A 56,170-nucleotide genomic window follows, 5' to 3' on the forward strand; every position below is an offset into this window, starting at 1 on the left:
ACATGTGATGCTCCCTGTTCTGATGAAAATCCGGATGTTACCGAACGGCGATGCTGCAAATGGGGCGGCAAGGGGAAGAATACAACTGCAGGGAGCAGTAACACTTGGTCAAATATTTTCCGGGGCTCCGGACATTGATCCGTCATCCTGAGGTACGAGCGCAGCGAGCCTCGAAGGATGTACGGCCCGGCTCTTGGCCGTCGACCCTTCGAGGCTCGCTCCGCTCGCACCTCAGTGTGACGGGGAGAGCGAGCGGCACCCGCTTTAGCGCGTCCCCGGTACCGCGGCGTCGGCCGCCGGCTGCGTCCGACCGCCGCCGCGCATCCGCGCCAGGAGCTCCGCGGTCGGCCAGGAATCCGCCGGCAGGCCGTATTTCATCTGCATCGCCTTCACCGCGCTGCGGCTTGCTTGGCCGAGCACGCCGTCGATCTTGCCGACGTCGTAGCCGGCACGCGCCAGCAATCCCTGCAACTCCTTGATCTCGCCAAACGGCAGCTGCGCGACTGGCGCGTGCGGCCGCTGCATCGGCGGCGCGCCCGCGATGCGGCCGGCGAGATAGCCGGCGGTGGTGGAATAGATCAGCGAGTTGTTCCATTCGGTGTAGGCGGCGAAGTTCGCATAGGCGAGGAACGCCGGACCCATCCGGCCCATCGGCAGCAGCAGCGAGGCCGGCATCTCGTCATTGGCGAGCGGTTTGCCATCGGTCGAGGTAACGCCGAGCGACACCCATTTCGAGCGCGGCAGCTTGATGGTGAGGTCGGCCTGGTCCCAAGGGAAATTTGTCGCCTGCGGCACGCGCACCTCCTGCAGCCACGGCTCGCCGCGCCGCCACTTCAATCCGGTGGCGATGTAGTTCGCGGTCGAGCCGATCACGTCGGGGCCGCTTTGCAGGAGATTGCGGTGGCCGTCGCCGTCGTAATCGACCGCGTAGTTGAAATAGTGCGTCGGCAAGAATTGCGTCTGGCCGAGCTCGCCGGCCCATGAGCCGATCATCTCGTCGGGCGTCAGGTCGCCGCGCTCGATGATCTTCAGCGCAGCGATGGTCTCGCTCTGGAACATCTCGGAGCGGCGGCAATCATAGGCCAGCGACACCAGCGATTTCAGCGTCGGCAAATTGCCCATCTGCACGCCGAAATCGCTCTCCAGTCCCCAGAACGCGGCGATCACCGCCGGCGGCACGCCATACTCCTTCTCGGCGCGCGCGAACGCGGCTGCATAGGTCCGGATGTATTGCTGGCCCTGCTGCATGCGATAGTTCGCGGCCATGCGGCCGGCGAACTGGGTGAAGATCTGCCCGAACACGCGCTGGCCGCGGTCGCGGTTGACGATGCCCTGGTCGTAGACCAGGTAGGGCGCGGCCTCCGCGATCGTGCGCTGCGAGACGCCGGCGGCGACCGCCTTCTGCTTCAGCTCGGCGAGGAAGCGATCGAAGTTTTGCCCGTTGTGGCAGGACGCAGCCCGCGGCGAGGCGACGGCGGCCGGGCGCGGCTTGACTGGCGCGGGATTCAAGGGGCCGGGCAGCGGCTGCTGCGCCGAGGCCAGGGTAGAGAGCGCCAGCGCCCCCGCGATCGCTGCGATCATGATCGGGGCGCGGAGGGGAGAGGCTGGCATCGATGTCACCGGCTGGAAAAAAGAGGAATTGAAGCCCGATCTGCATACACCAGGGCGACACCGGGCAACAACGGGGGTGCCGCTCTTAGACCAATTGGGCTTCGGCAGGGGAACACGCCGCCGCTATGATCGGCGGGTGATTCGCGGGCAGGGTGTCGGCGGATCGATCACGCCCGGAGGGACCCATGTGGAGTTTTCTCGAGCGTCTCTTGGATTCGTCGACGTTTTCGCCGCACGGCATCTGCCTGTTGTGGGAGCCGGAGCTGATCTGGCTCCACGTGATTTCAGACGCGATCATTGCCGCTTCGTATTTCTCGATCCCGTTTGCGCTGGCGATCCTCGTCTCCAAGCGGCGCGATTTCCAGTTCGGCTGGATGGCCTGGCCGTTCGCCGCGTTCATCCTCGCCTGCGGCCTCACCCACGTGTTCTCGATCTACACGCTGTGGGTGCCGATCTACGGTCTCGAGGGCCTGCTCAAGGCGCTCACCGCTGTCGCCTCGATCTTCACCGCCGTGCTGCTCTGGCCGCTGATCCCGCGGATCCTCGCGATCCCGACCGAAGAGCAGTTGCGCGAGGCTCATGTCGCGCTCGCCGAGGAGGGGTGGCAGCGCCAGCGCTCGGAATTCCTGCTCGAGCGTTTCCGCGAGGCCGAGGCCAATGAGAGCAAGATCCGCCAGGCGCAGAAGATGGAAGCGGTCGGCCAGCTCACCGGCGGCATCGCGCACGACTTCAACAACATCCTCACCGTCATCACCGGCACGATCGACATCCTGGCCGAGGCTGTCACCCACAACCGCCAGCTCACCGAGATCACCTCGCTGATCCGCGACGCCGCCGAGCGCGGCGCATCGCTGACGCGGCATCTGCTCGCCTTCGCGCGCAAGCAGCCGCTGCAGCCGAGCGACGTCGACGTCAACGCGTTGATGGTCGATACCATCGAGCTGCTGCGGCCGACCATCGGCGACCATGTCGACATCGATTTTCGCTCCGCACCCGATCTGCCGCGCGCACTGGTCGATGGCAACCAGCTCGTCACCGCGATCATCAACCTTGCGCTCAACGCGCGCGACGCGATGCCGAAGGGCGGCCGGCTGACGATCGAGACCCGCACCGCCGAGCTCAAGCCATCGGACGTGAACGGCCATGACGGGCTTGCCGCCGGCGACTATGTCGCGATCGCGCTGACCGACAACGGCCGGGGCATTGCGGAAGCCGATCTTGCCAAGGTGTTCGAGCCGTTCTTCACCACCAAGGACGTCGGCAAGGGCACCGGGCTCGGGCTGAGCATGGTCTACGGCTTCGTCAGGCAATCCAACGGCCACGTCGTGCTCGACAGCGAGGTCGGTCGCGGCACCAGGGTGATACTCTATCTGCCGCGCGCGGCGGTGGTCTCACCGGCAGTGCCCGAGCGGCGGCAGCCGGACGCGCGCGGCGCGCGGGAAATCGTGCTCGTCGTCGAGGACGACAAGCTGGTGCGCTCTTATGTGCTGACCCAGATCGAGAGCCTCGGCTACACCACGCTGTCGGCCAACAACGGCCGCGAAGCCCTTGCTGTGCTCGACAGCGGCGCGCCGATCGATCTTTTGTTCACCGACGTCATCATGCCCGGCGCGATGAACGGGCGCGACCTCGCCACCGAGGCGCAGAGGCGCCGCCCCGGTCTGCGTGTGCTGTTCACGTCGGGCTATACCGATGACGCCATCGACCAGGACGGCAAGCTCGAGCAGGGCATCCTGTTCCTGGCAAAGCCCTACAGCCGCGCCGAGCTCGCACGCATGTTGCGCGTCGCGCTGCGCGAGGACGAGGCGGTGATCGCGCAGGAGCCGGCGGAGTAGTAGCCCGGATGCAGCGAAGCGCAATCCGGGGCAGCTTCTCCGCGGTGAGATAGTCCCGGATTACGCATCCGGGCCACGGATTGCGACACATAACCAATCGTTAACCCCCGCCGCGTCGCTGCGACGCACTGGTTCCCCTTGCGGCTTCAGCGGCAAAATCCCTACCTCAGCGGCGTCAGTTGTGGCAGCATTCCATCTGCCGTCAGGGAACCACGATGAACTATCTTCGCACCGCGCTCCTGCTTGCCGGCCTCACCGCCCTGTTCATGGGGGTCGGCTATCTGATCGGCGGCGGCACCGGCGCCGTGATCGCGCTGATGGTCGCGGCTGCGACAAATCTGTTCACCTACTGGAATTCCGATCGCATGGTGCTGTCGATGTACGGCGCCCATCAGGTCGATGCGAGCTCGGCGCCCGAACTCTACAATCTCGTCGCCGAGCTGGCGCAGCGTGCCGCTCTCCCGATGCCGCGCGTCTTCGTGATGGACGAGGCGCAGCCGAATGCATTCGCGACCGGCCGCAATCCGGAGAATGCGGCGGTCGCCGTCACCACGGGCCTGATGCAGCAGCTCAGCCGCGAGGAGCTGGCCGGCGTGATTGCGCATGAGCTTGCTCATATCAAGCATCACGACACGCTGACCATGACGATCACGGCGACGATCGCCGGTGCGATTTCGATGCTGGCGCAGTTCGGCATGTTCTTCGGCGGCAATCGCAACAACAACGGCCCCGGCATTGTCGGCTCGATCGCGATGATGATCCTGGCGCCGCTCGGCGCCATGCTGGTGCAGATGGCGATCAGCCGCACCCGCGAATACGCCGCCGACAATTATGGCGCGCGCATCGTCGGCCAGCCGATGTGGCTTGCCTCCGCGCTCGCGAAAATCGAGAACGCCGCGCATCAGGTGCCGAACATGGAGGCCGAGCGCAATCCGGCCACCGCGCACATGTTCATCATCAACCCGCTGTCGGGCCACGGCGTCGACAACCTGTTCGCGACCCACCCCTCGACCGCGAACCGCATCGCCGCGCTGCAGCAGCTCGCCGCCGAGCTCGGCACCCAGACCGCGCCGCGCCCGGCCGGTGGAAGCTATCCGCCGCGCAGCCCGTGGGGCGGATCGTCCGGCCAGCGCGGACCGTGGGGATAGGCGAGGTGAGGCGGGATTGAACGGCAGCCGCGAAGGCGGTGTGCTCCCTCGCCCCGTTCTTAACTGGAGAGGGTTGGGGTGAGGGACTGTTTCCGCAGATCCGGCGATAGCTGCATTCGCGGAGGCTCCCCCTCACCCGGAACGCATCTAGCGATGCGTTCCGACCTCTCCCCGCACGCGGGGCGAGATGAAGTGGAGCCGCTGCTACGCGCTCGCGGCGTCCAGCCGTTCGACCTGGTCCTTGCTCAACTCTAGTTTGGTCGCCGCGACCAGCGTTGCGACCTGCTCGGGCCTGGTGGCGCTGGCAATCGGCGCGGTGACCGAGGGTTTTGCCATCAGCCAGGCGAGCGCGACCGCGGCCGGCTCGGCGCGGGTTTCCGCGGCGATCTCGTCGAGACCGGCCAGGATGCGCATGCCGCGCGGGTTCATGTATTTTGGAATGCTGCGTGCACCGCGCGGGCTCTTGGCGAAGTCGCTCTCCGAGCGATATTTGCCGGTCAAAAATCCTGCGGCGAGCGAGAAGAACGTGATCACGCCGACGTCGTTCGCCTCGCAGACGCGTTGCAGCGCGCCTTCGTAGCTTGAGCGCTCCGCCAGGCTGTATTCAGGCTGCATGCTCTCGTAGCGCGGCAGCCCGTTTGCCTTGGCAATATCGAGCGCACTCTGGAGCCGCTCCGCCGAGAAGTTCGAGGCGCCGATCGCCCTGATCTTGCCGGCCTTGATCAGCTTGTCGTAGGCCGCGAGCGTCTCTTCCTGCGGCGTCGTCTCATCATCCTTGTGAGACTGGTAGAGATCGATGAAATCGGTCTGCAGCCGCCGCAGCGAATCCTCGACGCCGCGCGCGATGTAGTCCGCCTTCAGTCCGACATTGCCGTCTCCCATGTCCATGCCGACCTTGGTGGCAAGGATGACGCGGTTGCGGTTGCCGCGCGCCTTCATCCATTTGCCGATGATGGTCTCGGATTCGCCGCCGCTGTGGCCCGGCACCCAGCGTGAATAGACATCCGCCGTATCCAGGAAGGTCAGCCCCTGATCGAGCACGGTGTCGAGCAGGCGAAACGACGACGTCTCGTCCACGGTCCAGCCGAATACATTGCAGCCGAAGCAAAGGGGAGGAACAGTGAGGCCGGAGCGGCCGAGCGCGCGATGCTTCATGAGTTTTCTTTCGCTTGTTCTTGATGGCAGGCGCCGGACACTGAGGCAGATCGCCCTTGTTTGCAAGGCGTTGTGTCTGTCGCATGATGTGAGGCAAAGGTGCGGGTGAGGTCGGGGTTGGTCGTGGACACACCATGCTCGCTCGTGTGTCAGGCAGGCTGCCCCACAGTGCCGCCTCGATAGAGCGCGATTTCATTTGCCGGATATTTGGTGTAGATTGCGCGGCGAGCTGCCACCGGTTGCGCCGAAATCCGGGAAATGAGCGGCAGCGCGACTGGCCATCGGCAGGCCATTTCTTCTCATTTTCCAGTACGTAATGCTCTGCCTGGGCCGCACGCCCGGGTGAATGTTTTTTCATTCTAGCCAAACGGAGCGATTGCCATGCATTTCTGCTTCTCTGGTGAATACACCCCGCGTTCCCTGAACAACATCATGGAAAACCCCACGACCAATCGGCTTGAGGCCGCGAAGAAGTTGATCGAGGCCGCCGGCGGCAAACTGATTTCGATGTACAGCACGGCGACCGATGGCCCCGGCGTGATGGTGATCTTCGACGTGCCGGATCCGAGCTTCGCGCCTGCGATCAGCGGCGTGGTCGTGGCGGCCGGTGCCATGCAGAATGTGCGGCTGATCCGGCTCTTTACCCAGGACGAGATCAAGGTGGTGCGTCAGCACGCGACCAAGCTCAAGGCTGCCTACACGCCGCCTGGCGGGTAGCAGGCCGAGCGATCCAGAACGGCGCAGATTGATCTGATGGCCGGTGTCACTCTCGCGCGGCGGCGCCTGCCGGCGTCGCGCGCGAAGGCGGGGGCCGTTGTGCGCCGCTGATCCGGGGCGTCAACGGATGGGCATTAGCTCAGGCGGATGTCCCGGCTACGTGCATGCCGGCCACAGCCCCGGCCGGTTGTGCCGTCGCATGACGTCCGCCGCCTCGCTCGGCCTCCGCTTCGGCATGACGAGCGCAGTACGCGCTAAGGCGCGATGAGATCAGGGCGTGTACTCATGAATTCTTCGCGTCCGCTTTGATCTCGGACGCTGACGTCGAGGCCGACATCGCCGTATGTCGGCCTTGGGCCAATAAGCGACAGAAGTTCAGTTGACTACGTGCGGGCCTCAAAGTTCATGCCGAACGGCGTCTCGGTCGCGCGACGGAACTGCTTAGAGCCCGCCCCGATAACGCATGCTCGCATGTCCAGCCCTTCTTGGCGGACGACTAACAAATGCGACAGGGGATACGAAGTATCGCCTTGGCCGATCAGCGCCGCTTGGGGATGGAAAAATCACACCCCCCGCTTCTTCGGACCTAGCCCCTCGAACTGCGTCTTCTGCTCGTCACTCAGGTTCCAATGGAAATCGTCGACCGCGTCGTTCACGCTGATGATCGCCTCTCGCATCGCTTCCAACCGCGCTTTTGCGGCCTTAAGGCGGGCCGGCGGGGTGAGCGCGTCCTTTGGCGGGCATGGGTTCAAGGCTTCCATGGTGACCATCGTGGTGTCCTGCACCACTTCGAGCGCGGCGCGTTGCGTATCGTTCAGTTTCAGGCTGGCGGCGATGTCGTCGAGGGGCCATTGCTGGGCGACGAGCTGACGGTATTGCTTTTCGGCCTGTTGCTCGTCCTGCGGCTCACGGCTCGCCTGGCAGGCGGCGTCCTGCATCTCCTTTAGCTTCGCGGCCGCAGCGTTAGCGCGGCGGTCGCGTTCGGGCGTGTTGAGCTGGGCCTTCTGTTCATCGCTTAGGAGATCGTAGAATTTTTGAAATGGCGGCATAACGGTCGCAACTGCGCTCAGCATCGCGTTGACGCGGCTCTGCATGGCCGCGAACCGCTCCAGCGCGGTGGTTGCGGCCTGTGCTGGACAGGAAGCGCGGATGGTGTTGCCGGCGGAAATCCAGGCGTTCGCGAGCTCGTCGAAGGCTGCGCGCTGCGCCTCGTTCGCCGCGACCGCCAGGCCGATCCGCTCGAGGGGAAGGCCGGTCGTTTCGGCGGTGTCGCCGCTACAGAGTTCCTGCACGGAGGGCGCTTTGCGATGCCGCCTCCCGGCGGGGCGCTCGGCCGCAAACGCTGAGAGATCGCTCGCAGCGTAAGGCGAGAAGATCGCGGCGTAGAGATCGCCGTAGCCATAGGCCCAGAAGCCGCTGCCATCATTGAGAAGCGCGTAATCATAGAGATCGCTATAGGCAAACGGCCAGAAGAGCGGACCGACCCAGCCGTATGAACCGTCGGAGTGCTGCCACCAGCCTTGCGCAGCTCGGCCGCCCTGCCAGCCGGCCAGCGCGGCGACGGCAGTGAGCTGCGCGCGCTCACTCGGGCCGATCGACTCGGCGGCAGGGCGAAGATCTTGCGGTCTTAGAGCAGCCATGCGGACGCGGCTGTGGCGCGCCGCCATGCGTGCGTGGCGGAGACCTGCGACCGACAGCACGCCGGCCATCGCGAAGCGCGCGACACTCACGGGGCCGCCAACGCGCAGGCGGAAACCCGCCTCGGCCGTGCTCGGCAGCGCTCCCAGAACGCCCATTGCAACGCCGGCCGCAGCCATTCCAAGGCGGGACTTTGACATGATCTCTCCCTCGGTCTCTCCCTTGGCTTCCCTCCACGGCGGCCAGGCCGCATCGCGTCACAAATATGACTCGCAGCGGAACCGAAAGTTCCCCCCGCCGTTTTCATTGGATGGACCTGCGGTCAGGTCATGACGTCAGCGGATTAGCCGCGTCGAGTACACGCGCTGGGTCGAATCGTCATCGCGCTTTAGTTTGGTGTTTGATCCGCGCAAACGCGTTGTCGCGAGGGAAAACCGCTTCGCACTTTTCCGGATCATGCTTTAGCACGCGTCGTCCTCGGTCGAATCCTCCTCCGTTTTCGGCGGCCAGGCGCCGCGCCGGACCAGCGCCTCGTGCAGGAGATGTGCACGCTGTTCGTCGCGCCCGATGGCAAGGTGGTCGAGGGCCGGATCAGCAAGGACGGCTGGTGCAAGGCCTTTGCCGCGGTCGATTGATCCTTCACTCACAACTCCCGCGCATTCGAGAACGCGAACGAGGACACGCGCCGCGTCGTCTCGTCCAGGATCAGGGTGCGCGTGATCGGCGGCTCGGCGCGCTGGCTGCAATTCTCGCGCTCGCAAAGCCGGCAGTTGACGCCGATCGGCGTGCCTTCGACCTTTTCCAGATCCATGCCGGTGGCATAGACGAGTTTTGCCGCATGACGGATCTCGCAGCCGAGCCCGATCGCAAAGCGGGGCTGCGGCTGCGGGTAGGGCGCCACCGGCCGGCGCACCATCTGCGCGATCGAGAAATAGCGCGTGCCGTCCGGCAATTCGATCACTTGGCTGAGCAGGCGATCCGGCATGTCGAAGGTCGAGTGCACGTTCCAGAGCGGGCAGGTGCCGCCGAACTTGGAGAACGGGAAGGTGCCGGAGGAAAATCGCTTCGACACGTTGCCGGCATTGTCGACGCGGAGCAGGAAGAACGGCACGCCGCGCGCGTTCGGCCGTTGCAGCGTGGTGAGGCGGTGGCAGACCTGCTCGAAGCCGGCGTTGAAACGCTGCGCCAGTACATGGACGTCGTAGCTCAAGGCTTCGGCTGCGGAATGAAACGCCTGATACGGCATCATCGCGGCGGCTGCGAAGTAGTTTGCGAGCGTGATGCGGTAGAGCCGGCGCGCAGTGTCGTCGAACGGGCCGGCGCGGCTGACGATGGCGTCGATCGCGGCGCCGCACTCGACAAAGCCGATCTGCAGCGCAAGCTGGAAGCTGCGGCCTGAGCTGTCGACCAGTTCGGAGATCAAGAGCTGCCGGCGGTGCCGATCGAAACGGCGCAGCGTCTCGCGCATCACGTCGACCGGCATCACGCGGGTCAGAATCGAATGCTTTTCGCGGAGGCGCGTGGTCAGCGCCGTGAACAGGCCTTCGGTCGGCACGTTGAGCTCGTCGCGCAGATTCTCCGCGGCGGTCTCGAGCTCCGGAAAATAGTTGCGGTTGGCCTCGATCAGGTCGCGCACCCGCTCGATCGGATTGGCGTCGAATTGCGAGCCTTCGCGGTCGGCCATCTGCGCCGCCACCAGCGTCTCGCCGCGGCGCGCTTCGGTGTAGGCGGCATAGAGCCGCTGCAGCGCATGCGTCACGCCGGGGCAGAGCTCGGCGAGGTCGCGCAGCTCCTGCTTCGGCAGGTCGATCTGGCGGAACAGGGGATCGGAGAAGATCTCGTTGAGTTCCGCGAAGAAGCGGTCCTCGTCGGCGGTGGCGAGGTCGCGCAAGTCGAGGTCGTAGGTCTCGGCCAGCCGCAGCAGGATCTGCGCCGTCACCGGGCGCTGGTTGCGCTCGATCAGGTTGATGTAGGAGGGCGAGATGCCGAGCCCCTCGGCGATCTGGGTCTGCGACAGCCCCAATTGCTGGCGGATCCGCCGGAAGCGCGGACCGACGAACAGCTTCTTTCCGGACTCACCGGGCATGGCAGGCTTCCTGACCTATATTGTGACAAAATTTACAAATCGACATTTATTACAAGTTCAGATGTTACATGACATCACAAATAAAAAACAAGGCGTCTATACGAACTTTGCGTTTTCGCGTTTATCTCCTGACACGCAATTCGCAATGCTCTGTCAAGAATGTCGATCCGGCGAGCAGGTTGCGGAGATCAGGTGCAGGCGGCTGGGCAAAGGCAGCCCGATTTTTTGAAGGAGACTGACGATGAGCAAGGGCAGCAATTTCTGGGTGATTGGCGGCGAGTTCGGGTCGATGAACTTCCACAAGCTCGTCGAAGGTTCGGCCCAGGTCCGCGGTCCGTTCAAGACCCGCAAGGAAGCCGAAGAGTGCTGGAAGGAAGTCTCGGAAGAGAGCCGCCACAAGGCCGGCGTGCGCTTCTCCATCGTCGAGGAGCCGTCGCGGGTTTCGGCCTGACGCTCAAGATTTTCAGAGCTAAGAAAACGTCCAAGGACGGCGGCCCCATCCGGCTCCATTCGGGTGGGGTCGACCGCTTTTGGGACAGCGTCAAGCCTTTGATCTGGGGATAAGTGGTGGCCTAAGTGCTTGGGAACCAACGCCCTTTGCGGACATCTTGGTTGCTGATAGGTTAATGCGCAGGAAACCCGTCACCACGAGACCGCAAGGCATGTCCGATCCGCAGAACACCGGCAGCGAGGCGCGCGAGATGCGGCCGACTCTGCGAGAGGCGCTGCGACGGGCGCGGATCGAGGCGGCCGACCGCACTGGCGTCGTCGTCGAGTTGCGCGACGCCGAGGTGGCGCGGCTCGAGATCCTCAACGATGCGCTCGATCCGCTGTTCGCGCAGGTGCCGGACAAGGTCGATCTGTTCGACCGCGGCATCAGCCAGGGCGAGACGCCGCGGCTGTGGATCGACGTCGTCGCGCATGTGCTGATGGGGCGCGACAAGCGGATCTACCGCTTCGTGCAGGACACGAGGTTCGGCCGTATCGTGCTCGCCGAATCGCATGACGTGGCCGCGATCGTCGATGCCGTCACCGATTATGTCGCGCGCCGCCTGATCGAGCGCGAGCATGCGATGGTGGCAACGCCGCTTCCGGTTGCCGAGCCGCCGGCTCCGCCGCCCGTCCCGGTATTGGCGCCGAAGCGCCGCGGCGGGATCGGCATGTTCGTGTTCGGCTTCGTCATGGGCGCGCTCGCGCTGTTCGGTCTCGCGCTGTATGCGAGCTTGCAAAACTTCTAGCCGCTCAACGGGCGGGGCTTCGTGGTCATAACACCCGCCTCGGCATTTTTCGGCGTCCTGGCGGCGGCCGCGGTGGTCGGCAGCGCGGTGCTGTTCGGCAAGTGGCAGACGTTGCGGCGCGCCGAATACATCCGCACATTTCACTGGCCGGCGGGCCTGTTGGCGCGGCTCGAGAAGCGTCACCCCGGCTTCACCCGCAAGGACAGCGCGCTGGTCTCGCGCGGCCTGCGGCAGTTCTTCCTCGCCTATCTGATGAGCGGTAAGCGCTACGTCTCGATGCCCTCGCAGGCGGCCGACGACCTCTGGCACGAATTCATTCTCTACACCCGCGAATATGATGCGTTCTGCCGCCGCGCCTTCGGCGGCTTCCTGCATCACACCCCCGCGGTCGTCCTGGTGAAGGAGCGGCGCAGGAGCAACGAGGGGCTGCGGCGGGTCTGGTGGTACTGCTGCAAATACGAGAACATCGATCCGGTCAGGCCGACGCGGCTGCCGCTGCTGTTCGCGCTCGACGCCAAGCTGAACATCGCGAACGGCTTCATCTATCACACCGACTGCGAGGCGCTGCGCCGCAGCGGCATCGGCGGCAGCAGTCCCTATTGCGGCGGCGATTTCTCCGACTCGTCGATCGACGGATCGTCAGCGGGTTTCGGCGATGCCGGCGACGGGAGCGGTGGCAGCGATGGCGGTGACGGCGGCGGCGACGGTGGCGGCGGTGACAGCGGCGGCGGCTGCGGCGGTGGGTGTGGCGGCGGCGGCGGGGGCGGCGATTAGGACAGTCGTATTTGCTTCAATTCGCGAATGCCGGTGTGATCGCCGAGGCCGCGCACGGTCTGCTCGCAGCGCCAGCCATTGCCGTCACGCTCGATCGTGAACAAATTGTAGGCCGCCGCCGGATAGTGCTTGCGCGCCAGCGCCGATGCCGACGGCACGCCGATCGCCGGGATCTTCCGCTCGGGGCCGTCGAACCACATCGTCGAATGAACGTGGTCGTGGCCATGCAGCACCAGCTCGACGCCGTGGCGCCTGAGCAGCGCGAGCAGCTGATGCGAATCGGTCAGGCGCTTGGCGCGGCCGTCGGAGTGCAGCGGATGATGCACCAGGAGGACGCGGAAGGCGTCCTCCTGCGACAGCTGCGCGAGGATCGCATCAAGCGCATCGAGCTGGGGATGGCCGAGCCAGCCGGTCGCCATCAGCGGCGGCGTCGGCACCGCCGAGGAGACGCCGATCAGCGCCAGCGGCCCGCGGCGGCGCACGAACGGAAAATGCGCTGCCGCGCCGTCGGCGTCGCCGCGCAGATAGTCGCCGAAGTGACTGACGAAGCGATGCCGGGTCGCGCGCACATAGGCGTCGTGGTTGCCGGGGACCACGGTGACGTCGGCGGGCGAACCTACGCCCTCCAGCCATTGCCGGGCCGGATTGAACTCGGCATCCAGTGCCAGATTGACCAGGTCGCCGGTCACGGCGATGTGGTCCGGCTGCTGCGCCTGCATGTCCGACACCAGCGCGTCGAGCACGTCGCGGCGGTGATATTTGTGACGGTTGCGCGTCCAGTTCAGGTAGCCGAAGGCGCGCTTGCCGGCCAGGTCGCGCAGCCGCGCCGCCGGCAGCGGCGGCAAATGCGGGTCCGACAGATGCGCGAGGCGGAACGCCGCCATCATGCGATTCCCTTCGGATTGTCCGCGAAAAGTGGCCGGCAGCCGGTCATGTCGTGCTATCCCGAACGTCCCTAGCCTGTATTGGCAAGAGCTGCGCAGGCGCGCAAGGATCAATGCACGGATCAAACACCATGATGTCGAGGGTTCAGTGACGGTCCTGCTCGATCTACGCAAGCGCTACGAGCCGCAGATCAGATGGGTGTTTCATTTCTACTGGCGGCTGGTCCGCAGCATGACGCTCGGGGTCCGTGCCGTCGTGCTCGATGCCGACAACAGGGTGTTTCTCGTCAAGCACAGCTACGTCCATGGCTGGTATCTTCCCGGCGGCGGGGTCGAGGTCGGCGAAAGCTTTATCGAGTCGCTGCGGCGCGAATTGGAGGAGGAGGGGCGGATCGAGCTCAAGGGCGAGCCGGTGCTGCACGGAATCTTCCACAACAGCCACGTCTCGCCGCGCGATCATGTCGCGGTCTACGTCGTCAGGAACTACCGGCAGGACCGCCTGCCGGAGCCGAATCGCGAGATCGTGGCCTGCGGCTTCTTCGATCCGGCTGAGCTGCCTGACGAGACCACCCCCGGCACGCGGTTGCGGATCGCTGAGGTACTCGAAGGCAAGCCGCCGACGGCGACATGGCGGTGATGGACCGCGCCCGCGCCAGATGCTATCCCGCGCCCCACAATGACCGAATTGTCCCTGACCATCCTGCCCGAGACCCCGAAAGACGCCCAGGCGATCGAGCGCCTGCACGAGCGCACCTTCGGGCCCGGCCGCTTCGTGCTCAGCGCCTACCGGCTCCGCGAGCATGTCGATCATCTGCTCGATGTCTCCTTCACGGCGCGGATCGGCACGCTGCTGGTCGGCTCGGTGCGCCAGCTGCCGGTCACGATCGGCGATACGCCGGCCCTGATGCTTGGGCCGTTGACGGTCGAGCCGCCGTTCCGCAGCCGCGGCGTCGGCCGCGCGCTGCTCGAACGTGCGATCAACGACGCTCGCGCCAAGGGCCACCGGCTGATCGTGCTGGTCGGCGACGAGCCATACTATTCGCGGGTCGGCTTCAAGCCGGTCCCGAAGGGGCGAATGACCATGCCGGGCCCGGTCGATTACAGTCGCCTGCTTGTCATGGAACTGGTCGACGGCGCGGCCGAGGGCGTGTCCGGGCCGATCCAGCCGGACTGGAGCAAGGCGATCTGACATCCGCGCGAGCGGCGCCGGAACTGTTGCGCGCTATCGGAAACTAAAGCACAGTTGAGACAAGCGCCGGGACAAGACCGGCGCTTGTCATGTCAACAGGGAGAGTGCGCGCCATGATCAAGGTCAGTGTGATGTATCCGAACAATCCAGGCGCACGCTTTGATCACGACTATTATCGCGACAAGCACATGCCGCTGGTGAAGGCGCGCCTCGGCGACGCCTGCAAATACTACACCGTCGACAAGGGGCTCGCCGGCGGCGCACCGGGGCAACCCGCAACCTATGTCGGAATGTGCCACATCTTCTGCGACTCGGTTGAGGCCTTCGCGGCCGGCATGGGCAAGCACGCCCAGGAGATCATGGGCGACATCCCGAACTACACCGATCTGCAGCCGGTGATCCAGATCAGCGAAGTCGTCGTCGGCCACTGATCGGCGCGGACGTTAGGGCATCATCCCTCTGCCGCAAGCGGCAGAGGGACCCGCTTGGCTCAGAACTTCAGGTTGGCGAACGCCCGCACGCCGAGGCCCGGCATCAGCACCTCGTCCTTGGTGTAGGAGACGGAGTTGCGGATGTTCTGGTTGAGCAGATTGTTGCCGACCAGACCCAGCGTCATCTCGCGTGCGCCGATCCATGACGCATTCAGCTTGGTGTTGTAGGTGATCTCCGCATTCAAGAGATTGTAGCCCGCCGTCGGGGTCTCGCCGATGACAGCGATGTCGTTCTGCGCGAAGGCGTGCACCAGATTGATGCGGGTCAGCCAGTTGCTGTCGCGCCAGTAGAGGCCGCCGCCGAGCCGCACCGGCGGAATCCGCGGCACGTTGCTGCCGTCGGTGAAGGTGGCGCGCACCACGTCGAACTGGTTCTCGATGCCCCAGATGCCGCCGTTGAGCGGGCCGATGTCGAATTGGCTCTGGAATTCGGCGCCGCGGAAGATCGCGTCACGCTGCGAGTAGCGCGCTTGGTTCAGTTCGAGGCCGGGGCCCAGCTGGCACGCGCTCTCGTCACATGTGTTGCCCGTCAGCCGGCGGTATATGAAGCCGTCGAACCTGGTGTAGTAACCGGTGAGCTCGAACCGCAGCGGTCCGGTCGCCCGCCGTAGGCCGATCTCGATCGATTTTGCGGTTTCGATGCCGAGATTGGGATTGCCGATGTCGAACGTGGCGGTCGCATCGTGGGGGCCGCGCGAGAAGAGCTCGGCCGGTTTCGGCGCACGTTCGACGTATTGAGCGGTCGCGCTTGCTACCAGATCCCACGGCAGATTCTGGATCAAGCCGAGGCTGCCGCTCTTGGGCGTGAAATTCGGATTTTGCGCTGTAGCTGGACCGATGCTTGCGGGATCGGTGGCCACGTCGAATATGGGGGGAATGAAAGCCGGAGTTGTGCCGGAGAGATCGATATGTTCGATCCGCCCGGCAATCTGTGCCTTGGTGGTGTCGGTGAACTTCAGCTCGTTGAACACGTAACCAGCGACCCTGTTGTTCTTGTTGGGGTCCCATAATCCGTTGAGCGGGCTCGTCGGATCGTCCGGGCTCGGCGCGGTCAGCTCCTGATGCCCGGCCTGCACGCCGAATGCGGTCGTCACCGTGGCGAAGCGTGCGTTGAACGGCATCATCTGCACCTCGACGCGCGCCTCCTGCTCCTTGTTGGTGAAGGTCTGGCGTACGCCGTCGCTGAACGGGTCGGTCGGATCGGCAAGGCCGAGCTCGTTGTGGCGATAGTCGGTCGCGCCGACCCAGAACCGCACCGCATCGATCGCCGCCGTATCGGGACGGTACTCGCCCTTGACGGCGATCTTGGTCTGATGCGCGTCGATCCGGGTCTGGTGATCGGCGCCATCGGTGCCGGGGATGTGGTAGAGCGCGTCGTTCTGGGTGATCGCCGCGCCGATATAGCCGCCTTGGAAGAAATAGGAGGCGCCGACCGACGCGCCGTCCGACTGCGTCGCGGAGTTCGGCTGGCGGCTGTTGAACGGCTGGCCCGGCACGAACAGATAGGGGTAGCTCGGGATGCTGTAGTCGCTGGTGGTGCGGCCATAGACATCGGCATGCACGGCGACATTGTTGCCGCCTGCATCCAGCAGCATGCCGCCATCGACCCCGCGATTGACCGAACTCACCGACGTGCGGGTCTCGACGTTGAGGCAGCCCGGCGAGCCGGTATCGGCCAGCGGCGCCTTCACGGGCAGCCCGTAGGTCTGGAACGGCGCCGCCGCGCAGGTCGGCATCGCGTCGGGGATGCGGTTGTTGGTGGCGCTGACCACGCCGCCGATCGAGGTCGAGCCGTAGCGCAGCGCGGCCGGGCCGCGCACTACTTCGATCTGGTTGGTCGACAGCGGATCGATCGGCACGAAATGATCTTCGCCGAGATCGGAGGCACCGCCGCCGCCGAGACCATTTTCGACGATGCCGACGCGGTTGACGTCAAGGCCGCGGATGATCGGCCGGCTCGAGGCGCCGGGGGCGAAGCTCGACCCGGTGATGCCGGGCTTGGAGAACAGGAGATCGCCGAGCGTGGCGGCCCCGGAGCGCCGCAGTTCCTCGTTCGGCACCACGGTGACGGTGGCGAACTGGTCGGTGACGACGGGCAGCACGCCCTGCTGCGGTGCCGGCGCGGGTGCCGCAGGCGCCGGCTGCACGGCCGCGGCGCGTTCGCGGTTGCGGCTCGGCGCGGCCCGGACAACATGGCTCGGCGTGCGCGTTGGCGTCGTCCGGTGCCGTTGGATCGGGCTCGGAGCCGTCACGGTGATGTCGGGGAGTTGCGTCGGCGTGTCGTCGGCCAGGGCATTGTGGCTAATCGGGCCCAGCAATAGCCAGCTCACGCTCCCGATGTAGAGTGCTCGTTTCTTCTGAAGTGTCATTGTCCCGATCCAGGCCCGTCGAAATGACGGATCGATTCCGATTTGCCCCGCTGGCGCAGGCCGCACATGTGACGCGGCCGTCCGCTCAGGGCGTGCAGCAATCAGTCGATGTCAGGACAGGGGAGGTGCGCGGGAATGGAAGGCCGCCGGCGCCGATTTCAGATGGGCGAATTCGGCATTGGTGGTTCGGAACAGAAGCTCGATGGCTTCCGGCAGCAACAGCACCGGCGGCGCCGTGAACAGCATGCTGCTCGCGAGCGAGATGACGGCGCAGATCGCGCAATTGTCGGCCGGATGCCTGTCGTTGTCGTGATTGGCGGGCTGTGGCGTCCCGATCACCTGGACCGCGAGGTCCGGCGTCGCCGAGGTCCCGATATAGGCGAGATCGACCAGCGACAGCCCGGTCTGCACCGTGGGCGCCGCTTGCGCGGCCGCGATCGGATGGAAATGCCCGAACGACAGCATGAACTGGACGGCAAGCGCGAACAGCGCGAGCCGCGAGCCAGTCTTGATGTGTCGCCGGAACCACTTCATGCCGATAACGCCCACCCGTCGGGAGCGCATCAACACCCCAGCGCCCCGATGTTACATTATAACATCGGATGGCGTGCGCGATGTCAACCAGCGTTCAGACAAACCGTGTCGATACGTTGCCTGTGTGTGCTTGATGCAACGCAGACCTGAGCCCGGCCGGGCTCAGCGTCCTTCCCGCAGCCATGTTGCCGCGAATGCGCCGAGCAACAGCAGCAGGCCGACCAGGCCGGCGAACATCGGCAGCACGCCGACGCCCTTTACGACGCTGGCGTCGCGCATCTTGACGCCGAGCCAGCCGTCGCCGTGGAAGATCGAGGAGGAACGCACCGGCACGACGCGCGGCATATCGAGGCTCGAACCGTCGACAATGCGCCGGGCGTCGCCGCCGGTCGCCTGCGCCAGCGGCTTCAGCATGTCGGTGGTCGAGGTGACCTCCGAGAATTCCTTCGGGTTGGTCGGGCCGACATTGATCAGCGCCTTCAGCGTGCCGTCGGTGGCCTGCCACAGGCCGAGCTCGTTGGCGGGCAGCGTCGCGCGCCACTCGCCGGGATCGCCGGCGGTGAGCGTCAGTTCGCGCGTGGTGCCGCTCGGCGACGTCACGGTGACCGGCGCGACGGTGTCGGCCATGGTCTGGCGCACCACCATGAGATCCTTGCCCTGCACCTGCATGCGCAGCGCCTCTTCGTCGAGGTCCGGCTGCTTCATCAGCCAGTGCGACACCCGCCGCAACAAATCGAGATGCGGGCCGCCGCCCTCGTAGCCGCGCGCCCACAGCCAGATGTGGTCGGAGAGCAGCAGCGCGACGCGGCCTTCGCCGAAGCGCGACAGCAGCAGCAGCGGCTTGCCGTCGGCACCGGTCATGACCGGCGGATTAATCGCGTTGCGGGTATCGACGGTGCGGAAGAACCGGCTCCAATGCGGCGGCTCGGCATTCGAGCCTTCCAGCCCGCGCGTCACCGGATGGCGTTTCCCGGCATCGCTCAGATGTGCGTAGAACGGCTTCTCGGTCACCCCGACCGGTTCGGCCGGCAGCACCGAGTCCAGCGGCGTGCGCCAGATGCTGGTGGTCGAGGCGTAGTCGGGACCGGCGGACACCAGCACCGCGCCGCCGGCGCGGACGTAGCGCGCGATGTTGTCGAAATAGGCGATCGGCAGCACGCCCTGGCGGGCGTAGCGGTCGAAGATGATCAGCTGGAATTCGTTGATCTTCTGCTGGAACAGCTCGCGGGTCGGAAATGCGATCAGCGACAGCTCGTTGATCGGCGTGCCGTCCTGCTTCTCCGGCGGACGCAGAATGGTGAAGTGCACGAGATCGACGCTGGGGTCGGACTTCAAGAGGTTGCGCCAGGTGCGCTCGCCGGCATGCGGCTCGCCGGAAACCAGCAGCACGCGCAGCTTGTCGCGGACGCCGTCGATCGCGACCACGGCGCGGTTGTTGACCGGCGTCAGCTCGTTCTCGAGCGGCGAGGCCTCGATCTCGACGATGTTGGGTCCGGCGTGCTTGATGTCGATGTCGACGCTCGAGGTCTGGCCGCTGGTCAGCGTGCGCTCGTTGATCACTTCGCCGTCGCGGCGGATCGTGACTTTGGCGCGCTCGCCGCTGACGCCCTGGTCGTCGAGCCGGAAGGTGATGGTCTGGGTCTGGCCGACGATGCCGAAGCGCGGCGCGGCTGTGATCGCGATGCGGCGGTCACGCTCGTCCTTGCGGCCGGTGATCAGCGCGTGGACCGGCGCCTGGAAGCCGAGCGCCTGGGCGTTGGCAGGAATGTCATGCACGCGGCCATCGGTGATCATGAACGCGCCGGCGACGCGCTCGACCGGAACGTCTGACAGCGCCGACGTCAGCGCGCCGAACAGTTTTGTGCCGTCGGTCTCGCCATCGGCCTGACCGGCCTCGACGACGCGGACCTCGAGGCCCTTGATCTGCTTCAGGCTGTCGACCAGCGCCTGGCGCGCCTTGTCGGTCTCCTGGTTGCGCGTGCCGAAGTTCTGGCTCGGGCTCTTGTCGACCACGACGGCCGCGACCGAGGACAGCGGCTCGCGGTCCTCGCGGGTGAAGGAGGGATTGGCCAGTGCCAGCAGGATCAGCGCCAGCGCTGCGACCCGCACCGCGGCGCCCCGCGCGCGCGACACCAGGAGCAGCACGGCGATGACGACGATCGCGCCGAGCGCGAGCCACAGCACGAGCGAAGGAACCAGCGGTGTGAACGCGATACCGTAGTTCATGGCGTCACTCCGTCATTCCGGGATGGTCCGAAGGACCAGACCCGGAATCTCGAAATTCCAGGTTCGATGCTTTCGCATCGCCCCGGAATGACGGTGTTGGCAGCTGAATCACTCGCATCTCTACTGTCCCAGCCGCTCGATCAAGGCAGGCGCGTGCACCTGATCGGCCTTGTAGTTGCCGGTCAGCGTGTACATCACGATGTTGACGCCGGCGCGGAAGGCGAATTCGCGCTGGCGCGGCTCGCCCGGTGTCAGCGGCAGCATCGGCTGGCCGTCGGGGCGGATCGCCCAGGCTCCGGCGAGGTCGTTCGACGTGATGATGATCGGCGAGACGCCGTCGCCGCCGCGCGCCGGGCGCTGCGCAGCCTCGTCGTCGTCCTCGCGCGGCAGGGCCTCGACCCAGGTCTGGCCGGAATTGAAGCGGCCGGGGAAGTCGCGCAGCAAATAGAACGTCTTGGTCAGCACGTGCTCGCGCGGCACCGGCTCGAGCTCGGGCACGTCGAGGGTCGACAACAATTCGCGCAGCGTCTGCATGCCGGGCGTCTGCGATGAGCCGTTGTCACCCGGCGGCGCTTCGACGGCGTCACGGGTATCGAAGATGACGGTGCCGCCCTGCTTCATGTAGGCGTCGATCTTGTTGATGGCGTCCTGCGGCGGTTTCGGCGCGCCCGGCACGATCGGCCAGTATATCAGGGGGAAGAACGCCAGCTCGTCGCGCGCGGGATCGATGCCGACGGGATCGCCGGCCTCCAGCGCGGTGCGCTGTCCGAGGAACAGCGTCAGTCCGGACATCCCCGCCTTGACGATGGAATCGACGTCGGCATTGCCGGTGACGACATAGGCCAGCCGCGTCTGCGACACCGCCTTGATGGCGAAGTCGTCGCTGCTCTCCGCCCGTGTCGACGACGGTGCGAACGTCACGAGTATCAAGGCGAAGGCGAGCACGGCCGGTGCCGCGCGCCGCCGGATCAGCGCGGCGAGGCCGCCGCCGAGCATGGCGACCACGATCGCATCGAGCAGGAACAGCGCCAGCGCCGTCGACAGCATGATGCCGCGCAGGTCGCGCGGCTCGGCGTTGGTGTAGCTCGCACGCGTCGCGCGCAGGGCCGAGGTGTCGAGCGGCGCGATGCGATCGGCGGAGGCGAGCGTGTTGACCGCGATCGGGCTCTCGGCCGTGCCGTAGAAGCCGGGCGGATGGTCGGCCGTGCCGCGATCGCGATAGTCTGCCGACATCGGCTTGGCGCTCGAGGGCGGCGGGCCGAAGACGCCGAAGCCGTCGAGCGTGCGCAGCGGCGCAACCGTCTCGGCGTTGGGATCGCTGGCGACGCCGGGGCCGGGCTTCGAGGTATAGCCGGACATGTCGATCAGCCGGCGCAGCATCTCGACGAAGGTGCCGGACATCGGCAGATCCGACCAGCGCATGTCGGCGCCGACATGGAACAGGCTGACCACGCCCTTGCCACGACGCTCGCCAGTGACGAGCGGCGTGCCGTCCTCCAGCGAGGCCCAGCTCTTGGTCGGGAGTACGGCGTCGGGCTCGGCCAGCACCTGGCGGTTGACGGTGATGTCCCTCGGCACGGTGAGGCCGGCGAACGGGCCGTCGGCGGAGAACGAGGCCATGTGCTGCGGCTTCTCCCAGGTCAGGCTGCCGCCGAGCGTGCGTCCGCCGCGGCGCAGCTTGACGGGAACGAGGTCGTCATCGGCCTGGGCGAGGCGCGGACCGGCGAAGCGCACCAGCACGCCGCCTTGCTCGATCCAGGCATTGAGCCGGTCGCGGATCTCCGGCGACAGCGTGCCGACATCGGCCATCACGATCATCGGCAGCCGCTGGTCGAGGAATTGCCCGATCACCTGCTGCGGCGCGCCGCGGTCGCCGAGCCTGACATCGGCGAATGGCGACAGTGCGCGGGAGAGATAGAAGGTCGACGCCAGCAGCGGCTGCGCGGTGTCGTTGCTCGCGCCCGAGACCACGCCGATGGCGCGGCGGCGCCAGCGCCGGTCGAGCAGCTGCACGGCGCCGGCCGAATGCTCGCCGGAGATTTCGAGCCGTGCGATGTCGTTGCGCAACTCGACCGGAAGATCGAAGGCGGCTTCGGTCTCGCGCTCCTGCGGGCCGAATGTGTAGCGGGCCTCGCCGATCGGCGAGCCCTTGGCGTCGACCCCGCGCACCGTTCCCGCCGCGATGCCGCTCTCGGTGCGCAGCACCTTCACCGTCATCTTGGCGGCGGCGTTCTCGGCCGCGACCAGCGCCTGCGCCGACTGCGCTCCGCCCGCATAGATCGTCAGATTGCGGCTCTCGATCACCTTGCCGAGCCCCTCGGTGAATTCGCTGCCGCGGCCGGTGTCGACGCCGTCGGACAGCCAGGCGATGTCGCAGTCGCCGGTCGACTTGAGGAAACGTCCAAGCGCGCCGAGGGTTTCAACCCGATCGACCGAGTAGGGCTTTGGCACGAGCTGGCGCAGCGCGACGCGCGCGGCGCCGGCCGGCATCAGCGTGATGTCACGCGCGGGCTCGGACAGCGGCACCAGCGCGACGCCGCGGCGGTCGCTGTCGGCGTTGGCGATCAGTTCGTCCGCGGCCCTGATCCGCGCGTCCCAGCTCGAGGCCGCGCTCCAGCCGTCGTCGAGCAGGATCACCAGCGGCAATTTACCGGCGGCGACGCCGGTCTGCGGATTCCAGATCGGGCCGGCGGCGGCGACGATGACGAGCGCGGCGGCGGCGAGCCGCAGCAGCGTCAGCCACCACGGCGTGCGCGACGGCGTCTCCTCCTTCGGCGCGATGTCGAACAATAGCCGCGTCGGCGGGAATTCGATCCGGCGCGGCCGCGGCGGCATCACGCGCAACAGCCACCACAGCACCGGCAGGCTGACCAGCCCCAGCAGCAGCAGCGGTTCGGCAAAGGAGAGGGGGAGGCCTGCGATCATGCGCTGCGTCCCGCCTTGACTGTTGAGCGGCCGCCGCCCTTGCTCACCATCATGCCGGCATGCAGGAACAACAGCAGCTCGGCAGCGGAGCGGCTGGTGGTGTGGGTCGAGAACAGCCAGTCGAGCCGGTTGGTCTCATTGCGGATCTGGTCGCGATGCAGCGCGACCCGGGCGACATAATCGCTCGCCCAGCTCTCGGCGCGGCCCGCGGTGATGACGCCGCCGGCCTCCGGCTCGACGAACTCCACACGGCCCGAATAGGGGAAGGTCTCTTCGGCGGGATCGACGACCTGGATCATGGTGCCGTGCGCGCCGGAGGAGGAAAGCCCGGCGAGCATCGTCGTGATCTCTGTGATCGGCGACCAGAAATCCGACAACACGACGACTTCGGCCAGCGACGACGGCACGAAGGACGGCGGCAGGCTCGCGCGCGTCTTCTCGTCGTGCAACATCGCTTCGGCCATCTTGTCGATCACGTTGAGGCTTGCGGTCGGGTTCATCAGGCCGGGAATGCCGACGCGTTCTCCGCCCGCAACGAGCAACTCGGCGAGCGCGAAGGCCACGATCAGGCCGCGCTCCAGCTTGCTGTCGCGCGCCTCGCGCGAGGCAAAGGCCATCGAGGGCGAGCGGTCGGGCCAGATCCACACCGTGTGCGCGGCTTCCCACTCCTGCTCGCGGACATAGAGATGGTCGTCGCGTGCCGAGCGGCGCCAGTCGACGCGCTGCGACGGCTCGCCGGAGACGAAGCGGCGGTATTGCCAGAAATTCTCGCCCGAGCCGGCGCGGCGACGGCCGTGCAGGCCATGGATGACGTTGGCGGCGACACGGCGGGCCTCAAGCACCAGACGTGGCAGCGATGCGGCGAGCGTTCGGCTTTCGCCATCGGCACGTCGAACCGCAAGGATCTCCTCGTTCTGGTGCCTGTTGTCTGCGGCCATCAACCGATCCGGGTCTTCAATTGCTTGATCACGTCGGGAATGGTGCGGCCCTCGGCGCGCGCCGAGAAGGTCAGCGCCATGCGGTGCTTGAGCACGGGCTCGGCGAGATCGAGCACGTCGTCGATCGACGGCGCGAGTCTCCCGTCGAGCAATGCACGGGCGCGCACCGCGAGCATCAAGGCCTGGCTGGCGCGCGGACCCGGTCCCCATGCGATCAGCTTGCCGGCCTCGCCGCCCTCGGTGCCGGGACGCGCGGCGCGGACCAGCGTCAGGATCGCCTCGACTACGGAATCGCCGACCGGCAGGCGCCGCACCAGACGTTGCGCGGTGAGCAGCGTCTCGGCGTCCATCGACGGCTTGGCCGCTGCCTCTTCGGCGCCGGTGGTTTCGAACAGGATGCGCCGCTCGGCGTCGCGATCGGGATAGTCGACGTCGATTTCCATCAGGAAGCGGTCGAGCTGCGCTTCGGGCAGCGGATAGGTGCCTTCCTGCTCGAGCGGGTTCTGGGTTGCGAGCACGTGGAACGGTTTTGGCAAATCATGCCGCGCGCCGGCAATGGTGATGTGCTGCTCCTGCATGGCCTGCAGCAGCGCCGACTGGGTGCGCGGGCTGGCGCGGTTGATTTCGTCGGCCATCAACAGCTGCGCGAACACCGGACCTGCGATGAAGCGAAACGAACGCTTACCGGCCGAGCTCTCGTCGAGCACTTCGGCGCCGAGAATATCCGAAGGCATCAGGTCCGGGGTGAACTGAATGCGCTTGGCATCGAGGCCGAGCGTGACGCCGAGGGTCTCGACCAGCTTGGTCTTGGCGAGGCCGGGCACGCCGATCAACAGCGCATGGCCGCCGGACAGGATCGTCACCAGGGTGTTTTCGATCACCTGGTCCTGGCCGAAGATGACGGCGGAGACCGCTTCCTTGGCGGCCTTGATCTGGCCCGCGACCTGCTCGGCCGAACGGACGATCACATCCTCCAGTTTCTCGACGCTGTCTGCACCAGCCATTCGATCCGCTCCTTCTCGACGATGCGCGCACATTGACGCGCCGTCATCTGTCGTCATCTTGGCCCTCATGCTAAACCTGAGCGAAGGCCATGTATTCGTTGAATTAAACTATCCCCACCTTATCGGTGTTTCAGGGTATGAACGGCATCACGATGTGGCGAGAATGACATCCCGACCACATCTCAGGATATGTGCACCAAACGTGCCAGATTGAAGGTAGGAAACTTTAAGGCAAACAATGGCGAAGCAAGGGCAGAGCGATTCCGGCAGGGAAACTACGGGCCTCGGGAGCAAGGGTCTCGAAGGGCTCACCACGGCCGCAAATCAAGCTGCGACATCGGGGCCGGCCGGACGCAAGGGCCTGCCGCCGGTCCACCTGTGGAATCCGCCATTCTGCGGCGATCTCGACATGCGAATCGCGCCTGACGGCACCTGGTTCTACATGGGAACGCCGATCGGCCGCCCTGCACTGGTGCGGCTGTTCTCCACGATCCTGAAGCGCGAGGACGGCAAGCACTTTCTCGTGACACCGGTGGAGAAGGTCGGCATCCGCGTCGACGACGCGCCGTTCCTTGCCGTGGAAATGCAGACCGGGGAAGACGCGCGCGGCCGGCTGCTCAGGTTCCGCACCAATGTCGACGATTGGGTCGATTGCGAGAAAGGCCATGGCCTCAGATTCGAGGCGGCCGAGGACGGCGGATTGACGCCCTATCTGCATGTCCGAGCCGATTTGTGGGCCAAGGTCACCCGCGCGCTCTATTACGATCTGGTTGACATGGGCGAGCAGCGGATGGTCGATGGTCAAGAGATGTTCGGCATCGAGTCCGGCGGCGAGTTCTTCGCGATGGCCGATGCCAGTCAGGTGAGGGACGCACTTTGAACGAGCCGTTGCTGAAGGTGGAGCCGGCGGCGATCAGCTCGACGGAATTCTTCGCGCGGGCCAGCACGCGGCTCACTTTCGATGTGCCGCCGGGCCTGGTCGATCCGAATATCATTCCGCGCACCGGAGACTCCGGCAACGACCGCATGCTCGAGATCGTGGCGCAGGAGCAGCCGGTGCGGCCGGCCGCGGTGCTGATCCCGGTGGTCGATCACCCCGAGCCGACCGTGCTGTTGACGCAGCGCTCGCCCAATCTGTCGAGCCATGCCGGCCAGATTTCGTTTCCCGGCGGCAAGATCGACGCCACCGACGCATCGCCGCTCGATGCCGCGCTACGCGAGGCCTGCGAGGAAGTCGGGCTGAAGCGGGAATTCATCGACCCGGTCGGCTATCTCGACCTTTATGGTACCGCGTTCGGCTTCCGCATCCTGCCGACGGTCGCCAAGGTGAAGCCGGGATTCACGCTTGCGATCAACGAGGCGGAGGTGGTCGATGCGTTCGAGGTGCCGCTCGCTTTCCTGATGAATCCGGAGAATCATCTGATCCACACCAAGGAATTCCGAGGCATGGACCGGTCCTATTACGCGATGCCGTTCGCAGAGCGCTACATCTGGGGCGCGACCGCGGGCATCCTGCGCGTGTTGTATGAGCGGATCTATCTGTCATGATCCGCACGGTATTGACCGAGATCGGAATCTTTCTGGTCCCGTTCGCGGTCTATGCCATCTTCCTCATCGCGACGCGGTCCGGCGTGACGCTGCCGGCGTCATGGCCGCTCGACATGCTGGCGAAGCTGACGCTGGTGGCGCTGGTGATGGTCATCGTGAGCTTCGTGCTGCTGGCCGAATTGACCGGCGCGCCGCCGAACTCGACCTACGTTCCCGCCCATATCGAAAACGGCAGGCTGGTGCCGGGAGTTGAGAAATGAGCGAGGTGCGCCTGTTGTCCGACGCGCCATGGCTCGCTTCGGGGCCCGCGGCGCACGTGCTCGGCCTGCTCAATGCCGACGGCGAGGAAGCGCGGGTGGTCGGCGGGGCCGTGCGCAACGCCTTGATGCAGATTCCGCTCGCCGACATCGATATCGCCACCACGGCGTTGCCGGAGGAGGTGATCCGCCGCGCCAAGCGGGCGGGCATCAAGAGTGTGCCGACCGGCATCGAGCACGGCACGGTGACCCTGGTCGTCGACAGCCAGCCCTTCGAGGTGACGACGCTGCGCGAGGATGCCGAGACCTATGGCCGCAAGGCCAGGGTGGCGTTCGGTCGCGACTGGGTGCGCGACGCCGAGCGGCGCGACTTCACCATCAACGGCCTGTCGGTCGATGCCTCGGGCATCGTGCACGATCACGTCGGCGGCCTCGCCGACATCGAGGCGAGGCGCGTGCGCTTCATCGGCGATCCCGCGCAGCGGATTGCCGAGGACTATCTGCGCATCCTGCGCTTCTTCCGTTTCCATGCTGCCTATGGCGTGGGCGAGGTCGATCGCGCCGGCTATCTCGCCTGCGTCAGTGGGCGCGCCGGATTGGCCGGCCTCTCGGCCGAGCGGATTCGCATGGAGATGCTCAAGCTCGTGGTCGCGAACGGCGCCGCGAGTGCAGTGGTTGCGATGAGTGAGGGCGGCTTGCTGCAGCCGCTGTTCGGCGGCGTCGCCTATACCGGCCCGTTCGCGGCGATGATCGAGATCGAGCGGCGGATGAAGCTCGCGCCGAGCGCGATCCGAAGGCTCGCCGCGCTGACGGTCGCCGTGACCGAGGACGCGCGACGCATCGCCAGCCGGCTGCGGCTCTCCAATGCCGAAGCCAAGGCGCTCGATTCGATGGGCCATCGCTGGTGGCGCCTGCCCGGCATGGACGAGGCGCATGCCAAGCGCAGGCTCTACCGGCTCGACGAGGAGCCCTATCGCGACCGGTTGCTGCTCGCCTGGGCGCGCACCGGCGCGGGCCAGGATGTCGATCAATGGCGCGCGCTCGCCACGCTGCCAGAGCGCTGGCGCGCGCCTCACTTTCCCTTGAGGGCGTCGGATTTCGTCGCGCGCGGGATTGCCGAGGGACCGGCGCTGGGACATGTACTGACCCTGGCCGAGGATGCTTGGCTCGCCGCGGATTTCCCGCTGGATCCGCAGGTGTTGTCCGGCATCGCCGACCAGACCGTTTCCCGCTTCACCCGCGACCATCGGCTCTGATTTTTCTCTGAATTTTCTTAGTCTAGCCGGCATCTCGATGCCGCCGTGATCAGCGGCGGCACGGTGACGATTGGTCGACTGTTGTATCGAGGCGATGCTGCCGGCAGCTGCCGCTCAGCATCGCGCCAACGGATCTCACGCCGCCTTGCGCTTCTTCTTGCGGTCGCCGTCGTCGTCTTCGTCCTCGTCGTCTTCGTCGTCTTCCTCTTCATCGTCCTCCGGATCGAGCTCGGTCGATTCGAGTGCGACGAGCGGCAAGGTTTCGCGAAACAGATCGCCGTCCGTGCCCATCCACAGGCACGCGACCTTGTCCTCGTCGATTTCGACGACCGTAATCGGATGGCCGCCGGATTTCAGCATGACGACATCGCCTGGTTTCAGTTCCATGATTTTCCCTCCGCGCTGGATGACGCGGACGGCAGGCTAGCGACCGGTGATGACAGCCAAATCACGGCCGGCGTCAGCTTCAATGGAATTGACGTGGAAAACGGCCGCGATGCGCTATTTGCGCGCGGCAGGAACCAATTCGCTCAGCGAGCGGATGATGCGGTCGGGCTTGATGGTCGATCCCGGCGGCAGCCCGACACCGTGCACGTCCATCCAGATCGCATAGATGCCAAGCCGCTGCGGCGCCACGACCTCCCACTCGAGATTGTCGCCGATCATCCAGGTGTCGGATGCGGTGACGCCGAGCGCTTGCATCGCGTGCAGGTAGGCGCGCTCCTCCGGCTTGCCGAAGCCGTGCTCGCCCTCGATCTGGATGTGATCGAAGCGATGGCCGAGCGCGAAGCGCTCGACCTTGGCGCGCTGCATGTCGGCGGCGCCGTTGGTGACCAGCGCGAGCTTGATGCCGAGCGCCTTGAACGCATCGATCGCTTCATGCGCGCCGGGGAAGACGAACATCTCCTCCTCGCGATAGGCGGTGAAGCGATCGGCGATGCGGTCCGCGAGCTCGTCGGGCAGCGCGCGGTGACCGGCCGCCGCGAGCGCAGCGAAGCCGCCCTTCACGGTCAGCCGCCGCGCCTCGCCGAGCCTGATCCGCCAGATCGGCTCGGCGGTCGACCAGAATTGCCGTGCATAGGCCAACAGCGCGGTCGCGACCTGATCCGGGGGCAGGGGAGCCAGCTCCGCGGCAAACTCCGTGGTGATCGTGTTCCAGGCGATCTCGGGGCGTCCATAGGCCGACAGGATGGTGTCATCCATGTCGATCAGCATCGCGCGCGGCAGGTTCATCACGGCCATTTCACCTCCGGCGGCAGCGACGACAGGATCGAATCCACATTGCCGCCGGTCTTCAGGCCGAAGATGGTGCCGCGATCATAGAGCAGGTTGAATTCGACATAGCGGCCGCGGCGGACCAGTTGCTCGTCGCGATCCTCGGCGCTCCAGGCGGCCTCGAAATTGCGCCGCACCAGGTCGGGATAGATCTTCAGGAAGCCGCGCCCGACGTCCTGGGTGAAGGCGAGATCGGCCTCCCAGTCGCCGCTGTCGTGCCAGTCATAGAAGATGCCGCCGATGCCGCGCGCTTCCTTGCGGTGCGGCAGGTAGAAATAGTCGTCGCACCATTTCTTGTACTTGTCGTAGTCGGCGACGCCGTTCGGCCCACTGCACGCCTCCTTCATCGCGGCGTGGAAGGCGACCGTGTCGGGGTCGTCCTGAGTGCGCCGCCGGTTCAGCACCGGCGTCAGGTCGGCGCCGCCGCCGAACCAGGCCTTGGTGGTGACGACGAAGCGGGTGTTCATGTGCACGGCGGGCACGTTCGGATTGCGCAGATGCGCGATCAGCGAAATGCCCGACGCCCAAAATCGTGGATCGTCCGCGGCGCCCGGAATCTGCGCGCGGAATTCGGGGGCGAACTCGCCGTGCACGGTCGAGCAGTGCACGCCGACCTTTTCGAACAGCCGGCCCTTCATGATCGACATCACGCCGCCGCCGCCCGGCTTGCCGGTGTGGTCGGTGCGGTCCCAGGGGGTCCGCACGAACCGGCCGGCGGCGCCGGGATAGAGCGTGGATGGGGCGTCGTCCTCGAGCTTCTCGAAGGCCGCGCAGATGTCGTTGCGCAGCGCCTCGAACCAGCCGCGCGCACGCGCCTTGCGGTCCTCGATGATGGCGGGATCTGTTGGCAGCATGACTAACCTTGCGGGCCGAAATAGGTGCAGCTCTCGTTGCAGCTGTCGCGATGAACGCTGACGCGGGTCAGCCTGCCTGCGTGTTGCAACCGCTCCCAGATGAAGCGCGACAGATTCTCCAGCGTCGGGACGCCGATCGCCTCGATCTTGTTGAGGAACTTGTGGTCGAGCGTCTTCTGCACCTCGGCCATCGCGCGTTCGAGCAGGCCGAGATCGATCACCATGCCGGTTTTCGGGTCGGGCGTGCCGCGCACGGTGACTTCGGCGCGAAAGGAGTGGCCGTGAATCTCCTCGCTGGCGGTGCCAAATGTCGTTCCGGACAGCGCATGCGCAGCCTCGAACCGAAACGCTTTCGTCAATTCCCACATCTCGTTCAACAATCCGATTCTGTCAGTTCATCTAATCCCGAGCGTCTTGTGCGTCTGCACGCTAAGGCGCCATTGCGGGTGCTTCAGGCAATAGGCGATCGCCCGCTCGGTATTCTCGATCACATCGGGGCCGTCCATCGGCTGCAGCGAGAAGCGCTCGAAGGCAAGGCCGGCGAAATCCTCCGGTGCGTTCTCCACCTGCGGATAGACCAGTTTGAGCTCGTGCCCCTTGCGCACCACGAGCTCGGCTGCGGCCTTGGGACTGACGCAGATCCAGTCGAGCCCGTCGGGCGGGGCGATGGTGCCGTTGGTCTCGATCGCGATCGCAAAGCCGTGGCCGTGCAGGGCCTCGATCAGGGCCGCGTCGACCTGCAGCAGCGGCTCGCCGCCGGTCAGGACGACGTAGCGGTCGGCCTCGCCTCCGGTCCATTGCGCGGCAATGGTGCCGGCAAGCTCTTCCGCGGTCGCATAACGGCCGCCCAGCGTGCCGTCGGTGCTGACGAAATCGGTGTCGCAGAACTTGCAGACCGCGCCGGCTCGGTCCCGCTCGCGGCCGCTCCAGAGGTTGCAGCCGGCGAAGCGGCAGAACACGGAGGCTCGGCCCGCATGGGCGCCTTCGCCCTGCAGGGTGAGAAATATCTCCTTGACCGCGTAGCTCACCAAAAAGTCCCTTAAGTTGCCGAACCGGCAATTCCTGAACCGGTTTGCCGCAGCGCCTCGCCGACGGCCATGGCCGCCGTGACGGCCACATTGAGCGAACGCATGGTCGGCCGGATCGGAATCACCAGTCGCGCATCCGCGGCGGCCGCCACCGCGTCGGTCACCCCTGCCGTCTCGCGCCCGAACAGCAGGACATCGGAGGCCGTATAGGCGAAATCAAGATAGGATTTCGCCGCCCTGGTCGTGAACAGCACCAGCCGGCATCCGGCCTCGGCCCGCCATTCCTCGAATTTCGACCATGAGTCGTGACGCTTCAACCGCACATGGTCGAGATAGTCCATACCCGCCCGGCGGAAATTCCGGTCCGAGGTGTCGAATCCTGCCGGTTCGATGATATGGGCCGACACGTCCAGGCAGGCGCAGAGGCGCAGAATCGTCCCTGTATTCTGGGGGATGTCGGGCTGGAACAGCGCGATCTGCATGGTGCGGGCGGCCTGTGAAATCCGGATGAAATTGTCTCAATAAAACATCGCTCGGCGCGGATTTCGTGCATTGCACGTGTGCGAGCCGATAGCGGGCTTGCGCTCGTCCGGCAAGGGTGCCAATAGAACGATTCTGGACTGCTGTTCCGCCATTTGGGGTGGGGAATAGCGGTTTTCTGCCGCCGCGGGGGCCGCGGGCGCCGGCAGCCTTTCTTGGGGCGCGTCCTGCGTCTCCGAGGCGGTTCCACCGGCTGCAGAAAAGAAAGGGCTAGGAATCGTGACGACAGCGTCTTCGGCGGACCATCCGACACGCCGTGATTTTCTCTTTGTTGCAACCGGAGCTGCCGCCGCGGTCGGCGCAGCCGCTACCGTCTGGCCGCTGGTTGCCCAGATGAACCCGGATGCCGCGACGATCGCGGCCGGCGCGCCGATCGAGGTAGATCTGACGCCGATCGCCGAGGGCCAGGACATCAAGGTCTTCTGGCGCGGCAAGCCGATCTACATCAGCCATCGCACCAAGAAGCAGATCCAGGAGGCCCAGAGCGTGGCGCTCTCGAGCCTGCCCGATCCGCAGCCCGACTCGGCCCGCGTCAAGGCCGGCCACGACCAGTGGCTGGTTGTGATCGGCATCTGCACCCATCTCGGCTGCATCCCGATCGCCCATGAAGGCAATTACGACGGCTTCTTCTGCCCCTGCCATGGCTCGCAGTACGACTCCTCCGGTCGTATCCGCCAGGGGCCGGCGCCCGCCAACCTGGCGGTGCCGCCCTACGCCTTCCTTTCCGACACCAAAATCCAGATCGGCTAAGTCCCGGCCCCTCCGGGATTTCGGCTTTCACTTGGACCCATCGCGTCGTTTTTCTTCTTCAGGATCGCATCAATGAGCGGACCATCTGATTTCCAACCGAGCAACCCCGCCTTGAAGTGGATCGAACGGCGCCTTCCGATCTTCGGCCTGATCCACTCCTCGTTCGTGGCCTATCCAACGCCGCGCAACCTGAACTACTGGTGGACCTTCGGCGCCATCCTGTCGATGATGCTGGCGCTGCAGATCCTGACCGGCGTGATCCTGGCGATGCACTACACGCCGCACGCCGACCTCGCCTTCAAGTCGGTCGAGCTGATCGTCCGCGACGTCAATTACGGCTGGCTGCTGCGCAACATGCATGCCTGCGGCGCGTCGATGTTCTTCTTCGCCGTCTACATCCACATGTTCCGCGGCCTCTATTACGGGTCGTACAAGGAGCCGCGTGAGGTGCTGTGGATCCTCGGCGTCATCATCTACCTCCTGATGATGGCGACGGGTTTCATGGGCTACGTGCTGCCGTGGGGCCAGATGAGCTTCTGGGGCGCCACCGTCATCACCAACCTGTTCTCGGCCGTGCCCTATTTCGGCGAGAGCATCGTGACCCTGCTGTGGGGCGGCTATTCGGTCGGCAACCCGACGCTGAACCGCTTCTTCTCGCTGCACTATCTGCTGCCGTTCGTGATCGCCGGCGTGGTCGTGCTGCATGTCTGGGCGCTGCACGTCGCGGGTCAGAACAACCCGGCCGGCGTCGAGGCCAAGACCGAGAAGGACACCGTGCCGTTCACGCCGTACGCGACGATCAAGGACATGTTCGGCGTGTCCTGCTTCCTGATCTTCTTCGCCTGGTTCATCTTCTACATGCCGAACTATCTCGGCGACGCCGACAACTACATCCCGGCGAACCCGGGCGTGACCCCGGCGCACATCGTGCCTGAATGGTACTACCTGCCGTTCTATGCGATCCTGCGTTCGATCCCGAACAAGCTCGCCGGCGTCGTGGCGATGTTCTCGGCGATCATCATCCTGTGCTTCCTGCCCTGGCTCGACAGCGCACGGACCCGTTCGTCGAAGTATCGTCCGCTGGCCAAGCAGTTCTTCTGGATCTTCGTGGTGGTCTGCATCCTGCTCGGCTACCTCGGCTCGCAGCCGCCGGAAGGCATCTACGTGATCGCCGGCCGCATCCTGACGGTCTGCTACTTCGCCTACTTCCTGATCGTGCTGCCGCTGCTCGCCCGCATCGAGACCCCGCGCCCGGTGCCGAACTCGATCGCCGACGACGTGCTGGCGAAGAGCAAGGGCAGGGCCGCGACCGCGGCCTCTGTGATGCTCGCGATGGTGGTGGCCGGCAGCCTGCTCGTCGGTGGCACCCAGAACGCCAAGGCCGAGGAGGGCGGCACCGCGCCGCCGGCCCAGAAATGGTCGTTCTCCGGTCCTTTCGGCACCTATGACCGTGGCTCGCTGCAGCGCGGCCTGAAGGTCTACAAGGAAGTCTGTGCGGCCTGTCACGGCCTGTCCTATGTCGCGTTCCGCAACCTCGCCGATCCCGGCGGCCCCGGCTATTCGCCGGCGCAGGCGGCGGCGTTCGCGTCCGAGTACAAGATCAAGGACGGCCCGAACGACCAGGGCGAGATGTTCGAGCGTCCGGGCCGCCCGGCGGATTACTTCCCGTCGCCGTTCCCGAACGAGCAGGCCGCGCGCGCGGCCAATGGCGGCGCGGCGCCGCCCGATCTCTCGCTGATCACCAAGGCGCGGTCCTACAAGCGCGGCTTCCCGCAGTTCGCGATCGACTTCTTCACCCAGTACCAGGAGCAGGGACCGGATTACGTCGACGCCATCCTGCAGGGCTTCGAGGACAAGGCTCCGGCGGGCGTCACGATCCCGGAGGGCTCGTATTACAACAAGTACTTCCCCGGCCATGCCATCAAGATGCCGAAGCCGCTGTCCGACGGTCAGGTGACCTTCGACGACGGTTCGCCCGCGACGGTCAAGCAGTACGCGCATGACGTCACCACCTTCCTGATGTGGGCCGCCGAGCCGCACATGGAGGAGCGCAAGCGGATCGGCATGCAGGTGTTCTTCTTCCTGGTCGTCTTCGCCTTCCTGATGTACTTCACCAAGCGCAAGGTCTGGGCCAACGCCCACTGATCTCGGGTGCGGTATCGCGAGTTTGAAAAAGCCCCTTCGGGGGCTTTTTTGTTTGCAATCTCTCCGTCATTCCGGGGTGACGCGGTAGCATCGAACCCGGAATGACAGTGTCGTCAATTGCGTCGGCCGCCGAGTGCGGACAAGATGCCGGCCAATCAGCCGGCAAACATTGTGGAGGAACTCATGGGTACCAGCATCAGCTTCAAGCGTCCGGACGGCAAGGAAGCGTCGGGCTATCTCGCCAATGCGGCGCGCGGCAATGCGCCCGGCGTGGTCGTGATTCAGGAATGGTGGGGTCTGTCGGACCAGATCAAGGGCCTGTGCGACCGCTTCGCGGTGGCCGGCTTCGATGCGCTGGCGCCAGATCTCTACAAGGGCAAGGTGGTGCCGTATCACGACACCGATGCCGCGGGCAAAGAGATGAACTCGCTCGATTTCATGGACGCCACCACGCAGACGGTGCGCGGCGCCGCGCAGTATCTCGCCAAGAACGGCGCCAAGGTCGGCCTGACCGGCTTCTGCCTCGGCGGCGCGGTGACCATCATCGGTTCGGTGCATGTGCCGGAATTGACCGCGGGCGTCGTATTCTACGGCATCCCGCCGGAGCAGGCCGCCAAGCCCGCCGACGTCAAAATTCCGCTGCAGGCGCATTTCGCCAACAAGGACGACTGGTGCACGCCGGAGCTCGTCAGCAATTTCGAGAAGGCGATGAAGGCCGCCGGCAAGTCGCTCGAGCTGTTCCGCTATGACGCCGAGCACGCCTTCGTCAACGAGCAGCGCCAGTCGGTGCACGACCGCGAGGCCGCCGAACTCGCCTGGGGCCGCGCCACGGACTTCTTCAAGAAGCATCTGGGGTAGTTGCGTCCTCAAGCGAGATGTCGTCCCTGCGAAAGCAGGGACCCATACGCCGCGGCCGCGGTAATGGCCATGCTGGCAGTCATCTCGTCAGACAACCGCACCCTGTGGTTATGGGTCCCTGCTTTCGCAGGCAAGACGGCGAGATCTAACTTTCCGCCTTCACCCCGTCCCACCACGGGCAGGTCCCGGACATCAGCTTGAAATTGCCTTCCATCACCTGCACCGGTGCGCGCTTGCCCTCGGCGGCGGCGCGCATCCGCATCTCGCGCGCGACGGCGCGGTCCTCCGGCGACAGCCAGACCCGCTCATGGCCCCACAGGCTCGGGCCGTCATGCATCTCGAACGGCGTCCAGTTCACCGGATCGATCTCGCGGCCGCCCCAGCCGCACTCGACCATGAAGGCGGACGGCGACCTGGCGTAAAACGACGTCATCAGGTCGTTGGTGTGGCGGCCGAGCGTGACGTTGACGCGGTCTTCCTGCTGCGCGACGTCATAGGCTTGGCCGACATCGTCGAGCGAGAACAGCTCGACCATCAGATGGTGCATGCCGTTCGTGCCGGTCTCGATCAGCGCCAGTGAGTGGTGGCGGGCATTGACGTGGAAGAAATAGGCGCGGAACGGTTTTTCGATGTAGTCGCTCAGGCCGAAGCCGAGCACGTCGACATAGAAGCTCATCACCGGGGCGATGTGCTCGACCGTCAGCACGGCGTGGCCAAGGCCGAGCGGCCCGGTGCGGAAGCCGGAGATCGAGCGCCCTGGCCTGAACGGCGTGTCGTCGATCTCAGCATCGTGAAACGCCTCGAGACGGTTGCCGGCAGGATCCCGAAACGAGATCAAGCCGCGCACCCGCCTGCTATCTGCAAGCGCCTGCGGCTCCGCGGTCACCGCGACGCCGGCGCGCTCCAGCCGTGCCGCCAGCGCGTCGAGGGCCGCACTGTCGGCCACCTCCCAGCCGAAGAACCTTGTGCCTTCGCCCTGGGCGCGGTCGATCACGATGCGCTGCTTGCGGTCGTCCATCCGGAACGCGAGCAGCGAATTGCCGCGCTCGACCGCCTGCAGCCCGACGAGGCCAGTGCCGAACTGCCGCCAGTCGTCGAGCGCGTCGGAGCCGAAGCCGGCATATCCGAGACCCAAAATCGCCATCTGCGCCTCCGCCATCTGTCTGTTTTTTGGGCGGCCAGCCGGCCGCCATTTCAGCAAATCCTACGCGGATTCCCGCCCCTTCAAACCCCGAAAAATGCCGCCGAAAGGGCGTCCCGCCTTGGGGCAGGGCTGTCAGGCCATCCCTTGACACGGCCCGCGCCGGGTGGTGAGTAACGGGCCATGAGCACCGTTGCCAGTCCATCCCGTCGTTGGTGGTCCACCTTCTCATAGGTGGCCGGTGCGTTTTCATTTCGCAAAAACGTCGAAGGTCGCCATCGCAGTGCGACGGTACCTTCCTTTGTCCTGTGTGGCGCTCTCTCGGCAAGTCTCGTAAGAGGATCACATGAACAGGACAGTCTTCTCCCTGCCGGCCAAGAGCGAATATCTGACCAATGGCGGCCTTGCGGTCGCGCGCGTGGTCGAGCAGTTCACCGGCGGCGCCAACCGCCTCGACGATTTGATCGCGCTGCTGGACCGCCGCCGCGGCGTGGTGCTGTCCTCGGGCACGACAGTACCGGGCCGCTACGAGAGCTTTGACCTCGGCTTTGCCGATCCGCCGCTGGTGCTGGAGACGTCAGGTACCAATTTCTCGTTGCAGGCGCTGAACCCGCGCGGCGAGGTCCTGATCGCCTTCCTCGGCGACGTGCTGCGCGAGCCCTGCGTCGTGATCACCGAGCGCAGCGCAACGCGACTCGCCGGCCATATCATCCGCGGCGCCGCGCCGGTCGAGGAAGACCAGCGCACCCGCCGCGCCAGCGTGATGTCGCTGGTGCGCGACATGGTGGCGGCGTTCACCTCCAATGCCGATCCGCTGCTCGGCCTGTTCGGCGCCTTCGCCTACGACCTCGTGTTCCAGATCGAGGACCTCGTGCAGAAGCGCGCCCGCGAGGCCGACCAGCGCGACATCGTGCTCTACGTGCCGGACCGTCTCTTGGCCTATGACCGCGCCACCGGCCGCGGCGTCGCGCTCAGTTACGAGTTCGCGTGGAAGGGCAAATCCACCGCCGGCCTGCCGCAGGAGACCGCGCCGAGCCTCTACGCACGGAACGGCCGGCAGGGCTATGCCGATCACGCGCCCGGCGAATATCAGGCGACCGTCGAGGTCGCGCGCGCGGCGTTTGCCCGCGGCGACCTGTTCGAGGCGGTACCCGGACAGCTGTTCGCCGAGCCCTGCGAGCGCTCGCCGGCGGAAGTGTTCCAGCGGCTCTGCCGGATCAATCCGTCGCCCTATGGCGCGCTGATGAATCTCGGCGACGGTGAATTCCTGGTCTCCGCGTCGCCGGAGATGTTCGTGCGCTCCGACGGCCGCCGGGTCGAGACCTGCCCGATCTCGGGCACCATCGCGCGCGGCTCGGACTCGATCGGCGATGCCGAGCAGATCCGCAAGCTGCTGAACTCGGAGAAGGACGAGTTCGAGCTCAACATGTGCACCGATGTCGACCGCAACGACAAGGCGCGCGTCTGCGTGCCCGGCACCATCAAGGTGCTGGCGCGGCGTCAGATCGAGACCTACTCAAAGCTGTTCCACACCGTCGACCACGTCGAGGGCATGCTGCGGCCGGGTTTCGATTCGCTCGACGCCTTCCTGACCCATGCCTGGGCGGTCACCGTGACCGGCGCGCCGAAACTGTGGGCGATGCAGTTCGTCGAGGACCACGAGCGGTCGCCGCGGCGCTGGTATGCCGGGGCGATCGGCTGCGTCAATTTCGACGGCAGCATCAACACCGGGCTGACCATCCGCACCATCCGCATGAAGGATGGGCTTGCCGAGGTGCGCGTCGGCGCGACCTGCCTGTTCGATTCAGATCCCGCCGCCGAGGATCGCGAGTGCCAGGTCAAGGCCGCAGCGCTGTTCCAGGCGCTGCGCGGCGATCCGCCGAAGCCGCTGTCGGATTTCGCGCCCGACGCCACCGGCTCCGGCAAGAACGTGCTCTTGATCGATCACGACGACAGCTTCGTGCACATGCTGGCCGATTACTTCCGCCAGGTCGGTGCCAACGTCACCGTGGTCAGGCATATCCATGCCCAGGACATGCTCAAGAAGAAGGGCTGGGATCTCCTGGTGCTGTCGCCCGGGCCGGGTCGCCCGGAGGATTTCGGCATCGCGAAAACCATCGATACCGCGCTCGAGAAGCAGCTGCCGATCTTCGGCGTCTGCCTCGGCGTACAGGCGATCGGCGAATATTTCGGCGGCCAGCTCGGCCAGCTTGGTCAGCCCGCGCATGGCCGTCCGTCGCGCGTCCAGGTGCGCGGCGGCCGGCTGATGCGGAACCTGCCCAATGAGATCGTGATCGGCCGCTACCACTCGCTGTTTGTCGAGCGCGACAGCGTGCCCGAGGTGTTGGCGGTGACGGCGACCACCGAAGACGGCGTTGCGATGGTGATCGAGCATAAGACCTTGCCGGTCGGCGGCGTGCAATTCCATCCGGAATCGCTGATGTCGCTCGGCAACGAGGTCGGCCTGCGCATTGTCGAGAATGCATTCCGGCTTAATGTGAGTAGCAAGTGAAGGCAAAGTTTAACCATCGTCATTCCGGGATGGTGCGCTAGCACCAGACCCGGAATGAACGAGATTCCAGGTTCGATGCTTTGCATCGCCCCGGAATGACCCTCAGAGCGAGACCAATGACCTTCGACCACGACATCAAGGCGACCGTTCGCACCATCCCGGACTACCCGAAGAAGGGCATCCTGTTTCGCGACATCACGACGCTGCTCGCGGATGCGAGGGCCTTCCGCCGGGCGGTCGACGAGCTGGTGCATCCGTGGGCGGGGGCGAAGGTCGACAAGGTCGCCGGCATCGAGGCCCGCGGCTTCATCCTCGGCGGCGCGGTCGCGCATCAGCTCTCCGCCGGCTTCGTGCCGATCCGCAAGAAGGGCAAGCTGCCGCACACCACGGTGCGGATCGCCTACTCGCTGGAATACGGCATCGACGAGATGGAGATGCATGCCGACGCCGTGCAGCCCGGCGAGCGCGTGATCCTGGTCGACGATCTGATCGCGACCGGCGGCACTGCGGAGGGCGCGGTGAAGCTGCTGCGCCAGATCGGCGCCAACGTGGTCGCGGCCTGCTTCATCGTCGACCTGCCCGATCTCGGCGGCGCCGCCAAGCTGCGCGCGATGGACGTTCCGGTGCGCACGCTGATGGCGTTCGAGGGGCATTAGTCTAGCGCAAATCCCTCCACATGGTCGTCCCGGCCCCCGTGCGCAATCGCGCGCTAGGCCGGGACGACAGTTACGACCTCTGCAGCAGCACGCTCAATTCAAGATCGCGGAACGTGGTGTAGTTCCGCCGGATCCATTGATGCAGCTCGGTCGATGAATCCTTTTCCTGGCGCAGATAGCCGGTGAAGGAAAAGTTCAGCCGGTCGATATAGGTCTTCAGGAACACCGGCAGCGCGCGGAAGCGCAGCACCTGGCTGGCGGTCATGACAGGCGGCAGCTCGCCGCGCACCACGAACTCGTTGTCGATGACGATCAGCGCATTCGGCGGGATCATGCCGTGCAGCGTCTGGTAGCCGCGCACCGAGGCGCGGTCGGTATCGGCGACGTACAGGATGATCGGCGCGACGCGACGGCGAAGCGCCTCCTTCATCAGCCCGATCTCGTCGCACATTTTGAAGAATTCGTCGAAGGCGTGGTAGCCGAGGTCGATCACCTTGCCGATGCCGTCATTGGCGATGACGCGGTCCATCAGCTGCATCTTGCCGTAGGTGTCGATCACGTCAGCGGTTTCGGTGATCCGCGGCAGGTAGTCGAGCAGCGACGGCTCCTTCAGATTGATGTCGTAGCAGACCACGTCGCCGTTCTTGAGCAGCAGGAATTCGCCGAGCAGCCGCGCGATCAGCGTCTTGCCGACCTGCGGGCGGGGCGAGCAGATGATGTAAACGGGCGTGGATGACATCGCCCGCTATATCAGGCCAAATTTTCGGCTAATCCAGCCCCATCAGGGTCGAAGGTCCGACTATTTTTCGCCTTTGGCCGACTTGGCGCCGACCAGGTCGGTCAGCTTGATCCGGTCGTACTCGCTCCAGACATTGGCGAGCCAGTGCCGGACATAGCCGCGCAGCACGAAGGAGTAGTTGGCGGCGTCGTCGTTGATGCCTTTGTTGGCGACGAATTTCAGGAACGGAACCGAGGAGACCTCGACCTGCTCATAGGCCATTTCGTTGAGCTTCGGGATCGTCAGGTCCACGGCGTCTTTGATGCGATGGAAGTAGGAATTGTAGGTCGCCTGATCCCACTGGAAGAACTGGGTGTCGTTGATGAAGTTCTTCACCAGGAAATACTTCGCGCCGCTCATGAAGTTGGCGGTTTCCGCGATCTCGTCGAGCGAGGCGATCGACGGGCCGAGGATATGGAACACGGCGAAGGTGATCTGGCCGGAGCGCGCCGCGTCGAGGAAGCCGATATCGCGCAGCGAGGCCAGCGCAGGCGACAACAGGCCGGCCCGGACGTCGATCACGGTGACCGAGGGCCCCGAGTTCAGCGTATCGAAGATCTTCATCTGGTCCGCGGTCGTCGTCATGTCGACGATCTCGGTGATGTCAGGATGGAAGCGCTTCAGCGTGCCGCGCGGCGATTCGGTGTCGAACGCCCGGGTCTGCACGTTATTGGCACTGAAATAGTCCAGGAGCGTCCGCGAGACGGTGGTCTTGCCGACCCCGCCCTTGTCGGCGCCCACCACGATCACAACCGGCTTTGCCATGGAAGTCCCTTAAAGCGCGCTCCCGACCGCGATGGCGATCGGCAAGTCCCCACACTGCTTTGGGCGCGAACATGGCAGAAACGAGGGAGAATTCAATTCCTTAAGGCGCCCACGATCGGTTTGGTGGGAATTTCCTTAATGGACTGAGTAGGCTAGGGCGCGATTAGCGGTGTCGTCCCCAAGGGCCCTGGAGCGGACCCAATGGTCCCTGCGCGGGGTTGTTGCCCGGCAGCGCTGGCGGATCGTTCGGCGGTGCACGCGGCACATCGCCCCACGGGCCGTGGGTCGCCGGCGGAGACTGGTCGCCCGCCGCGGAGGGCTCATGCTGCGGCTCCGTCTCGTCCGGCAGCGCCAGCGGTCCGGGATCGTGGCCGCCGGCGTATTTCACCAGGGCATCGACCCGGGACTTCACCGAGGGATGGGTGGCGAACAGGTCGGCAAACCCCTCGCGCGGATTGTCGACGCAGAGTTCCATCACGGCCGAGGTGGCGTCCGGCAGCTCGCCGCGGTTCTCGATCTTGCGCAGCGCCGAGATCATCGCATCGGGGTTCTTGGTGAGCTCGACCGATCCGGCATCGGCGAGGAATTCGCGCGAGCGCGACAGTGCGAGCTTGACCACCTGCGACAGCAGCCAGGCCAGCACGATCAACGCGACCGCGATGATGATCACGACGATCGCGCCGCCGCCCGAGCCCTTGCTGTCGCGGTCCGAGGAGGATGACGACGATCGTGAGGATGACGACCAGCCGCCACCGCCGCCGCTCGAATTCCACGACAGGTTCGTGAACAGGCGGAAGAACAGCTCGCCGAAGAAGCCGACCACGCCGGCGATGATCACCGCGATCACCATCAGCTGCACGTCGCCGTTCTTGATATGGGTGAGCTCGTGACCGAGCACGGCCTCGATCTCCTTGTCGTTCAGCGCGTTCAACAGGCCGGTGGTGACCGTGATGGCGTATTGGCTCCGGTTCAGTCCGGTCGCAAAGGCATTCAGCGCCGGGCTGCCCATCACCTTCAGCTTCGGCATCGGGATGCCGCGCGAGATGCAGAGATTTTCCAAGAGATTGTAGAGCCGCGGCTCTTGCTGCCGCGTCACGCTCTCGCCGCCGGTGACGGCGTCGATCATCTTCTGGTGGAAGAAATAGGCGATCACGATCCAGGCCACCGCCGCGATCGTCGCCCACGGGAAGGCCGAGACCAGGTCGCGCGAGGCCCGCGTCAGGTAATAGTCGACGGTGCGGCCGCTATCGATCATCACCTCCGCGACCAGCGCGCCGGCATAGACCAGCACGTAGATCAGCAGGAACAGGCCGGCAAGCAGCAGCATCGAACGAAACTTGTTCGATGCGATATGCGTGTAGAGACCATAGGCGGCCATGACGGAGCGGCCTCTCGCCGGCGCGCGTTGCGCCTCAGAACTTCACGCTGGGCGCCGCCTCGACCTCCGTGCGGCTGGCGCCGAGGTCGAAGAAATCCTTGCGGGTGAAGCCGAACATGCCGGCGAACAGCGCGGCCGGCATCTGCTGGATGCCGGTGTTGTATTCCTGGACCGCGTTGTTGAAGAAGCGACGGCTGGCGGCGATCTTGTTCTCGAGATCGGAAAGCTCGGAGGCGAGCTGCTGGAAATTGGCGTTGGCCTTGAGGTCCGGATAGGCCTCCGACAGCGCGATCAGCCGGCCGAGCGCGCCCGAGAGCTGGTTCTCCGCCGCCGAGACCTGGGCCGGACCCTGCGCCGACATCGCCGAATTTCGCGCCTTGATGACGTCGTCGAGCGTGCCGCGCTCATGCGCGGCATAGCCCTTCACGGTCTCGACCAGGTTCGGGATCAGGTCGTGGCGCTGCTTGAGCTGCACGTCGATGTCGGCAAAGGCCTGGCCGACCCGCTGGCTGAGCGCCACGAGGCGGTTGTAGGCGCCGAACGCAAACAGCACGAGAAGCACGATGACGCCGATAACGATCCAGCTGGTCGACATGACGGGGCAACTCCTGATGGACGAGGCGGCGGCACCGTAGCCCAAGATCGGGGCGCAGGGCAGCCCGCCGCGGAAAGGTGGGCATTGCCTTGGTCGGAACAGAACCAAGATTGGTTCAACATTCGTCGTCCCGGCGAAAAGCCGCGACCCATAACCATCAATCTTGATATTGAAGCAAAGCCGATGCCGCTTGTGCCCTTTCCGCGGGCCGCGGCGTATGGATCCCGGCCCCGTGCGCAATTGCGCACTAGGCCGGGACGACGCAAGTAACTAGACCGCATCGCCCCAGCGCCAGCGCCGGGCGCTTGCGTATTCGGCCCTGGCGCGACGCGGGATCTTCGCAACCGATACGCCCTCGGGCGTGCACAATTTCGCTGCGATCTCGACCTTGCCGACGTCCGGCTGCGCCAGCACGCGCGATGGCCTGTTCTCAACGCGCGCGCGGCTCAGCGCGACATAGGCGAAGCGCTCGTCCTCGAACGGGACGTCGGCGCCCTTGACTTGCTTGTGCGCGCGCGAGCGCTGCAGGCGCTGCGAGAAGTGGCACCAGTCGGGCGCGACCAGCGGGCAGCCGCCGTCATGCGGGCAGGGGGCTGCGACATGCGCGCCGGCGGCGATCAATCGCGCGCGGAGTGCCATGATCCGCGCATAGCCGGCGGGCGTACCTGGCTCGACGACCAGCAGCGTGTCGCCGGTTTTCGACCACAGCGCATCGGCCAGCGCCCCGCGCTCCGCGTCGCCGAGCTCGCCGATCATGTAGCTGGCGACGACGAGGTCGGCGGGCTCGGCCTTGTCGAGCAGGGCACGCGCCTGGCCGAGTTCATAGCTGGTGTCATGCAGGCGCGTGCTGCCGTGAAACATCTCCTCGGCCAATGACCGCAGCGCACTGTTGGCGTCGAGCAGGGTGAAGTCCCGCAGCGACGTGAATGCCTCCGCGGCGGCCCAGGTCGCGGTGCCCGGACCGGCACCGACATCGAGCAGGCGCGCCGGCCCGAAGTCCGGCCTGATCTCCGTCAGCGCGTTGAGGCTCGCTGCGACCGCGGCATAGGTCGCCGGCATCCGCGCCAGCGCGTAGGCCAGCGCATCGGTCTCGGTCCTGATCGTCGAGGAGCCGCCGCCCTCGCGATAGGTCTGCGAGATCGCCGCCGCGCGGCCAGCGGCGTCGCTGCGCGACAGGCCTTCGAGCCTGGCGTTAAGGGCGGCGCGCAGCTCGGCGGGCAGGTCAGGTGAGGTCATGGCTCGCCGTCTGTTGCACGTCATTGCGGGGCGGCGCGGCCGAACCTCAGGGGCGCAATTGCGGCCCGGGGAATCTCGAGATTCCGGGTTCGGTGCTGCGCACCGCCCCGGAATGACGGCATGGTCGCCTACGCCACGTTCTGGTCGAGGATATCGACCGCGCCCTGCAGGTCAACCGACACCAGCTGCGACACGCCGCGCTCGGCCATGGTGACGCCGAACAGCCGGTTCATCCGTGCCATCGTGATCGGATTGTGCGTGATGATGATGAAGCGCGTCTCGGTCGAGCCGGTCATCTCGTTCAGCAGGGTGCAGAACCGCTCGACGTTGTGGTCGTCGAGCGGCGCATCGACTTCGTCCAGCACGCAGATCGGCGACGGGTTGGTGAGGAACACCGCGAAGATCAGCGCCAGCGCCGTCAGCGCCTGCTCACCGCCGGACAGCAGCGACAGCGTCTGCGGCTTCTTGCCGGGCGGCTTGGCGATGATCTCGAGGCCGGCCTCGAGCGGATCGTCGCTCTCGATCAGATGCAGCGCCGCTTCGCCGCCGCCGAACAGCTCGGTGAACAGCCGCTTGAAGTGGTTGTTGACGGTCTCGAACGAGGTCAAGAGACGCTCGCGCGCTTCGCGGTTGAGGCTCTGGATGCCCTGGCGCAGCCGCTTGATCGCCTCGACCAGGTCGTCGCGTTCGGTGGTCAGCGCAGTGTGCTGGGTCTCGACTTCCTTGAGTTCTTCCTCGGCGCGCAGGTTGACCGCACCCAGCCGCTCGCGGTCGCGGCGCAGCTTCTCGAGCTCTTCTTCGACCTGCGTGACCGGCGGCAGCTCCTGGCCCGGTTCGATCTCCGCGAGGCCCACGACCGCGCTCGGCTCGACCTCGAGCATGTCGTGGATTTCGCGCTCGATGTCGGCGAGGCGGCGACGGGTGCCTTCCATGCGCTCCTCGGCGCGCGCGGTTGCCTCACGGGAATAGGAGAGGGCTTCGAGCGTAGCCTTGGCGACGCGGTCGGTTTCCGCCATTGCGGCTTCGGCGGTCGCCAGCGCGTCGGCGGCGATCCGGCGATCGCCCTCGGCGTGCTCGATCTCCGTGATCAGCGCGCTGCGCTTCTCGGCGAACACTTCCGGCGCGTTCGCAAGTTCCTCGCGCTCGGCCGACACTTCGGCGATGCGGGCCTCGACGGTCTCGACCTGGGAGGCGGCGCTGGTCTTGCGATTCTGCCACTCATTGCGCTCGGCAACGATCGCCTGCACGCGGCGGTCGGCGAGTTCGGCCTCGCGGGCGAGCGCCTGCGCCTCGGCGCGGACTTGCGCCGCGGCACGGCGCTGATTGTCGATCTCGGCGCGAACCGCGGCGAGCTGGGCTTCGGTCTCGACACCCGGCGGCAGTTCGGCGAGCGCGGCAGCCGCGCTCTCATGCGCGGCTTCGGCCTCGGCGCGATCGGCGGCGACGCGGCTGTGCGCCTCGGTCAGTGCCGATTTGCGCGCGGCGTGGCGGTTGATCTCGCGCTCGGTCGCGGCATGGCGCTCGCGCGCGGCGTCGGCCTCGCGGCGGGCTGCGCGGACGGCTTCGCGCGAGGCGCCCTCGGCGGCGGACGCCGAGCGCAATTCTTCTTCTGCCGTCTCCAGCGCCTGGCGCTTGGCGGCGGCGTCGATGCGGGCCTGTTCCAGCTCGTGCTCGATGTCGACCAGGCGGGCGCGCTCGGCGAGACGGCGGGCGGCGCCGGTCGGGGCATGTGCGTCGGCGACAAAGCCGTCCCAGCGCCAGACGTCGCCTTCGAGCGACACCAGCCGCTGGCCGGTCTTCAGCTGCGACACCAGCGCCGCGCCGTGCTCCTTGGCGACAACACCGATCTGGGCGAGACGGCGCGCCAGTTCCGGCGGAGCCTGGACGTGATCGGCCAGCCGCTCGACGCCGTCGGGCAGCGCAGGATCGCCCGCGGCTTCGCCGACATTGGTCCAGCGCATCGGCGCGGAGGAATCCACCGGCGCGTCGAGGTCGTCGCCGAGCACGGCGCCGATCGCCTTTTCATAGCCCTTGGCGACCGTGATGCCGTCGATGATCGGCGGCCACAGATTCTTGGTCTCGCTGGTGACGAGCTTGGAGATGGTGCGGGCTTCGGTCTCGAGCCGCTGCACCCGCTTCTCGGCCTCAGTGAGCGGATTGCGCGAGGCCTCCAGCGTCTGCCGTGCGGCGGCGTGATGCGCCTCGCTTTCCTGCACGGCGGCCTCGGATTCGGCGAGCGTCTGCTGCGCCATCTCCATGGCGGCGGCGAGTGCGTCGATGTCGCCGAGATTGCCGGTCTCCTGCGCGAGCCTGGTTTCCTCGGCCTGGACGTTGGCGATCTCCTGATCGAGCCGCGCCAGCCGGTCGCGATGCGTGCGCACGCCGGCCTCGAGCTGGTTGCGCTTGGCTGTCAGGTCGGCGAGCTGCGTGGTCAGCTCGGAGAACTGGCGCTCGGTCGCAGCCAGAATCTCCTCGGCCTCGGCGACGCGCTCGTCGACGCCGGAGCGCTTCTCGACCCGCGATTTGATCTCTTCCTTCAGCTCGGCGTCTTCGGTGTCGAGCCGCTGCAGCGCGATGTCGGCATCGGAGGTCTGCTGCTGTTCGCGCGCGATGTCCTGGGCGAACTGGGTAAGGCGGCGATCGAGCTCGCCGACGCGCTCCTTGGCGCGCTGTTCCTCGCGGTCGAGCATCTCGCGCGCATTGGTCAGGCGCTGCAGTCCGGCGGCGGCGCGCGCCTCGGCGTCGCGCAGCGCCGGCATTTCGGTGGCGCGGATCGCCTGGATACGCGCGGCTTCCGCTTGATGCTGGGTGCGCTCCGCCATCTCGCGTACGGCGAGATCATGGGTGCGCGCGGCGTCGTTGACGTCGGCATTGGCCCCGATCCAGCGCAGGTGGAACAGCATGGCTTCGGACTTGCGGACCTTGGCCGCGACTTCGCGGTAGCGGATCGCCTGGCGGGCCTGCTTCTTCAGGCCTTCCATCTGGCCGGTGAGCTGGCCGATCACGTCCTCGACGCGGGTGAGGTTGGTTTCTGCCGCCTTGAGGCGCAGTTCCGCCTCGTGACGGCGGGCATGCAGGCCGGCGACGCCGGCAGCGTCTTCCAGCACGCGGCGGCGCTGCTCGGGCTTGGCCTGGATGATCTCGCCGATCTTGCCCTGGTGGACCAGCGCCGGCGAACGCGCGCCGGTGGCGGCGTCGGCGAACAGGATCTGGACGTCGCGGGCGCGCACGTCGCGGCCGTTGATGCGGTAGACCGAGCCGGCCTCGCGCTCGATGCGGCGGGAGATTTCCAAGAGCTGGCTGTCGTTCACCGCGGCCGGTGCCGAGCGATCGGAATTGTCGATCGTCATCACGACTTCGGCGTGGTTGCGCGCCGGACGGTTGCCGGAACCGGCGAAGATCACCGCGTCCATGTCGGCGGCGCGCAGCGACTTGTGCGAGGTCTCGCCCATCGCCCAGCGCAGCGCTTCGACAAGATTGGATTTGCCGCAGCCGTTCGGTCCGACGACGCCGGTCAGGCCCGGCTCGATCATGAAATCGGTGGGTTCAACGAACGACTTGAAACCGTGCAGGCGGAGGCGCGTGAGCTTCATGTACACAAATCTCGTTTGGCCGGGCGCGAATCTCCCTGCCGTGACAATACCATGGAAGGCAATGTCGGTGTGGGGGTGAGTTGCTGCGTGCAGCTCTCATGAGCGGCGACAATGGCGATGCGAGCGCGTGAGGGCAACCGCTTGAGCAAGCTTTTCCCAAGGGATTTGCAGGGTTTTATGGCCCTTGCATGTCCTCGACGATTCGCATCGTGCGAATCAGGTTTTCAACAACCAAATGATGCGACGGCCGCGTGCCGTGATCGCAAATCATCCACAATTATCGTGCCTCGACGCGAAAGCGAGGCACGAAGACGCCAGACTCAAAGGCTCCCGATCAGCTCTTCAGCAGCGGGTCGATGTGCTTGCTGAATTCCTCGAACGAGGTCTCGCCCTTCAGCATCTCGCCATTGACGAAGAAGGTCGGCGTCGAGTTCACCTTCAGCACCTCGTTGGCGTATTTCTGGTCGGCCGCGATCTTGTCGAGCAGCTTCTGATCCTTCAGGCAGTCCTCGACCTGCTGCTGGCTGAGGCCGGCCTGCTTGCCGATCCGCGTCAGCGTCTCAGTGGTGTTCTTGACCACCCAGTCGTTCTGCTGGCGGAACAGCAAGTCGATCACGGCGAAGAACTTCGGGGCGTCGTCCTTGGCGATGCAGCGCGCCAGCATCGAGCCGGCGGCGGCCTTGATGTCGAGCGGGAATTCGCGGAACACGTAGCGGACCTTGCCGGGGTCGATGTAGGTCGACTTGATCTTCGGGAACACGGTCTCGTTGAAATTGGCGCAATGCGGGCAGGTCATCGAGGCGTATTCGATGATCGTCACCTTGGCATCCTGCGGGCCGAGCCCCATGTCCGGCAGCGACTGCGGCTTGGCGACCTCGGCGGCAGACTGCGCGAACGCGTCCGTGATCAGGCGCAGCGGCGACAGGCCGGCGAGGGCGGCGAGCCCGGTCAGCGAGAGAGCGGTGGTGAAAGCGCGGCGCGTGATGATCAAGGTCAGCTCCCGGATTGGCGCATTCACGCCACAATGAAGGGGTCCCGAAAAGAAGCCTTCGCTAGCTTGAAACGGCCATTGTGGCAATGCCGCGGTCTCGCGGCCGGCCTGCCGAAAAGCGTCAATTTCGCTTGATCGAAGCACCCAAACGGGCCAGCGCCGCGCGCAGATCGTCGTCCTCGACGGCGGCAAGGTTGGCCGCCTCCCGGGCCACGGTTTTGGCATCGGGCGGGCGTGGCCGGCTGGGGCGGCTGCGGCGCGACAGCGGCGCCTGCCGGATGGTCAGGCGGCCGACCGCATGCCAGCCGAAGAAGCGGTTCACCCGTTCCAGGATGACGTCGGAGGAGTGCTGGATCTCCAGCGCCATCGGGCCTTCGACCCGCAGCACCAGCGTCGCCGGCTCCTGCGGCTGCCCCTCCACCGGTCGCGGCCACTGCATCTTCAGCGGCTCGCAATAGGCAGCAATCCGCTCGCCCGCGATCTCGGTCCAGCGCGTCACCAATTCGCGCGCGGCAAAGCCCTGCTTGGCATACGCGTCGGTGAAGACATCGCTGAGCAGGATCGACAGGGGCTTTGCGCTGATCGGACCGGGTTTGGACATCAGGGGGTTATAGGACAGGCGTCGGTCCTGGACAAAGAAAGACGTGGATGCCCGGGTCAAGCCCGGCCGTGACGTGGCGGGATTTGCCTTAAGATACGTCCATGAGCTCTCGCGCAGTCGCCAAAGCCAAACTGACCGAAGACGCCGCCGACCGCCCGGCGCGGCTGCTCGCCTGGTATGACCGGCATCGCCGGACGCTGCCGTGGCGCGCGGCGGCGGGCGAGCGGGCCGATCCGTACCGTGTGTGGCTGTCGGAGATCATGCTACAGCAGACCACGGTGCGGGCGGTCGGGCCTTACTTCGAGAAATTCGTGTCGCGCTGGCCCGACGTGACCGCGCTCGGCCGTGCCTCGCTCGACGACGTCTTAAGGATGTGGGCCGGGCTCTGCTATTATTCGCGGGCGCGCAATTTGCACGCCTGCGCGGTCGCGGTGATGGGCGACCACAGCGGGGTGTTTCCGGACACCGAGGACGGCCTGCGCGCGCTGCCCGGCATCGGGCCCTACACCGCGGCCGCGATCGCCGCCATCGCCTTCGACCGTCGCACCATGCCGGTCGACGGCAACATCGAGCGCGTGGTCAGTCGGCTCTACGCCATTGAAGAGGCGCTGCCGCAGGCCAAGCCGCTGATCAAGGAGATGGCGGCGACATTGCTCGGCCCGTCCCGCGCCGGCGACGAGAACTCTCGCGCCGGCGACAGTGCTCAGGCGCTGATGGATTTGGGCGCCACGATCTGCACGCCGAAGAAGCCGGCCTGCGCATTGTGTCCGCTGAACGACGACTGCGCGGCGCGCACGCGTGGCGACCAGGAAACGTTCCCGCGCAAGGCGCCGAAGAAGAGCGGCATCTTGCGCCGCGGCGCGGCCTTCGTGGTGACACGCAGCGACGAGCTCCTGGTACGCTCGCGCCCGGAAAAAGGTCTGCTCGGCGGCATGACCGAGGTGCCGGGGTCGCAATGGCTGGCCGGCCAGGAGGACGCGGCGGCACTGGCACAGGCGCCGGAACTGAAGGGCATCACGCGCTGGCACCGCAAGGCTGGTGTCGTCACTCACGTGTTCACGCACTTTCCGCTCGAGCTCGTCGTCTACACCGCCAGCGTTCCGCCGCGGGGCCGCGCGCCGGACGGCATGCGCTGGGTGCCGGTGGCGACGCTGCACGGCGAGGCGTTTCCGAACCTGATGCGCAAGGTTGTCGCGCACGGGCTCGATCTCTGACGGTGCGATGAATCGCATCATCGGCTCATTTTCTTGAGCATGATCTTTTCGGAAAACCGCTTTTCATTTTTCCGGATCATGCTCTGACCTGCTGACACCATGCTGGCAGCAGCGCTCGGCTATCACCTCCGGCACAACGGAGGCCCGCCATGATCGCAACCGCGCTCGACCACATCCCGATGCCGCCCGTCGCAAAATTGCTCGGCTGGCGCCTCGTTGACGCACGTCCGCAGGAGAGCTGGATCAAGATGGCCTTCGACGGCAAGCAGGAGTTCTGCAATCCGGCCGGCTTCGTCCAGGGCGGCATGCTCTCGGCAATGCTCGACGACACGATGGGGCCGGCGGTGTTCGTGATGACCGAGGGCCGGCTCTTCACCACGACCATCACGATGACCGTGAATTTTCTCGCGCCGGCAAAACCCGGGCCGATCACCGGCGAGGCGACCGTCACGCAACTCGGCAAGACCATTGCCTTTGTCGAGGGAAGGCTGACTTCAGCCGACGGCACGCTGCTCGCGACCGCGAGCAGCAGCATCCGCCTGGTGGAAGCGGCGCGGGCGCTGCGGTGATGCCGCTTGCGCACCAGCCCGATCCGTCACCCTGAGGAGCGCGCATCTTGCGCGCGTCTCGAAGGGTCGACGGCCACCGGCCGGGCCGTGCACCCTTCGAGACGCCGCTTCGCGGCTCCTCAGGGTGACGGTGGGCGCCGCGCTACAACTTAGCCCGCCCGCCGCACGATCGGCGGCTTGGCGTTCAGTCCCTCGACCTGGAAACCGGCGACGCGCTTGTAGTTGGCGGCGATGTCTTCCAGCTCCTGCTGCGACAGCACGTCGGTGACGACCTTGAAGCCATCAGGCGCGCGCTCCTCGACCAGTTGCATCACCTGCTCCGGGCCGTTGCGGCGGTTCAGCATCACGAGGTCCGTGGTCGCGGGCCGCCGTTCGGCCTCATAGGCCGCGAGCGCCGCATGCGTCGGGCCATGCGCCAAAATCTCGCGCGTCAGCACGCGCGCATCCAAAATGGCCTGCGAGGCGCCGTTGGAGCCGATCGGATACATCGGATGCGCGGCGTCGCCCATCAGCGTGACGCGGCCGAAGGTCCATCGCGGGATCGGATCGCGATCGACCAGCGGATATTCGTAGGCATGGGCACAGTTCCGGATCAGGCCGGGCACGTCGAGCCAGTCGAAATTCCAGTTCTCGAACCACGGCAGGAACTCGTCGAGGTTTGCCGTGCGGTTGTAGTCCTCGCGGCGCCATTGATAGGTCGGTGGCATATGCCGCTCGGCGATCCAGTTGATGTCGTATTTGCCGTCGGCGCCGGCCTCCTTCGAGATCGGGTAACAGACGAATTTCAGGATCTCGTGGCCTGCCATGATCATGGTGCGGCCGGTGAGGAAGGCGTTCGCCCGCGTGATGCCGCGCCACAGGATGCGGCCGTTCCAGATCGGCGGCCCTTCCTGCGGATAAAGCTTCTCGCGCACCGCCGAATGGATGCCGTCGGCGGCGATCAGCACCGCGCCGTCATAGCTGCCGGCGGACTTGCCGGTGGCGCGGTCGATGAAGTCGGCGCGGACGCCGCCCGTGGTCTCGGTCCAGCCGGTGAGTTGATGGCTGGTGAAGATGTTCGCAGCTCCCAGGCGTTCGGTCGCGGCGTCAAGCAGCAGCTGTTGCAGCCGGCCGCGATGGATCGAGAACTGCGGCCATTTGTAGCCGGCCTCGAGCCCGCGCGGCTCGCTCCAGATCGGCTTGCCGTGCTTGGAGAAATAGGCGAGCTCGCGGGTGCGCACCGCTGAAGCGTCGAGCACGTCGTGCAGGCCGAGCTCGATCAGTTCGCGCACCGCATGCGGCAGCACATTGATGCCGACGCCGAGCGGTCTGAGCTCAGGCACGCTTTCGAACACGCGGCAGGGCACGCCGATCTGGTGCAGGCTGAGCGCCAGTGTCAGCCCGCCAATTCCGCCACCTGCAATGAGCACAGTCATGAAAAGCCTCCCGATTGGCCATGGTCATCGCATGGCGGCCCTGCCGCGGGCAAGGTCCGCGGCTCGGCGCGGGGTGGACGGCGAGGGGGGGTCCCGCTAACGTCCGCTGCATCTCATAACAAGCCAGGCCGGGTTCGCAACGAACCGACAAGGCCCGCAGAGGACAACGACATGCTCAAGCTCTACACCGCCCCCGGCACCTGCGCCCTCGCGTCCCACATTGCACTGGCCGAGGCGGGCGCGCCCTATTCGGTCGAGCGGCTCGATTTCAAGGTCAACCAGCAGAACAGCCCGGAATATCTGAAGATCAATCCGAAGGGCCGCGTGCCGTCGCTGGTGACCGACCGCGGCGTGCTGACCGAGACGCCGGCGATGCTGGCCTACATCGCGCAGACCTATCCGCAGGCCAAGCTCGCGCCGCTCGAAGACGCCTTCGAGTTCGCCAGGCTGCAGGCCTTCAACTCCTATCTGTGCTCGACGGTGCATATCTGCCACGCCCACAAGATGCGTGGTGCGCGTTGGGCGACGCAGGAGACTTCGTTCGCCGACATGAAGGCGATGGTGCCGAAGACCATGGGCGCCTGCTTCAACCTGATCGAGCGCGACATGCTGAAGGGCCCATGGGTGATGGGCGAGAACTACACCGTCGGCGATGCCTATCTCTACACGCTGACCCTGTGGCTCGACGGCGACGGGGTCGACATTGCAACGCTGCCCAAGGTGAAGGCGCATCGCGCGGCGATGGAGAGCCGCCCGGCGGTGCAGAAAGTGCTGGCCGATCAGAAGGCTTAACGCCGGCAATAACTTGGCGTCGTCCCGGCTTTCGCCGGGACGACGGGGGATAGAGTGTCGCGTTACGCCTTTCTTCCCTCCAGCTCGCGTCCCGTCTCCAGCATCAGCTTGCGCAGCCAGATCGAACCGGGATCCATCTGGGCGCGCGTCGGATAGAACATGTGCTGCTCGTCGATCCCTGGATCGAGCGGTGGCGTCACCGTCATCAGCGATAATTGCTTCGACAGCGACGAGATCAGCCGGCGCGGCACGAAGGCGACGAGGTCGGTGCGCGCGGTGACGTGCAGCGCCTCGATATAGCCCGGCACCACCAGCGCGATCCGCCGCTCGATGCCCTTGGCGCGCAGCCAGGTGTCGATCAGGTCCTCGTTCTGGCCGCGGATGATCACGGCGACATGGCGCGCGGCGAGGAACGCTTCGCGCTTCTTCAGCTTCGTGCCGACGCCGTGGCCGCGCCGCACCGCGAGCGCATCGCTGTCGGTGTAGAGCCGCTGGCGATGAAAGCCCTTGAAGGAGTCGCCGATCGAGATCACGAGATCGATGGTGCGGGCGAATTCGGGCGTGAAGATCGCAGGTCCCCGCCACGGCACCACGTCGATGGTGACGTTCGGCGCGATCAGCGTCACCTTCTCCATCAGTGGCGGCATCAGGAGCTCGACCGCGAGGTCGGGCATCATCAGGCGAAAGTGCCGGTCGCTGCGCGCGGCGTCGAAATCGTCGGAGACGAACAGCGCGCGCACCTGGTCGAGCGCATGGGCCAGCGGCGAGCGCAGCGCCTGCGCCCGTGGCGTCAGCTCCATCCGCGCGCCGTTGCGCACCAAAAGCGGATCGCCGATCAGGTCGCGCAGCCGCTGCAGCGCGTGGCTGGTCGCCGGCTGCGACAGATTGAGCCGCATCGCGGCGCGGCTGACATTGGCTTCGCGCAGCAGGGCGTCGAGTGCGACCAGCAGATTGAGGTCAAGCGAATTCAAATTCATCAGGTGAATATATATCATATCACCTATCGATTGGAAGAATGCGAAGCCAGGCCGCAGGATTGGGGCCAAGGCGTTTTCACGCGAGCCGAAGGGCATCGCGCAAGGAGACGCCTGAAATCAGGGTCTATCAATCGCAAGGAGACGCGCCATGAGCGCAGCCGACAACAAGAAACTGGTGCAGGAGATGTTCGTGATCGCGGGCAGTCCCGATCCTGTGGTGCGCGAGAACTCGCTGTTCATGGCAACGCTTGCCGACGATGCGATCTGGACCGTGACCGGGCAATATTCCTGGTCGCGCACCTTCACCGGCAAACAATCGATCATCAACGATCTGCACGGCCATGTCCGCTCGAAGCTGGCCGAGCGCGGCCGCACCGTCGCCCATCGCATTCTCGCCGACGGCGACATCGTCGTGGTCGAGGCCAAGGGAAACAACCTCACCAAGCAAGGCGAGCGTTACGACAACGACTATTGCCTGGTGTTCCGCTTCGACGGCGGCCGGATCAAGGAGGTGCGGGAATATTGCGACTCGGTCCTGACCGAAAAGGCGCTCGGCGCGTTTCCGGCGTAGCAGTGCGCCGCTAGACTAACGGGCGGCACAAACGAAGACGGCGCCCGTCCGGGCGCCGTCGTCTTGCCGTCGTGTGGGTCGGCTTACGCCACCTTGGACTTGAGGTGGCCGAACATGATGTCGCGCGCCGCGTCGTCCATCTCGGCCTTGAAGGTGTGCTTGTCCTTCAGCGCGATCGCGCGCGCCGCCGCCGGCCGGGCCGAGATCTCGTCGACCAGCCGCTTGACGTTCGGATATTTGGCGTAGCCTTCCTCGCCGAGGATGAACGGCGCCATCCGCGCCCAGCCCCAGAACGCCATGTCGACGATCGTGTAGCTGTCGCCGACCATGTAGCGCTGTTTCGCCAGGTGATCGTCGAGGATCTTGTAATGGCGGTGCGCCTCGTACTGGTAGCGGTTGTTGGCGTAGTCGAGATCCTTCGGCGCGAAGTGCTTGAAGTGCACGGCCTGGCCGGAATAGGGGCCGAGACCGGTCGCGATGAACATCAGCCAGGACAGCGTCGCGGCGCGGTTGGCCGGCGTATTGGCGGGCAGGAACTTGCCGTGTTCCTCGGCGAGGTAGAGCAGGATCGCGTTCGAATCGAACACCAGCACGCCGTCATCGTCGATCGCCGGCACCTTGCCGTTCGGGTTGACCTTCAGGAATTCCGGCGCGAACTGCTCGCCCTTGCGGGTGTCGACCGGGATCGCCTCAAACGGCAGGCCGGACTCTTCCAGGAACAATGCGACCTTGTTCGGGTTCGGCGCACCGTTGAAATAGAATTTGATCATGAAGGGACTCCCTTGGTTCTTGTAGCCGGCGAGATCGGGACGCGGCGGGGAAGGCCGCAGACGATCCCCTCATGCGCAAATTTCGCTGCGCTGCGCAAGCGACGAGTTTGTGAATCAGGGTCGCGTGGCGCGCTGGTCAGCCGATCCAGAGGAAGCCCAGGATACCCGCGACGACCAGCGCAATTCCGGCGACGTCGAGCACGGCGGCGGAGCGGATCGCCGCATGCAGGTGTGATGCCTGCGTCGCGCGCTCGGAGCCGCGGGCAACGCCGTGGACGATGACCGCCTCATTGAACTCGCCGTGCGCCTCGAGGCCGAGCGCCAGTCCGACACAGACCAGCAG

The 56,170-nt window shown here is 65.9% G+C and carries 54 protein-coding genes (2 of these 54 only partly in view); 23 read left to right on the plus strand and 31 right to left on the minus strand.

The annotated features are described in order from the left end of the window. Together E2I15_RS01085 and E2I15_RS01090 are read right to left on the minus strand one after the other, a co-directional pair. Positions 1-4, minus strand: partial view of a DUF1993 domain-containing protein gene (locus E2I15_RS01085; RefSeq protein WP_137478192.1) — the 5' end (the start) only. The gene continues 500 nt to the left of window position 1, outside the view; the window shows 4 of its 504 coding nt (coding positions 1-4); it begins with the start codon at positions 2-4; its stop codon lies off the left edge, out of view. A 260-nt stretch (positions 5-264) separates the two neighbouring features. After that, positions 265-1,611: a lytic murein transglycosylase gene (locus E2I15_RS01090; protein ID WP_246667999.1), complete on the minus strand. Its 1,347-nt coding sequence runs from the start codon at positions 1,609-1,611 to the stop codon at positions 265-267. Positions 1,612-1,796: 185 nt separating this feature from the next. On the opposite strand from E2I15_RS01090, the gene E2I15_RS01095 reads away from it, so the two are divergent. Continuing rightward, positions 1,797-3,446, plus strand: coding sequence for an ATP-binding protein (locus tag E2I15_RS01095; protein ID WP_137478191.1), 1,650 nt, complete (start codon positions 1,797-1,799; stop codon positions 3,444-3,446). Positions 3,447-3,661: 215 nt separating this feature from the next. Next, on the plus strand, positions 3,662-4,594 hold the full coding sequence (gene htpX, locus E2I15_RS01100) for a zinc metalloprotease HtpX (protein WP_137478190.1): 933 nt from the start codon (positions 3,662-3,664) through the stop codon (positions 4,592-4,594). A gap of 204 nt (positions 4,595-4,798) precedes the next feature. On the opposite strand, the gene E2I15_RS01105 is transcribed toward htpX, so the two are convergent. After that, a complete protein-coding gene (locus E2I15_RS01105) occupies positions 4,799-5,749 on the minus strand; it encodes an aldo/keto reductase (RefSeq protein WP_137478189.1) in 951 nt (316 codons plus the stop codon). Between the two features lie 381 nt (positions 5,750-6,130). On the opposite strand from E2I15_RS01105, the gene E2I15_RS01110 reads away from it, so the two are divergent. Next, the gene (locus tag E2I15_RS01110; RefSeq protein WP_137478188.1) at positions 6,131-6,466 is read left to right on the plus strand and encodes a GYD domain-containing protein; all 336 of its coding nucleotides are present in this window, start codon (positions 6,131-6,133) and stop codon (positions 6,464-6,466) included. A gap of 563 nt (positions 6,467-7,029) precedes the next feature. On the opposite strand, the gene E2I15_RS01115 is transcribed toward E2I15_RS01110, so the two are convergent. Continuing rightward, the gene (locus E2I15_RS01115) at positions 7,030-8,283 is read right to left on the minus strand and encodes a Spy/CpxP family protein refolding chaperone (RefSeq protein WP_137478187.1); all 1,254 of its coding nucleotides are present in this window, start codon (positions 8,281-8,283) and stop codon (positions 7,030-7,032) included. A 464-nt stretch (positions 8,284-8,747) separates the two neighbouring features. Further along, positions 8,748-10,190 (minus strand): helix-turn-helix domain-containing protein, encoded by a 1,443-nt coding sequence (locus tag E2I15_RS01120; RefSeq protein ID WP_137478186.1) that lies wholly within the window; start codon positions 10,188-10,190, stop codon positions 8,748-8,750. Here E2I15_RS01120 and E2I15_RS01125 point away from each other — a divergent pair. The 4 genes from E2I15_RS01125 (at position 10,189) to E2I15_RS38570 (ending at position 12,202) form a co-directional block, all read left to right on the plus strand. Beyond that, positions 10,189-10,419: a hypothetical protein gene (locus E2I15_RS01125; protein ID WP_137478185.1), complete on the plus strand. Its 231-nt coding sequence runs from the start codon at positions 10,189-10,191 to the stop codon at positions 10,417-10,419. The genes E2I15_RS01120 and E2I15_RS01125 overlap by 2 nt on opposite strands. Before the next feature lie 12 nt (positions 10,420-10,431). Then, positions 10,432-10,641, plus strand: a complete 210-nt coding sequence (locus tag E2I15_RS01130) for a DUF4170 domain-containing protein (RefSeq protein ID WP_016839740.1) — start codon at positions 10,432-10,434, stop codon at positions 10,639-10,641. Between the two features lie 211 nt (positions 10,642-10,852). After that, on the plus strand, positions 10,853-11,428 hold the full coding sequence (locus E2I15_RS01135; RefSeq protein ID WP_137478184.1) for a hypothetical protein: 576 nt from the start codon (positions 10,853-10,855) through the stop codon (positions 11,426-11,428). A gap of 21 nt (positions 11,429-11,449) precedes the next feature. Then, positions 11,450-12,202, plus strand: coding sequence for a glycine-rich domain-containing protein (locus tag E2I15_RS38570; protein ID WP_170991461.1), 753 nt, complete (start codon positions 11,450-11,452; stop codon positions 12,200-12,202). On the opposite strand, the gene E2I15_RS01145 is transcribed toward E2I15_RS38570, so the two are convergent. Further along, positions 12,199-13,086: a metallophosphoesterase family protein gene (locus E2I15_RS01145; RefSeq protein WP_137478183.1), complete on the minus strand. Its 888-nt coding sequence runs from the start codon at positions 13,084-13,086 to the stop codon at positions 12,199-12,201. The two genes, E2I15_RS38570 and E2I15_RS01145, sit on opposite strands and share 4 nt — an antisense overlap. A gap of 148 nt (positions 13,087-13,234) precedes the next feature. Between E2I15_RS01145 and E2I15_RS01150 the strand changes: the two genes are divergently transcribed. From E2I15_RS01150 to E2I15_RS01160, 3 genes are all read left to right on the plus strand, one after another. Continuing rightward, positions 13,235-13,723, plus strand: a complete 489-nt coding sequence (locus E2I15_RS01150) for an NUDIX domain-containing protein (protein ID WP_137478182.1) — start codon at positions 13,235-13,237, stop codon at positions 13,721-13,723. 39 nt (positions 13,724-13,762) lie between these two features. Continuing rightward, positions 13,763-14,275, plus strand: coding sequence for a GNAT family N-acetyltransferase (locus E2I15_RS01155; RefSeq protein ID WP_137478181.1), 513 nt, complete (start codon positions 13,763-13,765; stop codon positions 14,273-14,275). Positions 14,276-14,388: 113 nt separating this feature from the next. Next, positions 14,389-14,706 carry an EthD family reductase gene (locus E2I15_RS01160; RefSeq protein WP_016839733.1) on the plus strand — a complete coding sequence of 106 codons (318 nt, stop codon included), beginning with the start codon at positions 14,389-14,391 and terminating at the stop codon, positions 14,704-14,706. A gap of 59 nt (positions 14,707-14,765) precedes the next feature. Here the strand turns inward: E2I15_RS01160 and E2I15_RS01165 are convergent, their stop codons facing one another. The 6 genes from E2I15_RS01165 to E2I15_RS01190 form a co-directional block, all read right to left on the minus strand. Next, on the minus strand, positions 14,766-17,135 hold the full coding sequence (locus tag E2I15_RS01165; protein ID WP_137478180.1) for a TonB-dependent receptor: 2,370 nt from the start codon (positions 17,133-17,135) through the stop codon (positions 14,766-14,768). Positions 17,136-17,246: 111 nt separating this feature from the next. Beyond that, positions 17,247-17,669 (minus strand): DUF2946 family protein, encoded by a 423-nt coding sequence (locus E2I15_RS01170; protein ID WP_155262159.1) that lies wholly within the window; start codon positions 17,667-17,669, stop codon positions 17,247-17,249. Positions 17,670-17,831: 162 nt separating this feature from the next. Further along, positions 17,832-19,895 carry a hypothetical protein gene (locus tag E2I15_RS01175; protein ID WP_137478179.1) on the minus strand — a complete coding sequence of 688 codons (2,064 nt, stop codon included), beginning with the start codon at positions 19,893-19,895 and terminating at the stop codon, positions 17,832-17,834. A gap of 120 nt (positions 19,896-20,015) precedes the next feature. Then, positions 20,016-22,817 (minus strand): DUF4159 domain-containing protein, encoded by a 2,802-nt coding sequence (locus E2I15_RS01180; RefSeq protein WP_137478252.1) that lies wholly within the window; start codon positions 22,815-22,817, stop codon positions 20,016-20,018. Continuing rightward, positions 22,817-23,758 carry a DUF58 domain-containing protein gene (locus E2I15_RS01185; protein WP_137478178.1) on the minus strand — a complete coding sequence of 314 codons (942 nt, stop codon included), beginning with the start codon at positions 23,756-23,758 and terminating at the stop codon, positions 22,817-22,819. The genes E2I15_RS01180 and E2I15_RS01185 overlap by 1 nt, the downstream gene beginning before the upstream one ends. Next, the gene (locus E2I15_RS01190; RefSeq protein WP_137478177.1) at positions 23,758-24,762 is read right to left on the minus strand and encodes an AAA family ATPase; all 1,005 of its coding nucleotides are present in this window, start codon (positions 24,760-24,762) and stop codon (positions 23,758-23,760) included. The genes E2I15_RS01185 and E2I15_RS01190 overlap by 1 nt, the downstream gene beginning before the upstream one ends. A gap of 238 nt (positions 24,763-25,000) precedes the next feature. On the opposite strand from E2I15_RS01190, the gene E2I15_RS01195 reads away from it, so the two are divergent. From E2I15_RS01195 to E2I15_RS01210, 4 genes are read left to right on the plus strand one after another with little or no spacing between them, the layout of a single operon-like run. Then, positions 25,001-25,642, plus strand: a complete 642-nt coding sequence (locus tag E2I15_RS01195; RefSeq protein ID WP_016839726.1) for a DUF1285 domain-containing protein — start codon at positions 25,001-25,003, stop codon at positions 25,640-25,642. Between the two features lie 32 nt (positions 25,643-25,674). Then, a complete protein-coding gene (locus E2I15_RS01200) occupies positions 25,675-26,310 on the plus strand; it encodes a CoA pyrophosphatase (RefSeq protein ID WP_422109825.1) in 636 nt (211 codons plus the stop codon). Beyond that, positions 26,307-26,570, plus strand: a complete 264-nt coding sequence (locus tag E2I15_RS01205) for a DUF6111 family protein (RefSeq protein ID WP_016839724.1) — start codon at positions 26,307-26,309, stop codon at positions 26,568-26,570. The genes E2I15_RS01200 and E2I15_RS01205 overlap by 4 nt, the downstream gene beginning before the upstream one ends. After that, positions 26,567-27,823 carry a CCA tRNA nucleotidyltransferase gene (locus E2I15_RS01210; RefSeq protein ID WP_137478175.1) on the plus strand — a complete coding sequence of 419 codons (1,257 nt, stop codon included), beginning with the start codon at positions 26,567-26,569 and terminating at the stop codon, positions 27,821-27,823. Before E2I15_RS01205 ends, E2I15_RS01210 begins: the two co-directional genes overlap by 4 nt. 135 nt (positions 27,824-27,958) lie before the next feature. Here E2I15_RS01210 and E2I15_RS01215 read toward each other — a convergent pair whose 3' ends face one another. From E2I15_RS01215 to E2I15_RS01240, 6 genes are all read right to left on the minus strand, one after another. Continuing rightward, entirely contained in the window at positions 27,959-28,210 is a 252-nt protein-coding gene (locus tag E2I15_RS01215; RefSeq protein WP_170991460.1) for a YodC family protein, read from the minus strand. Between the two features lie 114 nt (positions 28,211-28,324). Beyond that, complete coding sequence (locus E2I15_RS01220) at positions 28,325-29,065, minus strand: HAD family hydrolase (protein WP_016839718.1); 741 nt, start codon at positions 29,063-29,065, stop codon at positions 28,325-28,327. Further along, a complete protein-coding gene (gene hemF, locus E2I15_RS01225; protein WP_155262161.1) occupies positions 29,056-29,952 on the minus strand; it encodes an oxygen-dependent coproporphyrinogen oxidase in 897 nt (298 codons plus the stop codon). The genes E2I15_RS01220 and hemF overlap by 10 nt, the downstream gene beginning before the upstream one ends. 2 nt (positions 29,953-29,954) lie before the next feature. Further along, positions 29,955-30,320, minus strand: coding sequence for a 6-pyruvoyl trahydropterin synthase family protein (locus tag E2I15_RS01230; RefSeq protein ID WP_016839716.1), 366 nt, complete (start codon positions 30,318-30,320; stop codon positions 29,955-29,957). Between the two features lie 27 nt (positions 30,321-30,347). Then, a complete protein-coding gene (queE, locus tag E2I15_RS01235) occupies positions 30,348-30,980 on the minus strand; it encodes a 7-carboxy-7-deazaguanine synthase (protein WP_137478173.1) in 633 nt (210 codons plus the stop codon). Positions 30,981-30,991: 11 nt separating this feature from the next. After that, a complete protein-coding gene (locus E2I15_RS01240; protein WP_137478172.1) occupies positions 30,992-31,462 on the minus strand; it encodes a tRNA (cytidine(34)-2'-O)-methyltransferase in 471 nt (156 codons plus the stop codon). A gap of 277 nt (positions 31,463-31,739) precedes the next feature. Here E2I15_RS01240 and petA point away from each other — a divergent pair, with 277 nt between their 5' ends. From petA to E2I15_RS01255, 3 genes are all read left to right on the plus strand, one after another. Beyond that, complete coding sequence (gene petA / locus E2I15_RS01245; RefSeq protein ID WP_016839713.1) at positions 31,740-32,270, plus strand: ubiquinol-cytochrome c reductase iron-sulfur subunit; 531 nt, start codon at positions 31,740-31,742, stop codon at positions 32,268-32,270. Between the two features lie 72 nt (positions 32,271-32,342). Next, positions 32,343-34,415 carry a cytochrome c1 gene (locus tag E2I15_RS01250; RefSeq protein ID WP_137478171.1) on the plus strand — a complete coding sequence of 691 codons (2,073 nt, stop codon included), beginning with the start codon at positions 32,343-32,345 and terminating at the stop codon, positions 34,413-34,415. 183 nt (positions 34,416-34,598) lie between these two features. Continuing rightward, on the plus strand, positions 34,599-35,273 hold the full coding sequence (locus E2I15_RS01255; protein WP_137478170.1) for a dienelactone hydrolase family protein: 675 nt from the start codon (positions 34,599-34,601) through the stop codon (positions 35,271-35,273). 145 nt (positions 35,274-35,418) lie between these two features. On the opposite strand, the gene E2I15_RS01260 is transcribed toward E2I15_RS01255, so the two are convergent. Beyond that, complete coding sequence (locus E2I15_RS01260; protein WP_246667998.1) at positions 35,419-36,417, minus strand: VOC family protein; 999 nt, start codon at positions 36,415-36,417, stop codon at positions 35,419-35,421. 343 nt (positions 36,418-36,760) lie between these two features. Here E2I15_RS01260 and E2I15_RS01265 point away from each other — a divergent pair, with 343 nt between their 5' ends. Further along, the gene (locus E2I15_RS01265; RefSeq protein WP_137478168.1) at positions 36,761-38,926 is read left to right on the plus strand and encodes an anthranilate synthase component I; all 2,166 of its coding nucleotides are present in this window, start codon (positions 36,761-36,763) and stop codon (positions 38,924-38,926) included. Between the two features lie 116 nt (positions 38,927-39,042). Next, on the plus strand, positions 39,043-39,582 hold the full coding sequence (locus tag E2I15_RS01270; RefSeq protein ID WP_018273383.1) for an adenine phosphoribosyltransferase: 540 nt from the start codon (positions 39,043-39,045) through the stop codon (positions 39,580-39,582). A gap of 70 nt (positions 39,583-39,652) precedes the next feature. On the opposite strand, the gene E2I15_RS01275 is transcribed toward E2I15_RS01270, so the two are convergent. The 8 genes from E2I15_RS01275 to E2I15_RS01310 all read right to left on the minus strand — a co-directional run bounded on the left by E2I15_RS01275 (position 39,653) and on the right by E2I15_RS01310 (position 49,519). Then, positions 39,653-40,321, minus strand: coding sequence for a P-loop NTPase family protein (locus E2I15_RS01275; protein WP_137478167.1), 669 nt, complete (start codon positions 40,319-40,321; stop codon positions 39,653-39,655). Between the two features lie 60 nt (positions 40,322-40,381). Next, a complete protein-coding gene (locus E2I15_RS01280) occupies positions 40,382-41,125 on the minus strand; it encodes a P-loop NTPase family protein (protein ID WP_016839706.1) in 744 nt (247 codons plus the stop codon). Between the two features lie 163 nt (positions 41,126-41,288). Then, the gene (locus tag E2I15_RS01285) at positions 41,289-42,503 is read right to left on the minus strand and encodes a M48 family metallopeptidase (protein ID WP_137478166.1); all 1,215 of its coding nucleotides are present in this window, start codon (positions 42,501-42,503) and stop codon (positions 41,289-41,291) included. 34 nt (positions 42,504-42,537) lie between these two features. Then, a complete protein-coding gene (locus tag E2I15_RS01290) occupies positions 42,538-43,098 on the minus strand; it encodes a LemA family protein (protein ID WP_016839704.1) in 561 nt (186 codons plus the stop codon). Positions 43,099-43,368: 270 nt separating this feature from the next. Next, positions 43,369-44,334 (minus strand): small ribosomal subunit Rsm22 family protein, encoded by a 966-nt coding sequence (locus tag E2I15_RS01295; protein WP_137478165.1) that lies wholly within the window; start codon positions 44,332-44,334, stop codon positions 43,369-43,371. Between the two features lie 128 nt (positions 44,335-44,462). After that, the gene (smc, locus tag E2I15_RS01300) at positions 44,463-47,927 is read right to left on the minus strand and encodes a chromosome segregation protein SMC (protein WP_137478164.1); all 3,465 of its coding nucleotides are present in this window, start codon (positions 47,925-47,927) and stop codon (positions 44,463-44,465) included. Positions 47,928-48,261: 334 nt separating this feature from the next. Beyond that, positions 48,262-48,918 (minus strand): DsbA family protein, encoded by a 657-nt coding sequence (locus E2I15_RS01305; protein WP_137478163.1) that lies wholly within the window; start codon positions 48,916-48,918, stop codon positions 48,262-48,264. Between the two features lie 121 nt (positions 48,919-49,039). Beyond that, positions 49,040-49,519, minus strand: coding sequence for a DUF721 domain-containing protein (locus tag E2I15_RS01310; protein ID WP_018273380.1), 480 nt, complete (start codon positions 49,517-49,519; stop codon positions 49,040-49,042). 101 nt (positions 49,520-49,620) lie between these two features. On the opposite strand from E2I15_RS01310, the gene mutY reads away from it, so the two are divergent. Together mutY and E2I15_RS01320 are read left to right on the plus strand one after the other, a co-directional pair. After that, a complete protein-coding gene (gene mutY / locus E2I15_RS01315; protein WP_155262163.1) occupies positions 49,621-50,733 on the plus strand; it encodes an A/G-specific adenine glycosylase in 1,113 nt (370 codons plus the stop codon). A gap of 149 nt (positions 50,734-50,882) precedes the next feature. Then, complete coding sequence (locus E2I15_RS01320; RefSeq protein ID WP_137478161.1) at positions 50,883-51,302, plus strand: PaaI family thioesterase; 420 nt, start codon at positions 50,883-50,885, stop codon at positions 51,300-51,302. 149 nt (positions 51,303-51,451) lie between these two features. Here E2I15_RS01320 and E2I15_RS01325 read toward each other — a convergent pair whose 3' ends face one another. Further along, on the minus strand, positions 51,452-52,717 hold the full coding sequence (locus E2I15_RS01325; RefSeq protein ID WP_137478160.1) for a flavin-dependent oxidoreductase: 1,266 nt from the start codon (positions 52,715-52,717) through the stop codon (positions 51,452-51,454). Between the two features lie 171 nt (positions 52,718-52,888). Here E2I15_RS01325 and E2I15_RS01330 point away from each other — a divergent pair, with 171 nt between their 5' ends. Continuing rightward, positions 52,889-53,509, plus strand: a complete 621-nt coding sequence (locus E2I15_RS01330) for a glutathione S-transferase family protein (protein WP_137478159.1) — start codon at positions 52,889-52,891, stop codon at positions 53,507-53,509. 62 nt (positions 53,510-53,571) lie between these two features. Here the strand turns inward: E2I15_RS01330 and E2I15_RS01335 are convergent, their stop codons facing one another. After that, entirely contained in the window at positions 53,572-54,486 is a 915-nt protein-coding gene (locus E2I15_RS01335; RefSeq protein WP_137478250.1) for a LysR family transcriptional regulator, read from the minus strand. 148 nt (positions 54,487-54,634) lie between these two features. On the opposite strand from E2I15_RS01335, the gene E2I15_RS01340 reads away from it, so the two are divergent. Beyond that, positions 54,635-55,057, plus strand: coding sequence for a nuclear transport factor 2 family protein (locus E2I15_RS01340; RefSeq protein WP_137478158.1), 423 nt, complete (start codon positions 54,635-54,637; stop codon positions 55,055-55,057). Positions 55,058-55,140: 83 nt separating this feature from the next. Here E2I15_RS01340 and E2I15_RS01345 read toward each other — a convergent pair whose 3' ends face one another. Both E2I15_RS01345 and E2I15_RS01350 read right to left on the minus strand, forming a co-directional pair. After that, on the minus strand, positions 55,141-55,827 hold the full coding sequence (locus E2I15_RS01345; RefSeq protein ID WP_016840895.1) for a glutathione S-transferase family protein: 687 nt from the start codon (positions 55,825-55,827) through the stop codon (positions 55,141-55,143). A gap of 136 nt (positions 55,828-55,963) precedes the next feature. After that, positions 55,964-56,170, minus strand: partial view of a hypothetical protein gene (locus tag E2I15_RS01350; RefSeq protein WP_137478157.1) — the 3' portion only. Its footprint extends 120 nt past the window's final position; only the last 207 of its 327 coding nucleotides appear in the window; its start codon lies off the right edge, out of view — the gene reads right to left on this strand; its stop codon occupies positions 55,964-55,966.

This window comes from Bradyrhizobium sp. BR2003 (genome assembly GCF_009720285.1).
Lineage (GTDB): Bacteria > Pseudomonadota > Alphaproteobacteria > Rhizobiales > Xanthobacteraceae > Bradyrhizobium > Bradyrhizobium elkanii.

Bases quoted from the DNA above. Each gene is read 5' to 3' on its own strand.
- E2I15_RS01090 (WP_246667999.1), bottom strand. From the start codon at position 1,611: ATGCCAGCCTCTCCCCTCCGCGCCCCGATCATGATCGCAGCGATCGCG.
- E2I15_RS01095 (WP_137478191.1), top strand. From the start codon at position 1,797: ATGTGGAGTTTTCTCGAGCGTCTCTTGGATTCGTCGACGTTTTCGCCG.
- htpX (WP_137478190.1), top strand. From the start codon at position 3,662: ATGAACTATCTTCGCACCGCGCTCCTGCTTGCCGGCCTCACCGCCCTG.
- E2I15_RS01105 (WP_137478189.1), bottom strand. From the start codon at position 5,749: ATGAAGCATCGCGCGCTCGGCCGCTCCGGCCTCACTGTTCCTCCCCTT.
- E2I15_RS01110 (WP_137478188.1), top strand. From the start codon at position 6,131: ATGCATTTCTGCTTCTCTGGTGAATACACCCCGCGTTCCCTGAACAAC.
- E2I15_RS01115 (WP_137478187.1), bottom strand. From the start codon at position 8,283: ATGGCTGCGGCCGGCGTTGCAATGGGCGTTCTGGGAGCGCTGCCGAGC.
- E2I15_RS01125 (WP_137478185.1), top strand. From the start codon at position 10,189: ATGGCAGGCTTCCTGACCTATATTGTGACAAAATTTACAAATCGACAT.
- E2I15_RS01120 (WP_137478186.1), bottom strand. From the start codon at position 10,190: ATGCCCGGTGAGTCCGGAAAGAAGCTGTTCGTCGGTCCGCGCTTCCGG.
- E2I15_RS01130 (WP_016839740.1), top strand. From the start codon at position 10,432: ATGAGCAAGGGCAGCAATTTCTGGGTGATTGGCGGCGAGTTCGGGTCG.
- E2I15_RS01135 (WP_137478184.1), top strand. From the start codon at position 10,853: ATGTCCGATCCGCAGAACACCGGCAGCGAGGCGCGCGAGATGCGGCCG.
- E2I15_RS01145 (WP_137478183.1), bottom strand. From the start codon at position 13,086: ATGGCGGCGTTCCGCCTCGCGCATCTGTCGGACCCGCATTTGCCGCCG.
- E2I15_RS01155 (WP_137478181.1), top strand. From the start codon at position 13,763: ATGACCGAATTGTCCCTGACCATCCTGCCCGAGACCCCGAAAGACGCC.
- E2I15_RS01160 (WP_016839733.1), top strand. From the start codon at position 14,389: ATGATCAAGGTCAGTGTGATGTATCCGAACAATCCAGGCGCACGCTTT.
- E2I15_RS01165 (WP_137478180.1), bottom strand. From the start codon at position 17,135: ATGACACTTCAGAAGAAACGAGCACTCTACATCGGGAGCGTGAGCTGG.
- E2I15_RS01170 (WP_155262159.1), bottom strand. From the start codon at position 17,669: ATGAAGTGGTTCCGGCGACACATCAAGACTGGCTCGCGGCTCGCGCTG.
- E2I15_RS01175 (WP_137478179.1), bottom strand. From the start codon at position 19,895: ATGAACTACGGTATCGCGTTCACACCGCTGGTTCCTTCGCTCGTGCTG.
- E2I15_RS01185 (WP_137478178.1), bottom strand. From the start codon at position 23,758: ATGGCCGCAGACAACAGGCACCAGAACGAGGAGATCCTTGCGGTTCGA.
- E2I15_RS01190 (WP_137478177.1), bottom strand. From the start codon at position 24,762: ATGGCTGGTGCAGACAGCGTCGAGAAACTGGAGGATGTGATCGTCCGT.
- E2I15_RS01195 (WP_016839726.1), top strand. From the start codon at position 25,001: ATGGCGAAGCAAGGGCAGAGCGATTCCGGCAGGGAAACTACGGGCCTC.
- E2I15_RS01205 (WP_016839724.1), top strand. From the start codon at position 26,307: ATGATCCGCACGGTATTGACCGAGATCGGAATCTTTCTGGTCCCGTTC.
- E2I15_RS01210 (WP_137478175.1), top strand. From the start codon at position 26,567: ATGAGCGAGGTGCGCCTGTTGTCCGACGCGCCATGGCTCGCTTCGGGG.
- E2I15_RS01215 (WP_170991460.1), bottom strand. From the start codon at position 28,210: ATGGAACTGAAACCAGGCGATGTCGTCATGCTGAAATCCGGCGGCCAT.
- E2I15_RS01220 (WP_016839718.1), bottom strand. From the start codon at position 29,065: ATGGCCGTGATGAACCTGCCGCGCGCGATGCTGATCGACATGGATGAC.
- hemF (WP_155262161.1), bottom strand. From the start codon at position 29,952: ATGCTGCCAACAGATCCCGCCATCATCGAGGACCGCAAGGCGCGTGCG.
- E2I15_RS01230 (WP_016839716.1), bottom strand. From the start codon at position 30,320: ATGTGGGAATTGACGAAAGCGTTTCGGTTCGAGGCTGCGCATGCGCTG.
- E2I15_RS01240 (WP_137478172.1), bottom strand. From the start codon at position 31,462: ATGCAGATCGCGCTGTTCCAGCCCGACATCCCCCAGAATACAGGGACG.
- E2I15_RS01250 (WP_137478171.1), top strand. From the start codon at position 32,343: ATGAGCGGACCATCTGATTTCCAACCGAGCAACCCCGCCTTGAAGTGG.
- E2I15_RS01255 (WP_137478170.1), top strand. From the start codon at position 34,599: ATGGGTACCAGCATCAGCTTCAAGCGTCCGGACGGCAAGGAAGCGTCG.
- E2I15_RS01260 (WP_246667998.1), bottom strand. From the start codon at position 36,417: ATGGCGATTTTGGGTCTCGGATATGCCGGCTTCGGCTCCGACGCGCTC.
- E2I15_RS01265 (WP_137478168.1), top strand. From the start codon at position 36,761: ATGAACAGGACAGTCTTCTCCCTGCCGGCCAAGAGCGAATATCTGACC.
- E2I15_RS01270 (WP_018273383.1), top strand. From the start codon at position 39,043: ATGACCTTCGACCACGACATCAAGGCGACCGTTCGCACCATCCCGGAC.
- E2I15_RS01275 (WP_137478167.1), bottom strand. From the start codon at position 40,321: ATGTCATCCACGCCCGTTTACATCATCTGCTCGCCCCGCCCGCAGGTC.
- E2I15_RS01280 (WP_016839706.1), bottom strand. From the start codon at position 41,125: ATGGCAAAGCCGGTTGTGATCGTGGTGGGCGCCGACAAGGGCGGGGTC.
- E2I15_RS01285 (WP_137478166.1), bottom strand. From the start codon at position 42,503: ATGGCCGCCTATGGTCTCTACACGCATATCGCATCGAACAAGTTTCGT.
- E2I15_RS01290 (WP_016839704.1), bottom strand. From the start codon at position 43,098: ATGTCGACCAGCTGGATCGTTATCGGCGTCATCGTGCTTCTCGTGCTG.
- E2I15_RS01295 (WP_137478165.1), bottom strand. From the start codon at position 44,334: ATGACCTCACCTGACCTGCCCGCCGAGCTGCGCGCCGCCCTTAACGCC.
- smc (WP_137478164.1), bottom strand. From the start codon at position 47,927: ATGAAGCTCACGCGCCTCCGCCTGCACGGTTTCAAGTCGTTCGTTGAA.
- E2I15_RS01310 (WP_018273380.1), bottom strand. From the start codon at position 49,519: ATGTCCAAACCCGGTCCGATCAGCGCAAAGCCCCTGTCGATCCTGCTC.
- mutY (WP_155262163.1), top strand. From the start codon at position 49,621: ATGAGCTCTCGCGCAGTCGCCAAAGCCAAACTGACCGAAGACGCCGCC.
- E2I15_RS01320 (WP_137478161.1), top strand. From the start codon at position 50,883: ATGATCGCAACCGCGCTCGACCACATCCCGATGCCGCCCGTCGCAAAA.
- E2I15_RS01325 (WP_137478160.1), bottom strand. From the start codon at position 52,717: ATGACTGTGCTCATTGCAGGTGGCGGAATTGGCGGGCTGACACTGGCG.
- E2I15_RS01330 (WP_137478159.1), top strand. From the start codon at position 52,889: ATGCTCAAGCTCTACACCGCCCCCGGCACCTGCGCCCTCGCGTCCCAC.
- E2I15_RS01335 (WP_137478250.1), bottom strand. From the start codon at position 54,486: ATGAATTTGAATTCGCTTGACCTCAATCTGCTGGTCGCACTCGACGCC.
- E2I15_RS01340 (WP_137478158.1), top strand. From the start codon at position 54,635: ATGAGCGCAGCCGACAACAAGAAACTGGTGCAGGAGATGTTCGTGATC.
- E2I15_RS01345 (WP_016840895.1), bottom strand. From the start codon at position 55,827: ATGATCAAATTCTATTTCAACGGTGCGCCGAACCCGAACAAGGTCGCA.